This window comes from Pseudomonas spelaei (assembly GCF_009724245.1).
In the GTDB taxonomy this organism is placed as follows: domain Bacteria; phylum Pseudomonadota; class Gammaproteobacteria; order Pseudomonadales; family Pseudomonadaceae; genus Aquipseudomonas; species Aquipseudomonas spelaei.
Genome location: NZ_WNNK01000006.1, coordinates 173014 through 230684 on the forward strand (window position 1 = coordinate 173014; position 57671 = coordinate 230684).

The window sequence follows — 57671 nt, forward strand, 5'->3', positions numbered from 1 at the left end:
GTGGCAGCACCGACCAATGGCGGCATCACCATCGAGCCGACACCGGGCGCAGCGCCAACCGCTGGTGTACCCGCAACCCCTGCCGCCCCACAAGTGCCCGCAGTGGCCGAGCGGGTGGTGGATGGCCGCACCACGTATATCCTCAACAGCATTTTGGAAGACGTGATCAAGAAAGGCACCGGCCGTCGTGCCCTGGCCCTGGGCCGTACGGACCTGGCAGGCAAGACCGGTACCACCAACGAATCCAAGGACGCCTGGTTCTCCGGCTACAACGCCGACTACGTGACCACCGTCTGGACGGGCTACGACCAACCGGAAAGCCTCGGCCGTCGCGAATTCGGCGGCACAGTCGCGTTGCCGATCTGGATGAGCTACATGGGCGCGGCCCTCAAGGACAAGCCACCTCATAGCCAGGCTGAGCCGGAAGGCATCCTCAGCCTGCGGGTCGACCCCGTCAGCGGCCGCGCCGCCGTACCGGGTACGCCGAATGCGTACTTCGAACTGTTCAAGAGCGAAGACACGCCGCCGTCGGTCAATGAGCTGGGTAACGGTGCCGTACCGGGCAGCCCGCTGCCAGCGGATGAAGCCGCACCGATCGATTTGTTCTAAGTACCCACTCTCAGACAGATACGATCTGTGTGGGAGCTGGCTTGCCTGCGATGCAGGCAGCGCGGTGCTTCAGGCATATCGAGGTGATGCTATCGCGGGCAAGCCCGGCTCCCACAGGACTTGCCCAAACTTTGAAACAGCATTTCAGCCACACAGCAAAAAGCCCCGACTCGTGAGAGCCGGGGCTTTTTGTTGGTGCGCTACAACGACTTAGCCGTTGAACACATCATCCACGCTTTTCAGCGGGTAGTTCTTCGGATACGGCAGGGTGGCAACGCCGGTCTCGATGGCGGCTTTAGCCACGGCATCGGAGATCACGGTGATCAGGCGGGCATCCATTGGTTTCGGAATGATGTACTCACGACCGAATTCCAGTTTGATACCGCCATAGGCATCGCACACTTCCTGAGGTACCGGCAGCTTGGCCAGTTCGCGCAGGGCGTTGGCGGCGGCGACTTTCATCTCTTCGTTGATGCGCTTGGCACGAACGTCCAGGGCACCACGGAAGATGAACGGGAAGCCCAGTACGTTGTTGACCTGGTTCGGGAAGTCAGAACGGCCGGTGGCCATGATCACGTCATCACGGGTAGCGTGCGCCAGGGCCGGAGCAATTTCCGGATCCGGGTTGGAGCAAGCGAACACGATCGGGTTGGCCGCCATCCGCTTCAGGCCTTCGGCGCTCAGCAGGTTCGGACCGGACAGGCCAACGAATACGTCAGCACCGTTCAGGGCGTCGTCCAGGGTACGTTTCTCGGACGGATGGGCAAACATCGCCTTGTACTGGTTCAGGTCGGTACGCTCGGACTGGATCACGCCCTTGCTGTCGACCATGAAGATGTTTTCCAGCTTGGCGCCCATGCTCACGATCAGCTTCATGCAGGAGATGGCTGCAGCGCCAGCGCCCAGGCAGACGATCTTGGCTTCGCCGAGGGTTTTGCCAGCGATCTCCAAGGCATTGATCATGCCGGCAGCGGTAACGATCGCGGTGCCGTGCTGGTCATCGTGGAATACCGGGATATCGCACTGTTCGATCAGGGCCTTTTCGATCTCGAAGCACTCAGGTGCCTTGATGTCTTCCAGGTTGATGCCACCAAACGTGATGGAGATGCGTTTTACGGTGTCGATGAAAGCCTGTGGGCTTTCGGAATCGACTTCGATGTCGAATACGTCGATGCCGGCAAAGCGCTTGAACAGCACGCCCTTGCCCTCCATGACTGGCTTGGAAGCCAATGGGCCAAGGTTACCCAGGCCGAGAATCGCGGTGCCATCAGAAATCACTGCAACCAGATTGCCCTTGCCGGTGTACTTGTAGGCCAGTTCAGGGTCACGGGCGATTTCACGCACGGGCTCGGCTACACCGGGGCTGTAGGCCAGCGACAGGTCGCGAGCGGTAGCAGTGGGTTTGGTGAGCTCGACACTCAGCTTTCCTGGACGAGGATTGGCGTGATATTCGAGAGCGGCAGTTTTCAAATCAGACATATCGGCATTCCGCTTTTACTGTTGGACGACGGACCGCCGAGGATACGCGTGTCGCAAAGTCCCTACAAGACTGGGCGGTCACAGGTGTCAAGGGCCCTACCCTACGACTTTTGGCCAAGAGCCGCGAGATACAAGGGCTCATCTGTTCACAATCATACGAATAAATGTCTACAATTTTTTCTTATCGCGCCAGCTGCAACATGCCAGGATCAGTCAGTGGCAGAAGCCAGCGGGCCTGAGCTTTTTCCAGGCCTCCACGTCGGGAACGATCCACCACCCAGCCGCGCACCTCGATTTCCTGGCCCTGCAAACGATTCAGCAGGGCACTGTCGAAACGGTCGAGCAGATTCGGAGCAATACGTAATACCAGGGAGTTCTGCAATTCGATCCAGATACCCCCGCGGTTGCGCTCGATTTTGCTCACCTGACCGCTGACGACGGCAAAGCCGGACCGTTTGATCTGCGCAGCACTGCGGACCGGTGATTGGCGCCACAGCCCAAGCCGGGCTTGCCGGGCACTACGCTCGGCGTTCTGCTGACAGGCGACCAGGTCGACATTCGGCGCAACGGCCACCTGGAAACCCAGGCCGTCGGCGAGCAATTGCGCCTCCAGGTTTGCCCCATTGGCACCATAGAGATGGGCGAGGGTGCGTCCGTAGTGATCTTTGCTCTCGCGACCGAGCACCACACCCACCCGACCGCCGCCGGCATCCACCAGGCCTTGCAAGCGCTCCCGCGCGGCCACGGCAAAGGGCTCGTCGGAACGACCCTTCTTGCCGGTTTCCGGGGTGTTGACGCCAATCATGCGCACGCTGCGACCATCTTTCAGACGAACCGTATCGCCATCCACCACTCGCTGCACCTCAAAGGTGTCGACGGCGCCGGGAGCCGGACAAAACACCTGCGCCTGGGCGGGCGCCAGCCAAATCGCAGACACAAAAAAGGCGCCCGCAAGGGACGCCTTTTTTAACAGCTGGGAACAGCCCATCGGGCTCTTCAGCCTTACTCTGCAGCAGGAGTCTTGGCTTTGCCAAAAGCACCGAAACGGTCTGCGAAGCGCTGTACACGACCGCCAGTATCCAGAGTCTTCTGCTTACCGGTGTAGAACGGGTGGCACTCGTTGCATACGTCAGTACCCAGTGGCTTGCACAGGTTCGAACGGGTTTCGAACTTGTTGCCGCAGCTGCAAGTTACTTCGATAGTTTCGTACGCTGGATGGATATCGGCTTTCATGGTGTATTCCTCAGGCTAGCGTGCCGCCACTCGACACTATTGTCGAATACCGCACGTAATTAGGCCGCGGATTCTACCAGACCTTTTTAAACGCGCAAGCGGCGCCACAGCCCCTTTCATCAGAAATTGTGGGAGGGGGACACTTCCACCACTCGTCTGCTAGGCTCGCGCCCTTCTTCACCGCCCGCCATATGAGAACTTCCCGCGTGCCCGACGCCATTTTGCGCCTCGCCCTGCCCTCGCCCCTGCGCCGCCTGTTCGACTACCGGGCACCCGCTGGTGTGCTGCGGTCACAGTTGCAGCCGGGGATGCGCGTGCGGGTGCCGTTCGGGCGGCGCGAGATGATCGGCATTCTGGTGGAAGTCACCGACCACAGCGAAGTGCCCGCCGAAAAGCTCAAGCCGGCCCTGGCCCTGTTGGACGCCACGCCGCCCTTGCCGCCTTCGCTGTTCAAGTTGTGCCTGTGGACTTCCCAGTACTACCAGCACAGCCTGGGCGACACCCTGAGCTGGGCGCTGCCGGTGCTGTTGCGTCAGGGCGAACTGGCCGAAGCCCGCCAGGAACGCTTCTGGTCGATGGCCCCCGGCGCCCGCCTGGACGACCCGCGTATCGCCCGTGCCCCGCGCCAGCGGGATGCCCTGGCCACCCTGGCCCAGCATCCCCATGGCGTAGCCCATCAGCTATTAAGCAAGCTGATGTTGAGCAAGGACAGCCTGGACCTGCTACTCGCCAAGGAACTGGTACAGGTAGAGATCCGCAAGCACGCGCCAAGGGAGCGTCACGAACACTGGCTGGCCCAGCCGGAACTGCCACTGAACCCGGAACAACGCGCTGCCTTTGAAGCCATTCGTGCCGGTTTTGATAGTTTCCACGCGTTCCTGCTGGCCGGCGTCACCGGTAGCGGCAAGACCGAAGTCTATTTGCAACTGATCCGCGAGACCCTCGAAGCGGGCAAGCAGGCGCTGGTACTGATCCCCGAGATCAACCTTGGCCCGCAAACCCTGGCGCGCTTCGAACAACGCTTCAACGCGCGCATTGCCCTGGTGCATTCGGCAGTCAACGACCGCGAACGCCTGGAATCCTGGCTGGCGGCGCGGGACGGCGAGGCCGACATTATTATCGGCACCCGTTCGGCGCTGTTCACCCCGATGAAAAATCCCGGGCTGATCATCATCGATGAAGAGCACGACGGCTCCTATAAACAGCAGGAAGGCCTGCGCTACCACGCCCGCGACCTGGCTCTTGTGCGTGCGCGCCAGGAAAACATCCCGATTGTGCTGGGCTCGGCCACGCCTTCCCTGGAAAGCCTGCACAACGCCTACACCGGGCGCTATGGCCTGTTGCGCCTGAATGAGCGCGCCGGTGGCGCCAAGCAACCGCGTTTCCTGCGCCTGGACGTCAAAAGTCGTCCGCTGGACAGCGGCATTTCCGGGCCGATGCAGCAAGCGATCGGCCAGACCCTGGCGGCCGGCCAGCAAGTACTGGTGTTCCTCAATCGCCGAGGTTTTGCGCCCACATTGTTGTGCCACGATTGCGGTTGGATGTCCGAGTGCGAGCGTTGCGATGCGCGAATGACCGTACACCAGCGCTCCGGCGAGCTGCGCTGCCACCACTGCGGGCATGTGGAGCGGGTGCCGCGCCATTGCCCGCAATGCGGCAAGGTCGACCTGCGTCCTGTGGGCGCCGGCACCGAGCGCGCCGAGGAACGGCTGGGAATTCTGTTTCCGGATTACCCGGTATTGCGCGTCGACCGCGACACTACGTCGCGCAAGGACGCGATGAATCAACTGTTCGCCACTATTCAGAAGGGCCAGCCGTGCATTCTGGTGGGCACGCAGATGCTCGCCAAAGGGCACCACTTCCCGCGGGTGACCCTGGTATCGATCCTGGATGCCGACGGCGGGCTGTTTTCCGGGGATTTTCGCGCCAGCGAACGCATGGCGCAGTTGATTGTCCAGGTTGCAGGCCGCGCCGGACGCGCCGAAGAACCCGGCAGAGTGATCATCCAGACCCACCTGGCCGACCATCCGTTGCTGATCCAGCTGACCGAACAAGGCTATTTCGCCTTCGCCGAGCAGGCGTTGAGTGAGCGTCGCTCCGCCGGTTTGCCGCCGTTTTCCCATCTCGCGCTGCTACGGGCCGAAGCCCACAAGCCCGGCCAGGCCGAAGGTTTCCTGGACGAAGCCTGCAGTGAGGCTGAGCGCTTACTGGGCGAGCTGGGGCTGAGTGGCATCGAGTTGCTGGGCCCGGTGCCAGCCCCCATGGAGCGCCGTGCCGGACGTTATCGAGCGCAACTACTCTTGCAAGCCACTGCCCGGGCACCGCTGCATCGTTTATTAAGCAGTTGGCTGCTGACCCTGGAGCAAATGCCCAGCGGGCGGCAAGTGCGCTGGTCGCTGGATGTAGACCCAGTAGATTTGTATTGATAGAACGTACGCTATCGCAGGCAAGCCAGCTCCCACACTTTGATGTGTGAACACCTTCAAATGTGGGAGCCGGCTTGCCTGCGATGAGGCCCGCAGGTCCGCCAACCATTCTGAACGGTTGGCAAGCCCGCCCTCGCCACGGATAATGCCCAGTTTTTCCACCTGCGCATCGACGCGCCGCCGCTTGCGGTCGAAAGAGAAGACCATGAAAGACACCATTCGCCAGCTGATCCAACAAGCCCTCACCCAACTCGTCAACGAAGGTGTGTTGCCTGAAGGCCTGACGCCGGCGATCCAGGTGGAAAACACCCGCGACAAGACCCACGGTGACTTCGCCAGCAACATCGCCATGATGCTGGCCAAGCCTGCGGGCATGAAACCTCGCGATCTGGCAGAAAAAATCATCGCCGCGCTGCCCGCCGACCCGCAAGTCAGCAAGGCTGAAATCGCCGGTCCGGGCTTTATCAATATTTTCCAGAACACCCAGGCCCTGGCTTCGCGCCTGGACGCTGCCTTGGCTGACGCCGAGATCGGCGTGCGCAAGGCCGGCCCGACCCAGCGTGTGGCGATCGACCTGTCGGCACCCAACCTGGCCAAGGAAATGCACGTTGGCCACTTGCGCTCGACCATCATTGGCGACGGCGTGGCACGGGTCCTGGAGTTTCTCGGTGACACCGTGATCCGCCAGAACCACGTGGGCGACTGGGGCACCCAGTTCGGCATGTTGATGGCGTACCTGCAGGAAAACCCGATCACCAGCAACGAACTGGCCGATCTGGAAAACTTCTACCGCGCCGCCAAGAAACGTTTCGACGAATCCGAAGCGTTCGCCGACCGTGCCCGCGGCCTGGTGGTCAAGCTGCAAGCCGGCGACCCCGAGTGCCTGGCGCTGTGGAGCCGCTTCCGCGATATCTCGCTGTCCCACTGCCAGGAGATCTACGAGCTGCTCAACGTCAAGTTGACCCCGGCCGACGTGATGGGCGAAAGCGCCTACAACGATGACCTGATCAACGTGGTCAACGACCTCAAGGCCAAGGGCCTGCTGGTAGAAAGCAACGGCGCCCAATGCGTGTTCCTCGAAGAGTTCAAGACCGCCGACGGCGAGCCGCTGCCAGTGATCATCGTCAAGGCCGACGGCGGCTACCTCTACGCCACCACCGACCTGGCCGCCGTGCGCTACCGCAGCGGTGTGCTGAAAGCCGACCGTGCCCTGTATTTCGTCGACCAGCGCCAGGCCCTGCACTTCCAGCAAGTGTTCGAAGTGGCGCGCCGCGCCGGTTTCGTCACGCACCCGATGCACATGGAACACATGGGCTTCGGCACCATGAACGGCGCCGATGGCCGCCCGTTCAAGACCCGCGACGGCGGCACCGTGAAGCTGATCGACCTGCTGAACGAAGCCCAGGAGCGTGCCTACACCCTGGTGAAGGAAAAGAACCCGGAACTGGCTGAAGCCGACCTGCGTAACATCGCCCGCGTGGTGGGCATTGGCGCGGTGAAATACGCCGACCTGTCCAAGCACCGCACCAGCGACTACAGCTTCAACTTCGAGCTGATGCTCAACTTCGAAGGCAACACCGCGCCATACCTGCTGTATGCCTACACTCGGGTAGCCGGCGTGTTCCGCAAGCTGGGCAAGGACTTCAGTGAGGTCCAAGGCCAGATCAACCTTGAAGCGCCACAGGAACACGAACTGGCGGCCAAGCTGGCACAATTCGGCGAAGTGCTGAACAGTGTGGGCGAGAAAGGCACACCGCATATCCTCTGCACCTATTTGTATGAAGTCGCCGGGTTGTTCTCCAGCTTCTACGAGAACTGCCCGATCCTGACGGCCGACGACGAAGCGCAAAAGCAAAGCCGCCTGCGCCTCGCCGCACTGGCTGGACGGACCCTCAAGCAAGGCCTGGAACTCTTGGGCCTGGAAACTCTGGAGCGTATGTAAGTTGGCTGCCAAGAAAAAACCTGCACCCAAGCGCGGCGCCAGCCGCTACCAGGCACCGGCGAAGAAACCTATTCCCGGCTGGTTGTGGATGGCCATCGGCCTGACTGTCGGCGCCTTTATCGTGTTTCTGATGAAGCTGGAGCCGGGCAAGGGCGATGACGTCAAGCGGGTCAAACAGGAGCAGCAGAAAGCCACGAAAATGGCCGAAGCGAACAAGACTGTCCCCAGCCCAACCGCCCCTGTGAAGCCGAAATACGACTTCTACACACTGCTGCCGGAATCGGAAGTGATCGTGCCGCCCGACGCCGTGCCGGAGAAAACCCTGCCGACGCCACAAGTGCCCGTGATACCAACGACCCCCGTGACACCTGCGGAAGCGGCAAAAATCGATACCGCCCGGGCCCAGGCAGCACTGGCCGGGATTACCCCTCCGCCACCGCCTCCCGTCGCTACCACCAAGGCGGCACCGGTGACCAAATTCTTCCTGCAGGCGGGTTCGTTCCCCAAGCAGGCGGATGCTGATCGGGTGCGGGCGCAGATCATTTTGCTCGGGCAATCGGTGACGGTGGAGTCCGGGACGGTGAAGGAAGCGACCTGGTATCGAGTGCTTGTAGGACCGTTCAGCAACCGCGAGCAACTGACCGTCGCTCAGAAACAACTGGCCGGCGCAGGGTTTAGCAACCTGTTGTTACAACAGCGCCAGAGCCGCTGATTCCAGGCTAAACGCGAACCAAATGTGGGAGCGGCGGTGCGACGATTCGACTTGCTCGCGAATACGGCTGTAGCCGCTGCCGAGGCACACGGCTGCGATGGGCTGCGCAGCGGCCCAAGGGGCGGTCCTGCGGACATGCATCGCAGCCGCGTGCCTCGGCAGCGGCTACAGCCCTCCCTTCCTACAGTTGAAATCCCCCCCGTCACCCCCATATGAGTTCCATCAGGGCATTTTCGCCCCGCAGCGTGGAGACTCTCCCCTTGACCACCATCGTTTCAGTTCGTCGCCACGGCATTGTCGTCATGGGCGGCGACGGCCAGGTTTCCCTTGGCAATACCGTGATGAAAGGCAACGCAAAAAAAGTGCGTCGCCTGTACCACGGCCAAGTCCTCGCCGGCTTTGCGGGCGCCACCGCTGACGCTTTTACCCTGTTCGAGCGTTTCGAAGGCCAACTTGAGAAACACCAGGGCCACTTGGTCCGCGCCGCCGTCGAGCTCGCCAAAGAATGGCGCACCGACCGTTCCCTCAGCCGCCTTGAAGCCATGCTGGCAGTCGCTAACAAAGACGCCTCGCTGATCATCACCGGTAACGGCGATGTGGTAGAACCCGAGCACGGCCTGATCGCCATGGGCTCCGGTGGTGGCTACGCCCAGGCCGCGGCCAGCGCACTGTTGAAGAAAACCGATCTGTCGGCCCGTGAAATCGTCGAGACGGCCCTTGGTATCGCCGGCGACATCTGTGTCTTCACCAACCACAACTTCACCATTGAGGAGCAGGACCTCGCGGAATAAGCCGTCGGCTTTTTCTTGCTTGAGGACCGCCAATTATTATGTCCATGACTCCCCGCGAAATCGTCCACGAACTCAACCGCCATATCATCGGCCAGGACGATGCCAAGCGCGCCGTTGCCATTGCCCTGCGTAACCGCTGGCGCCGGATGCAACTGCCCGAAGAGTTGCGTGTTGAAGTAACCCCCAAGAACATCCTGATGATCGGCCCTACCGGCGTCGGTAAAACCGAGATCGCGCGCCGCCTGGCCAAACTGGCCAACGCACCGTTCATCAAGGTCGAAGCGACCAAGTTCACCGAAGTCGGCTATGTGGGCCGCGACGTCGAATCGATCATCCGTGATCTGGCCGACGCCGCCCTGAAGTTGCTGCGCGAACAGGAAATGACCAAGGTCAGCCACCGCGCCGAAGACGCCGCCGAAGAACGCATCCTCGACGCCCTGCTGCCACCTGCACGCATGGGTTTCAACGAAGACGCGGCGCCCACCTCGGACTCCAACACCCGCCAGCTGTTCCGCAAGCGTCTGCGTGAAGGCCAACTGGACGACAAGGAAATCGAGATCGAAGTCGCCGAAGTGTCCGGCGTCGACATCTCCGCCCCGCCTGGCATGGAAGAAATGACCAACCAGTTGCAGAACCTGTTCGCCAACATGGGCAAGGGCAAGAAAAAAAGCCGCAAGCTCAAGGTCAAGGACGCACTGAAGCTGGTGCGTGACGAAGAGGCCGGGCGCCTGGTCAACGAAGAAGAACTCAAGGCCAAGGCCCTGGAAGCCGTTGAGCAGCATGGCATCGTGTTTATCGATGAAATCGACAAGGTGGCCAAGCGCGGCAACTCCGGTGGCGTTGACATCTCCCGTGAGGGCGTACAGCGCGATCTGCTACCGCTGATCGAAGGCTGCACCGTCAACACCAAGCTGGGCATGGTCAAGACCGACCACATCCTGTTTATCGCCTCCGGTGCGTTCCACCTGAGCAAGCCAAGCGACCTGGTGCCGGAGCTGCAAGGCCGCCTGCCGATTCGCGTGGAACTCAAGGCGCTGACCCCAGGCGACTTCGAACGCATCCTCAGCGAACCGCACGCCTCGCTGACCGAGCAATACCGCGAACTGCTGAAAACCGAAGGCCTGGCCATCGAGTTCCTGCCGGACGGTATCAAGCGCCTGGCGGAGATCGCCTGGCAGGTCAACGAGAAGACCGAGAACATCGGCGCCCGTCGTCTGCACACCTTGCTTGAGCGCCTGCTGGAGGAAGTGTCCTTCAGCGCCGGTGACTTAGCTGGGGCGCAGAATGGCGAGGCGATCAAGATCGACGCCGACTACGTCAATGGTCACTTGGGCGAATTGGCGCAGAACGAAGATCTGTCTCGTTATATCCTGTAAGTCTTCCGGGAATGGCTGGTGTGGGAGCTGGGCTTGTGTGGGAGCTGGCTTGCCTGCGATGGCATCACTGCGGTGTTTCTGACACCACGCGGCGATCCCATCGCGGGCAAGCCCGGCTCCCACATAAGCCCGACTCCCACATTAAGTCGGTTCCTTCAGGATCATCTCTGAGCGAACCCAAATGACTAAGCTGCCCACCGCCATCAACCTGCACAAAGCCTCCAAGACCCTGTCGCTGACCTACGGCCCCGACGAGGTCTACCACCTGCCCGCCGAGTTCCTGCGGGTGCATTCGCCTTCCGCCGAGGTCCAGGGCCACGGCAAGCCGATCCTGCAATTCGGCAAGCTCAATGTTGGCTTGACCAAGATCGAACCCGCCGGCCAGTACGCACTGAAATTGACCTTCGACGACGGTCATGACAGCGGACTGTTCACCTGGGACTACCTCTATCAGCTCGCCGTGCGTCAGGACGATTTGTGGGCCGATTACCTGGCCGAACTCAAAGCCGCCGGAAAAACCCGCGATCCGAGCGAGTCGGTCGTCAGGCTGATGCTCTAGCTCAAGCCTCTTGCTCATTAGTGGGCATTTTCTAATTTCATCTGCTTGAATGCCCTGTCGCGTGGCCAACGATTGGCCCGCTTGCGAAAAAAATTAAACTCGGGTAACCAATGGAACTGGCAAGTTCCCTGCATTTGACGATGCGGTATCAACGGTCATCCGAGCAGCAGTACCTGGCTTGTGCTGTGTCGCAAGAGCAAGGACACAGCGGTACCCGGTACTCGTCTTTCGGACAATGGAGCGTCGTAGATGAGTAACAAGAATAACGATGACTTGAAACGCCAAGCCTCGGAAAACACCCTGGGGCTGAACCCGATCATCGCGTTACGCAAAAAGGATTTATTGGCTTCTGCGAGGATGGTGCTGACCCAAGCCATCAAGCAACCGTTGCACAGCGTCAAGCATGTCGCCCACTTTGGCGTCGAGCTGAAGAACGTGGTGTTCGGCAAATCAGAGCTGACACCCGAGAGCGATGACCGTCGCTTCAACGACCCGGCGTGGAGCCAGAACCCGCTCTATAAACGCTACCTGCAAACCTATCTGGCGTGGCGCAAGGAGCTGCACGACTGGATTGGCGACAGCAACCTGTCGGAACACGACATCAGTCGCGGGCACTTCGTGATCAACCTGATGACCGAAGCCATGGCCCCGACCAACAGCGCTGCCAACCCGGCGGCGGTCAAACGCTTCTTCGAGACGGGCGGCAAAAGCCTGCTGGATGGCCTGTCGCACCTGGCCAAGGATTTGGTGCACAACGGCGGCATGCCGAGCCAGGTCAACATGGGCGCCTTCGAAGTGGGCAAGAGCCTGGGCACCACCGAAGGCGCCGTGGTGTTTCGCAACGACGTGCTGGAGTTGATTCAGTACAGGCCGATCACCGAACAGGTCCACGAGCGCCCGTTGCTGGTGGTGCCGCCGCAGATCAACAAATTCTATGTCTTTGACCTGAGCCCGGATAAGAGCCTGGCGCGCTTCTGCCTGCGCAATAACCAGCAGACGTTTATCGTCAGCTGGCGTAACCCGACCAAGGCCCAGCGTGAGTGGGGCCTGTCGACCTATATCGAAGCGCTGAAAGAAGCCGTCGACGTGGTCACTGCCATCACCGGCAGCAAAGACGTCAACATGCTCGGTGCCTGCTCCGGCGGCATCACCTGCACCGCGCTGCTGGGCCATTACGCGGCGCTGGGGGAGAAGAAGGTCAACGCCTTGACTCTGCTGGTGAGCGTGCTGGACACCACCCTGGACACCCAGGTGGCGCTGTTCGTCGACGAGCAGACCCTGGAAGCGGCCAAGCGCCATTCCTATCAGGCTGGCGTGCTGGAAGGTCGCGACATGGCCAAGGTGTTCGCCTGGATGCGCCCTAACGATCTGATCTGGAATTACTGGGTCAACAATTACCTGTTGGGTAACGAGCCGCCGGTGTTCGACATCCTGTTCTGGAACAACGACACCACCCGTTTGCCGGCCGCCTTTCATGGTGACTTGATCGAATTGTTCAAAAACAACCCGCTGGTGCGCGCCAATGCACTGGAAGTGTGCGGCACGCCGATTGACCTCAAACAGGTGACGGCGGACATCTACTCCCTGGCGGGCACCAACGACCACATCACGCCCTGGCAGTCCTGCTACAAGTCGGCGCAACTGTTTGGTGGCAAGGTGGAATTCGTGCTGTCCAGCAGCGGTCATATCCAGAGCATCCTTAACCCGCCGGGCAACCCCAAGTCGCGCTACCAGACCAGCGACACCATGCCGGGCAAGGCGCTGGACTGGCAGGAAAACGCCACCAAGCACACCGACTCCTGGTGGCTGCATTGGCAGGCCTGGCAGGCGGAGCGGTCGGGCAAGTTGAAGAAGGCGCCAACAGTGCTGGGTAACAAGGCACATGCAGCAGCTGAAGCGGCGCCGGGTACTTACGTTCACGAACGGTAAACATAATTTGCGGCGGGAATGAGGTCAGTGTGGGAGCTGGCTTGCCTGCGATGACATAGGCACATACAACATGAGTGTGTCTGACATACCGCCATCGCAGGCAAGCCAGCTCCCACATTGACCGAGTTTCGACAGGGAAATAGCGCGCCATTTCACAGGGTAAGCCCATGCCGCAACCGTTCATCTTCCGTACCATCGACCTGGATGGCCAAGCCATCCGCACGGCGGTACGCCCGGGCAAGTCTCACTTGACGCCGTTGCTGATTTTCAACGGCATCGGCGCCAACCTTGAGCTGGTGTTTCCGTTCGTCCAGGCATTGGACCCGGACCTGGAAGTGATTGCCTTTGATGTACCGGGTGTTGGCGGCTCTTCTACACCCAGTCGTCCTTATCGCTTCCCCGGCCTGGCCAAGCTCACCGCCCGCATGCTCGATTACCTGGACTATGGCCAGGTCAACGCGGTGGGGGTTTCCTGGGGCGGTGCACTGGCGCAGCAGTTTGCCTACGACTATCCGGAGCGCTGCAAGAAGCTGATCCTAGCGGCGACGGCAGCCGGGGCCTTTATGGTCCCCGGCAAGCCAAAGGTGCTGTGGCTGATGGCGAGCCCTCGGCGCTATATCCAACCTTCCCATGTGGTGCGCATTGCACCGATGATCTATGGCGGCTCTTTCCGTCGGGATTCAAAACTGGCGGCCGAACATGCGAGTAAAGTGCGTTCGGCCGGCAAGCTGGGTTATTACTGGCAACTGTTCGCAGGCCTGGGCTGGACCAGCATCCACTGGCTGCACAAGATCAAGCAGCCCACCCTGGTGCTGGCGGGCGATGACGATCCGCTGATCCCGTTGATCAACATGCGCATGCTGGCCTGGCGCATCCCCAACGCCCAACTGCACATCATCGACGACGGCCATCTGTTTCTGATTACCCGGGCCGAAGCCGTGGCACCGATCATCATGAAGTTTCTCCAGGAAGAGCGTTTGCGTGCAGTGATTCATCCGCAGCCGGCCCTGTAGCCGCTGCCGAGGAACGAGGCTGCGATGCGGTCCGCAGGACCGCCTTTGGGGGGCCGCTGCGTAGCCCATCGCAGCCTCGTTCCTCGACAGCGGCTACAGACCAACTATGGTTCTGAATTGGCGTGCTTGTTGATGGCTTGACGAAGGAGTGTTGACTCATGCGAGACAAACCCATGAAGGACGCGGTGCCCACCCCCGCCGCGTTCATCAATGCACAAAGTGCAATCACCGGCCTGCGTGGTCGGGACTTGCTGTCGACCCTGCGCAGCGTCGCGGCCCACGGGCTGCGCAACCCGCTGCACAGTGCACGGCATGCCATGGCCCTGAGTGGACAGTTAGGCCGCGTGCTGCTGGGCGAAACCGTACACGAGCCCAATCCACGCGACAGCCGCTTCGCCGACCCCACCTGGAAACTCAACCCCTTCTACCGGCGCAGCCTGCAAGCCTATTTGAGCTGGCAGAAGCAGACTCGCCACTGGATCGACGACAGCACCCTGAGCGCCGACGATCGGGCACGGGCGCATTTCGCCTTCACCCTGCTTAACGATGCAGTATCACCGTCCAACACCCTGCTCAATCCGCTGGCGATCAAGGAGCTGCTCAACTCCGGCGGCAACAGTGTGGTGCGCGGCGTCAGCAATCTGTTTGACGATCTGTTGCACAACAATGGTTTGCCGCGCCAAGTCACCAAGCAGGCCTTTGAAGTGGGCAAGACGGTGGCCACAACGCCCGGTTCAGTGGTGTTTCGCAGCGAGTTGCTGGAGCTGATCCAGTACAAGCCCATGAGCGAAAAACAGTACGCCAAGCCGCTGCTGGTGGTGCCGCCGCAAATCAACAAGTACTACATTTTCGACCTGAGCCCGGCCAACAGCTTCGTCCAGTACGCGCTGAAGAACGGCCTGCAAGTGTTTATGGTCAGTTGGCGCAACCCGGACGTGCGACACCGCGAATGGGGCCTCTCCACTTACGTCGCCGCTCTGGAGGAGGCGTTGAATATATGCCGGGCGATCACTGGTGCCCGTGAGGTCAATCTGATGGGCGCCTGTGCTGGCGGCCTGACCATCGCCGCGTTGCAAGGCCACCTGCAAGCCAAGCGCCAGTTGCGGCGGATCTCCAGTGCCAGTTATCTGGTGAGCCTGCTGGACAGCCAGATCGAAAGCCCGGCCACACTGTTCGCCGACGAACAAACCCTGGAAGCCGCCAAGCGTCGCTCCTACCAGCAAGGGGTGCTGGATGGTCGGGACATGGCCAAGGTGTTTGCCTGGATGCGCCCCAATGACCTGATCTGGAATTACTGGATCAACAATTACCTGCTGGGCAAAGAACCGCCGGCCTTCGACATTCTGTACTGGAACAACGACAACACCCGCCTGCCGGCCGCGCTGCATGGCGACCTGCTGGATTTCTTCAAACACAACCCGCTGAGCCATCCCGGTGGCCTCGAAGTGTGCGGCACGCCTATCGACCTGCAGAAGGTCACAGTGGACAGCTTCAGCGTGGCCGGGATCAACGACCACATCACACCGTGGGATGCGGTCTACCGTTCGACCTTGTTACTGGGCGGCGACAAGCGCTTCGTGCTGTCCAACAGCGGGCATATCCAGAGCATCCTCAACCCGCCGGGCAACCCCAAGGCCAACTTCGTCGAGAACCCCAGACTGAGCAGCGACCCGCGCGCCTGGTATTACGACGCCAGCCACATCGAGGGCAGTTGGTGGCCGCAATGGCTTGCGTGGATTCAGCAGCGTTCCGGCGTGCAACGCGAAACCCTGACGGCCCTGGGCAACCAGAATTACCCACCGATGGAAGCGGCGCCCGGCACTTATGTGCGGGTGCGCTGACGCCTTGGCTCACCGATCACCTAAGAAGACTGGATGAAAACCCGCGACCGTATCCTTGAATGTGCCCTGCAGTTGTTCAACCACAAGGGCGAACCGAATGTATCGACCATGGAGGTGGCCAATGAAATGGGGATCAGCCCCGGCAACCTCTACTACCACTTTCATGGCAAGGAACCGCTGGTGCTTGGGCTGTTCGAGCGCTTTCAGGGTGAACTGGCGCCACTGCTTGATCCGCCGGCAGATGTGCAGTTGGCGGCTGAGGATTACTGGCTGTTCCTGCACCTGATCGTCGAGCGCATGGCGCACTATCGGTTCCTGTTCCAGGACCTGTCGAATCTGGCCGGACGCTTGCCGAAACTGGCCAAGGGCATTCGCAATCTGTTGACGGCACTGAAGCGCACGCTTGCCTCGTTGCTGGCGCGGCTCAAGACCGAGGGGCAGCTTGCCAGTGATACCCAGGCCCTGGGGCAACTGGTGGAGCAGATCACCATGACCTTGCTGTTTTCCCTGGATTACCAGCGGATTCTCGACCGTGAAGGGGAGGTACGGGTGGTGGTGTACCAGATCATGATGCTGGTGGCGCCGCACCTGTTGATGCCGGCGCGACAGGCGACGGAAAGGTTCGCGCTGCGCTATCTGGATGACGCGCAATAACAAAAACGCCCGACCTTCGCAGGCCGGGCGTTTTTGTGTGTCCCTTGAAAATCAGGACTGACTGGAAGGCGTCGGGGTTGCCGGCGTTGCAGTCGGGGTAGCGGTGGCGTGTGTCGGCGCAGAGACCGAATTGGTCGATGGAACCGGGGTTGCAGGCTTGGCTGCAACGGCTGGCTTGGGTGCTGCTGGCTTCTTGGCTACGACGGGTTTCTTTGCCGCGACAGGCTTTGCAGCCGGCTTGGCAGCCACAGGTTTGGCGGCGGGTTTGGCCGCAACCGGTTTTGCCGCAGGTTTCGCAGCGGCAGGCTTGGCTGCCGGCTTGGCTGCAGCAGGTTTGGCAGCTGCGGTTTTCGCCGCAGGTTTGGCGGCAGGTTTAGCTACAGGTTTTGCAACCGGCTTGGCCGCAGGTTTTGCTGCTGCCTTGGCCGCGACTGGCTTGGCTGCTGGTTTGGCGGCGGGTTTAGCAGCTGCAGTTTTCGCTGCCGGTTTGGCGGCAGGCTTGGCAGCAGGTTTAGCGGCAGCTTTTACAGGCGCCTTGGCTGCTGGTTTTTTGGCTGCGGGTTTAGCCGCGGCCTTGACCAGTGGCTTGGCAGCGCTTTTCGCAGCAGGTTTGGCCGCCGCCGTTTTCACAGCAGGTTTGGCAGCCGGTTTTGCCGCTGCGGTTTTCGCCGCCACTGGCGCCACTTTCGCGCCGGTCAGTTTTTCGATTTGCTTGGTCAGCGTATCGACCTTGCTGTGCAGCGCCTTCACTTCATTGCGACTAGGGACACCCAGTCGCGAAATGGCACTGTTCAGACGCTTGTCGAATGCCCCTTCCAGTTCATCCCACTTGCCCAGTGCCTGGTCTTTTACAGCACCGAGCCGGGACTTGGCGGAACCTTTCGCTGCATCGACTTGTTTACCGACAGTGGTCTTGGTCAACTTCTCGGCTTTCTCGCCGTCTTTAACCAAAGTCTCGAAGTATTTACCGCCGTCACTGCTGACCTTCGAGTACACGCCTAAACCAGCAAGCCAGATCTTACGGGAGTATTTTTCAACTTCCCCGATCCACGAGCTGCCTTCTTTCTGAGTTTTCTTTTGAACAGCCATCCCGTTGTCTCCTTAATGTTTACGCGCGACACGTTCGAGCAATGCCGTCAGCTCATCGAGCTTAGCAGAGAGTGTCTCCACGTCATGTTTAGACGGAATGCCGATCCGATTCAAGGTACTTGCAACACGAGTATCAAAAGCCTTCTCGACTTTATCCAGTTGCACTTCGACGCGACCTTTGACGCTGGAGACATTGCTCTTGACTTGATCAATCTGACTGTTGGCGGCATCAAGTTGTTCAATCACAACTTTTTTACCTTTACTTTCAACATGTTGACCGGTCTTTACGAGCTCTTTGAAGTACTCGCCGCCCTCACTTCCAACCTTGGCATATGCCCCAAGACCCGCCAGCCAGATCTTGCGGGCATAGGTTTTAACGTCGTAGAAGGCGTTAGTTGAAGCAGCAATTTTTTTCTTCAAAATAACTTTGGCCATGGTGCACCTCACGCATAAAAGGGTGGAGGAACTGCCCACAGGAGTTGAGGGCTCAGGCACAAAGTAGGCAGAAAAATTAGAAACAGCACCCTAAGAAGGTCGGTATCACGCCAGGGCCTTATCCAACGCCTTCTCGATTTCGGACTTGATGCTGCCACTCATGGCCGACATCAACAGGCCCAGTTCAACGTCGATACGCAGAGAGTCTTCCGCTACTTTCAGGGTGCCTTTTACCCCCGAGCGCTTGAGGTTCAAGGTATCGCCGGACCACGAAGGCTCCAGGCCATATTGATCTTTGAGTTTTTGCGCCAACTTGTCGGCCTTGGCCCGGGCAGCTTCTTTACCAAGAGTGTGGGCACGCTCAACGTGTATACGGGCCATTGGTATGACTCCTCTTTATAGAGACTTGAAAACCTTCCATGCGGCAAAAGGTCTCGGTGATGGCCTATCTTACCTTCACCCTTGCCAAGACAAAGCATGCCTTGGGGATTAGAATGTCCCGCATTCTCTTTTGGTGACAGCGATATGACTGATCAGCGCAAAGGCAGCGATGCCGAACCCACCACTCACTTCGGCTTCAAGAACGTCCCGGAAAGCCAGAAAGCGGAAAAAGTCGCTGAGGTGTTCCACTCGGTGGCCGCCAAGTACGACCTGATGAACGACGTGCTGTCCGGCGGCATGCACCGCCTGTGGAAGCGCTTCACCATCGAGCTGTCAGGCGTACGCACCGGCAACCGCGTGCTGGATATCGCCGGCGGAACGGGCGATCTGGCGGCCAAGTTCTCGAAACTGGTCGGCCCTACGGGGCAAGTGGTACTGGCCGATATCAACGGCTCGATGCTCAAGGTCGGTCGTGACCGCCTGCTGGACAAAGGCGTGGCCGGCAACATTGAGTTCGTCCAGGCCGACGCTGAAAAGCTGCCGTTCCCGGACAACCACTTCGACTGCGTGACCATCGCCTTCGGCCTGCGCAACGTGACCCACAAGGAAGACGCCCTGCGCTCGATGCTGCGGGTGCTCAAGCCCGGCGGTCGCCTGTTGGTACTGGAGTTCTCCAAGCCGACCAACGCGCTGATGTCCAAGGTCTACGACACCTACTCGTTCGCCTTCATGCCGCTGATGGGCAAGCTGATCACCAATGACGCCGAAAGCTACCGCTACCTGGCCGAATCGATCCGCATGCACCCGAACCAGGAAACCCTGAAGTCGATGATGGTAGAGGCCGGTTTCGACCGCGTGACCTACCACAACATGACGTCAGGCATCGTCGCCCTGCACCGCGGCATCAAGCCCTGATGCTGTTCGCAGGCCTGCTCGCCAGCGTTGAGCACGGCCTTAACCGTGTTCTGCGCCTGGACAGTACCGCCCTGGCACGGCTGGCGCACTTGAACGGCAAAGTCATCGCCGTCGACTGCACCAGCCCTGCCTTGCAGCTGTTTATCCTGCCCAGCGATGAAGGCCTGCTGCTGGCAACCCAATGGGCCGCCGATGCCGACTGCACCTTGCGCGCGTCCGCGCCCTACCTGTTACGTCTGGCGTTGAGCCGCGACAAAACGGCGATCCTCCACGGTCCGGACGTCATCCTGGAAGGTGACAGCACGGTGCTGATGGACCTGGCCGCCGTACTGCAAGACCTGGAACTGGACTGGGAATACGAGCTGTCCCGCTGGCTCGGCCCGGTCGCCACGCAACTGATCAGTGGCCACCTGCGCAGCCGCACACGCTGGTACCAGCAGGGCTTCGCCAGCCTGAACCAGAACCTTGCCGAATACCTGAGCGAAGAATCGCGCACCCTGGTCGGACAACGGGAGGCCGAAGCGCGCTTTCGTGAACTCGACCAGGCCAAACTCGACCTGGAACGGCTGGAGGCGCGCTTCGAGCGCCTGAGCCAATCCCTTGATTCAAGCGATAAAGCATGAAGCTGCTTGCCGTCCGCCGTTTGTTTCGTATCCAGCGCGTCGTAATCCGCTACCGCCTTGATGACCTGCTGTTCGCCCTGCCGCTGCCGTGGTTCTTGTTGGCGGTGCGCTATGTGTTGCCGTGGCGCTGGTTCCCGCGCAAGACCCTGGACCTGAGCCGTGGCGCCCGCTTGCGCCTGGCATTGCAGGACCTGGGGCCGATTTTCATCAAGTTCGGGCAGATCCTGTCCACCCGCCGCGACCTGTTGCCCGAAGACATCGCTGACGAACTGATGCTGTTGCAGGACCGCGTTCCGCCGTTCGATTCGCAGCAGTCAGTCAACTTGATCGAAGAGCAGCTGGGCAAGAAGATCAGCGAGGTGTTCAGCCGCTTCGATATCGAACCGCTGGCCTCGGCCTCGGTGGCCCAGGTTCACGCCGCCCAGCTCAAGACGGGCGAAGAAGTGGTGGTCAAGGTGATCCGTCCGGGCCTCAAACCGATTATCGGCCAGGACCTGGCGTGGCTGTTCATCCTCGCCCGCGCCGCCGAACGTTTCTCCGCCGATGCGCGTTTACTGCACCCGGTGGACGTGGTCGCCGACTACGAAAAAACCATCTACGACGAACTCGACCTGCTGCGCGAAGCCGCCAACGCCAGTCAGCTCAAGCGCAACTTCGAAGGCTCACCGCTGCTGTATGTGCCGCAAGTCTACTGGGACTGGTGCCGACCAAAAGTACTGGTGATGGAGCGTATCTACGGGATTCAGGTCACCGACCTGGCGACCCTGGCCGACCAGCGCACCGACATGAAAATGCTCGCCGAGCGTGGCGTGGAGATCTTCTTCACCCAGGTGTTCCGCGACAGCTTCTTCCACGCCGACATGCACCCCGGCAACATCTTCGTCAGCACCGTAAGCCCGTGGAGCCCGCAGTACATTGCGATCGATTGCGGGATCGTCGGTAGCCTGACGCCAGAAGACCAGGACTACCTGGCCCGCAACCTGTTCGCCTTCTTCAAGCGCGACTACCGCCGCGTGGCGCAACTGCACATCGATTCAGGCTGGGTGCCGGCTGAAACCAAGCTCAACGAGTTCGAAGCGGCAATCCGCACCGTGTGCGAGCCGATCTTTGAAAAACCGTTAAAAGATATTTCCTTCGGCCAGGTGCTGATGCGCCTGTTCCAGACCGCCCGGCGCTTCAATATGGAAGTGCAGCCGCAGCTGGTCCTGCTGCAGAAAACCCTGCTCAATATCGAAGGCCTGGGCCGCCAGTTGTACCCGGACCTGGACCTGTGGAACACCGCCCAACCGTTCCTCGAACGCTGGATGCGCGAGCGGGTCAGCCCGAAAACCCTGCTGGGCAACCTGCACAGCCAGGTCGAGCAACTGCCGCACCTGGCCAACATGACCCGCGACCTGCTGGAGCGCATGTCCCAGCCCCACGCGAAGGACCCGGCACCGCCGTGGCACACGCGCCGCGACGACTGGTTCCTGCGCCTGTTGGGCGCTGCCCACCTGACCGGCGGCGTGATCCTGGCCGCAGGCGGACCATTGAACGAACTGGGCCACTGGCCAGCGGGGATCATGGTCGCCGTGGGTATATATCTGATCGTGCGCCGATAGCCCGTCCGGTTATACACTGTCGCAAATTGCCGAGGCTGACAGGGCCCGGTTGTCGGAGTCGAACATGAAAGACTGGCTGGACGAGATCAAGTGGGACAGTGACGGCCTGGTGCCGGCCATTGCCCAGGACTACAAGACTGGGCGCGTGCTGATGATGGCCTGGATGAACCGCGAGGCCCTGAGCCTCACTGCCGCCGAGAACCGTGCCATCTACTGGTCACGTTCGCGTGGCAAACTGTGGCGCAAGGGCGAAGAGTCCGGGCACGTGCAAACCCTGCACGAGATGCGCATCGACTGCGACGCCGATGTGGTGATCCTCAAGGTCGAGCAGATCGGCGGTATCGCCTGTCACACCGGCCGTCACAGCTGCTTCTACCGCGTGTTCGAGAACGGCGAGTGGAAGACCGTCGAGCCCGTGCTCAAAGACCCGCACGCCATCTATTCGGCAGGACACTGAACATGACTGACACCCTGAACCGCCTGGCCCAGGTGCTGGAAGACCGCAAAGGCGCGGCTGCCGACAGTTCCTATGTCGCCAGCCTGTACCACAAGGGTCTGAACAAGATTCTGGAAAAGCTCGGCGAAGAATCCGTCGAGACTATTATTGCCGCCAAGGACGCACAGATCAGCGGCGACTGCAGTGATGTGATCTATGAAACCGCTGACCTGTGGTTCCACAGCCTGGTGATGCTCGCCCAACTGGGGCAGCATCCGCAGGCCGTGCTTGATGAACTGGACCGTCGCTTCGGCTTGTCCGGGCACGCCGAAAAGGCCTCGCGCCCGTCCGCTTGAATAATCTTTAGAGAGGAATTGCAGCATGGGCATTTTTGACTGGAAACACTGGATCGTCATTCTGGTAGTGGTTGTACTGGTGTTCGGCACCAAGAAGTTGAAGAACCTGGGCACCGACGTCGGCGAATCCATCAAGGGCTTTCGCAAGGCCATGAACGACGAAGAAAAGCCAGCCGACCCTGCCTCCAACCCGGTGCCACCGGCCCAGCCTGTACACCCGCAGGCCGCCCAGCCGATCACCGAGCGTCGCACCTTCGACGTGCAGGCCGAGAAAGTCCAAGAGCCGACCCGCAAAGACTCGTGAGCACTGACTAATGTTTGGTATCAGCTTCTCTGAACTGCTGCTCGTCGGCCTTGTTGCCCTGTTGGTACTGGGGCCGGAACGCCTGCCCGGTGCCGCGCGCACGGCCGGCCTGTGGATCGGGCGCCTGAAACGCAGTTTCAACGCCATCAAACAGGAAGTTGAACGGGAAATCGGTGCCGACGAGATTCGCCGGCAACTGCACAACGAGCACATTCTGTCGTTGGAACAGGAGGCACGGAAGATTCTCTCTCCGGTGCAGGAAACGCCCAAGCCGGTTGAACCCGTGGCCGAGCACTCCATTGCCCCACCCGTTGCGCCAACGCCGACACCGGTTGTCGAACCCGTGCACGCCACAGAGCCTGCACCCGCCACCCCGACAGAACCCGCGCCGGCGCCCGCTACAGCGCCCGCTCCCCACGACCCTACATTGCCGCCGCGAGCCCCATGAGCGCTGATAAACCGGAAAACGACCAGCACATGCCGCTGGTCTCGCACCTCACCGAGTTGCGCACCCGCCTGCTGCGCTGTGTCGCGGCAATCTTCGTGATCTTCGCCGGGCTGTTTGCCTTTACCCAGCAGATCTACACTTTCGTCTCCACGCCGCTGCGCAATTACCTGCCGGCCGGCGCGACGATGATCGCCACCGATGTGTCGTCGCCGTTCCTCACGCCGTTGAAGCTGACGATGATGGTGTCGCTGTTCCTGGCGATCCCGGTGATCCTGCATCAGATCTGGGGCTTTATTGCCCCCGGCCTGTACAAACATGAGAAGCGCATTGCAGTGCCGTTGCTGGTCTCCAGCATCCTGCTGTTCTACACCGGCATGGCCTTCGCCTACTTCCTGGTGTTCCCACTGATCTTCAAGTTCTTCGCCGCCGCCACCCCGGCCGGGGTGGAGATGATGACCGACATCACCAGCTACCTCGACTTCGTGATGACGCTGTTCTTCGCCTTTGGCGTGGCCTTCGAGATTCCGGTGGCCGTGGTGCTGCTGGTGTGGATCGGCGTGGTCGACGTCAAATACCTGAAGAAGATCCGCCCGTACGTGATCATCGGCTGCTTCGTGGTCGGCATGATCCTGACTCCACCGGATATCTTCTCCCAGACCTTGCTGGCCGTGCCGATGTGGATGCTGTTCGAGATTGGCATTCTGTTTGCCAGCCTGGTCAGTAAGCGCGGCGACCATCCGGATGACCAGCCCGCCGACGACGACCAGCCGCCAGCGACTCAGCCGTGAACCTGCTGCTGCTTGAGGAGGCCGACTTTATCGCGGCCGACCGGGTGATCCTGCGCGATCGGCGCCTGGTGCATATGCAGGAGGTCCACCGTGCGGCAGTGGGCGACAGCCTGCGGGTCGGACGAATTGGCGGGTTGATGGGCAACGCTGAGCTGCTGCGCCTGGAAGCCCATGAAGCGGAGCTGCGAGTCAGCCTCGATCAGCCGCCACCGACGAAACTGCCACTGACCCTGCTGCTGGCTCTGCCCCGCCCGAAAATGCTCCGTCGCGTCCTGCAAACCGTGGCCTCCATGGGTGTGCCACGGGTGGTGCTGGTCAACAGCTATCGGGTGGAAAAGAGCTTCTGGCAGACACCCTTCCTGGAGCCCGAGGCGGTTCGGGAACAGTTGATTCTTGGCCTGGAACAGGCCCGGGACACGGTACTGCCCGAGATCATTATCGAAAAACGCTTCAAGCCCTTTGTTGAAGACCGTTTGCCCGCCCTGACCCACGGCACCCTCGGGCTGATCGGTCATCCTGGCGACTATCCTCCCTGCCCCCGTGGCCTGGATGAGCCCGTAACCCTGGCCATCGGCCCGGAAGGCGGCTGGATCCCCTACGAGGTGGATCTGCTGGCCAAGGCCGGTTTGCAGCCGGTTCAATTAGGCGCACGCATCCTGCGGGTCGAAACCGCCGTCACAGCCCTGCTCGCCCGCCTGTTCTAACCCTGTAGCCGCTGCCGAGGTATGAGGCCGCGGCTACAGATTTTTCCCGATATGCCGATAGCCCTTGAATAAGTCCAGGCCTTGTTCAAAGGGAGTTCGCAGCATGTATCGTTGGTTAGCCGAGAATCTGGGGAATGTGAGTGTCAATCGCAAGCTGGGCATAGGCTTTGGCCTGGTGTTGATATTGACCGTGTTGATCAGCTTCACCGGCTGGACCGGCCTTGGCGGCGTGATCAGCCGTGGTGACAAGCTGGGTTTTATCTCCAGCCTCAATGAGCTGACCCAGGAGTTGCGCCTGGCGCGCCTGGACTATGAAATGCGCCGTGGCGAACAAGGGCCGCAGGCCGTCAACGACTTGCTGGGCCAATTGGACACCGGCCTGAAAACCGCTCGCAGCCTGATCGAACAACCCGCCGATATCGCCCTGATCGATGAGCAATTGGCCGCCGTTGACCAATACAAACGTGCGTTTACCGCCATGACCCAGGCGGGCGCCAACCGCGAAGACGCCCGCAGTAAGCTTGGTGATACGGCCGACAACGCAGTGCTCAAGGTCGGTGAAGTCGAGCAGTCGCTGCTGCAAGGCGACAGCGTCAGTCAATTCAACAACGTGGTCGACTTGAGCAAGCTGATCCAGCAGGCCCGCTTCCAGGTGCGCGGCTACACCTACAGTGGCAAGGTTGAAGCGCAGCAGCCGGCCCTGGACGCCATCGACAACGCCCTGAAGAAAATCACCAGCCTTAACGGCCAATTGCCAGAGCCCTTCCAGGCCAACCTGCAACACGCCAGCGTATCGCTGCAAGCGTACCGAGCCGCAGTCAGCCAGTATCGGGACGCACAGGTAGCCAGCACGGCGGCGATGAAAATCATGGCCGAGCAGGGCGAAATTCTGCTGGACCACAGTAAAAAACTCACCACCTCTCAAACCGTGGTCCGCGACACCGACACAGCACACGCCAAGAACCTGTTGCTGTTGGCCACCGCCCTGGCGCTGGTCTTCGGCATAGTGGCTGCATGGGCGATCACCCGGCAGATCGTCACTCCACTGAGCCAGACCCTCAAAGTCGCCGAGCGCGTGGCCTCTGGCGACCTGAGCCACAACCTGACCTCCCTGCGCCGCGATGAACTGGGCCAACTGCAACGGGCCATGCAAAGCATGACCGTAGGCCTGCGGGAATTGATTGGCGGTATCAGCGATGGTGTCACCCAGATCGCCAGTGCTGCCGAGCAACTGTCGGCGGTCACCGAACAGACCAGCGCCGGGGTCAACAGCCAGAAAGTCGAGACTGACCAAGTCGCCACCGCCATGAACGAAATGGCCGCCACGGTGCAGGAAGTCGCGCGCAACGCCGAAGAAGCGTCCGAAGCCGCCGTCGCCGCTGACCAGCAGGCTCGCGAAGGCGACAAGGTGGTCGGCGAAGCCATCGCGCAGATCGAGCGGCTGGCCAGCGAGGTGGGTAACTCCACCGAAGCCATGGGCCATCTCAAACGCGAAAGCGACAAGATCGGCAGCGTGCTGGACGTGATCAAGTCGGTGGCCCAGCAAACCAACCTGCTGGCCCTCAACGCGGCCATCGAAGCCGCCCGTGCCGGGGAAGCCGGGCGGGGATTCGCGGTGGTCGCCGACGAAGTGCGCAGCCTGGCCCAGCGCACCCAGAAGTCCACCGAGGAAATCGAAGAGCTGATTGTCGGCCTGCAAGCCGGCACCCTGCAGGTGTCGACCGTCATGGACAACAGTCGTGGCCTCACCGACAGCAGTGTCGAACTGACTCGCCGGGCCGGCAGTGCCTTGAAAAATATCACCCGCACGGTTTCGGCGATCCAGGCGATGAACCAGCAAATCGCGACCGCTGCCGAACAACAGAGCGCAGTGGCCGAAGAAATCAACCGCAGTGTGCTGAATGTGCGCGATGTCTCCGAACAGACCTCCGCCGCCAGCGAAGAAACCGCTGCCTCCAGTGCCGAACTGGCTCGGCTGGGGATCTACCTGCAAACCCTCGTGGGCCGTTTCAGGACCTGACCCCTCGCGGCGGCCATCATGGCTCCCGTCCTGACAGCTTGCGAAGTTTCCTACACGTTTTTCAGGTCGTGGATTACACACCTCACGCCGAATAGAAGTAGCGTTTCAACTCCCCCTGACCCGCGTCAGCCGGACTGTCGAAACGCTCTCTTTGATTCGTTGGAGGCTCACCATGTTTCGTCCACTGACCCGCGTATTAGGCAACACCAGCGTCACCCTCAAACTCACCCTTGGCTTCGCCCTGGTCTTGGCACTGAGCCTGGCTATCGCCCTGACGGGCTGGCAAGCCTTGAGCGCCTCACTCTTTCGCTCGCAATCATTGACCGTCCTTTCTCAACTGGCCGTGACGGGCGAAGAGCTGCGGGCTGAGCGGATTGTCTACCGCACCCTGAATACTCCATCGAGCCTGACCAGGATCGGTCTGCACATGGAGAAAATAGACGGCTACCTGGCCGAACTTTCCGATCGCCTGAAACACCCAGCCAGCCGGCAGCAGGTACAAGACTCGAACCGCCTGACAGCCAGTTTCAAAACCGCCCTGAATGGCCTGCCCAACCTGATTGAACAGCGTGAAAACGCCCGTGAGCAGCTCAAGCGCGGCTCCGTCCAGGCCAGTGACACCCTCGCACAGTTGGCCAGCGACCTGCCCAACCAGGACGACGAAAAGGCGCTGGACGCGATAGAAAACCTGCGCCAGGCCATGGAAAAAGCCGAAGACAGTGCCCAGGCCCCCGCCTGGGCAGCCGCCTCACTGGAAGCCTATGCCCAAGCTGTCGCTGACGCGTTCCAGGCACTCGACAGCGCTCAGGCCGTCGTAGCGACTCTGCCGGTGGACGCAACTTCGCTGAAAAATGCCGTGCTCGATTACCGCACCCAACTGACCCGACTCAAGGAGGCTCAGGTCACCACCGAAACTACCCAGAATCAACTGGAGCAATGGCTCGATCAATTGCTCAAACAAAGCGACCTGCTGAGCCAGTACCAGACCGAACAACGTGACAAAGAAGCCGACCAGGCCCGCACCCTAATGCTCAATGTCACCGCTGCCGCGCTACTGCTGGGCGCCTTGGCCGCGTGGCTGATCTCCGGGCAGATCGTCACCCCGTTACGCCAGGCCCTACTGACCGCCAACCGGATTGCCGAGGGCGACCTGAGCCACGACATCCAGACCTCGCGCCGGGACGAGCTGGGGCAACTGCAACGCAGTATCGGACAAATGACCATCAACCTGCGGGGCTTGATCAGCGGTATCAGCGACAACGCCCGGCAGGTCGCCAGCGCCGCCGAGCAATTGTCTGCCGTCACCCAACAGACCCGAAGCGGAATCGACGACCAGAAACAGGAAACCGAACAGGTCGCCACCGCGATGAACCAAATGCTCGCCACCTCCCAGGAAGTCGCGCGCCATGCCGAGCAAGCCTCGGCGGCGGCCACCGAAGCTGACCGGCAGGCGGGCATGGGTGATCAGGTGGTGGCTGAAGCGATTACTCACATCGAACACCTGGCCCAGGAAATGTCCCGCTCAAGCCAGGCAATGCAAGGCTTGCAACAGGAAAGCCAGAAAATTGGCAGCGTATTGGACGTGATCAAATCCGTCTCGGAACAGACCAATCTGCTCGCGCTCAATGCGGCGATAGAGGCGGCTCGCGCTGGTGAAGCAGGCCGGGGCTTTGCCGTGGTGGCCGATGAAGTGCGCAGCTTGGCACAACGTACGCAGCAATCAGCCGAGGAAATCGAAGAGCTGATTGGCAGCCTGCACAGGGGCACACAGCAGGTCGCAGACATCATGGACAACAGCCGCAACCTCACCGACAACAGTGTCGAACTGACTCGCCGTGCCGGCGATGCCCTGGCCAGCATCACCCGCACCGTGTCGGTGATCCAGGAGATGAACCCGCAGATCGCCGCTGCCGCCGAGGAGCAAACAGCCGTCGCCGAGGAAATCAACCGCAGCGTGCTGAAGGTTAAGGATGTGTCGGAGCAGACCTCGGCCGCCAGTCAGGAGACAGCCGACGCCAGTGTAGAACTGGCGCGACTGGGAGCGGAGTTGCAGGTGTGGGTGGGCAAGTTCAAGGTGTGACCCGTTACAGGACCTGACGCAAAAACGCCTGGGCCCGCGGATCCTTCGGTGCGTCGAAGAACTGCGCCGGGGCGGCGTCTTCCAGCAGTTTGCCATGATCGAAGAACAGCACCCGGTCCGCCACTTCGCGGGCAAAGCCCATTTCGTGGGTCACGCAGACCATGGTCATGCCTTCCAGGGCCAGGGTCTTCATGACGTCCAGCACTTCGCCGACCATTTCCGGGTCCAGCGCCGAGGTGGGCTCGTCGAACAGCATCACCTTCGGCTCCATGGCCAACGCACGGGCAATGGCTACGCGCTGCTGCTGGCCGCCGGAAAGCCGCGACGGAAACTCGTTGGCTTTCTGGGCTATCCCGACCTTTTCCAGCAAGGCCAGGGCCTTGGCTTCACGCTCTTTCTTGCCGCGCTTGCGCACGACCTTTTGCGCCAGGCAGAGGTTTTCCAGCACAGTCATGTGCGGGAACAGGTTGAAATGCTGGAACACCATGCCGACTTCACGGCGGTAGGCGTTCACATCCGTCTTCGGATCAGCCAGTTGCAGGCCGTCGATGCTCACCGAACCCGAATCGAACGCTTCCAGGCCATTGAGGCAGCGCAGGAAGGTCGACTTGCCAGAACCGGACGGACCGATCACCACCAGCACTTCACCCTTGGCCACCTGAGTGGTGACGTTATCCACCGCACGGACCACATGCCCACGGGTGTCGAAGACTTTTACCAGATCGCGGACTTCAATCACTTTGCGCGAGCCTCCGCTCAAGCCGACTGGCGATTTTCGACAGCGGCAGGTTGATCAGCAGGTACAGGCCTGCAACGCAGAACAGGATCTCAAACGGCGAGAACGAGGTGGTGATCACTTCGCGCCCGCTCTTGAGCAGTTCGGTAATAGCGATGACCGACACCAGGGAGGTGTCCTTGACCAGGCTGATAAATTGCCCGGCCAGTGGCGGCAGCACACGCTTGAGCGCTTGCGGCAATACCACATGGCGCATCGACTGGCCGGCACTCAGGCCCAGGGAGCGGGCCGCTTCATTCTGGCCACGGGCAATCGACTGCACCCCGGCACGAATGATTTCCGCCACGTAGGCACCGGTAAACAGCGACAAGGCGGCGATCCCGGCGAATTCCCGGGACAGGTTCAACACCGTGCCAATGAAGAAGTAGAAAATGAAAATCTGCACCAATAGCGGCGTACCGCGTACCAGTTCGACGTAGATCGTCGACAGATCCCGCAAGGTCGGGTTGTTTGAAAGACGACACAGCCCCGTGGCCAGACCGATCAGCAGGCCGAGAATACCGGACACCACCGACAGCCATAAGGTGGTCCACAAACCCCACATCAGCGGGCCCAGCGCCCAATGCCGGTTTACGCCAACCACATCGCCTTCAGCCACATCGTCGCCGCGCGCTACTTGCAGACTGTTGTCGGCAACCGTCAGGTGCTGTTCGACACCCGCGTCGTTGCGCAGGGTGACTTCGGCCACATCGCCTTTGCGTACCAGTTCAACGACGGTGGAAATGTCCGCTGCACGCTGGGACTCTTCAGCCTGATAAGCGAAGTACTGCGGCACGCGATTCCAGCGCCATTCGTAGGACATCAGCGAGGTGGCGTAGTACAGCGCGCCAGCCAGGCCGACCAGCACGACCACCGTCAGCAGGTGCCAGGGCCATTGGGCTTTTTTCTGTTTCATTTCAGGTTCCGGGATTGATGTCGCCTGTCAGGTCGCCTTCGCAGGCAAGCCAGCTCCCACCTGGATTGATGTCCACCCTGACAACTCGGTCAAATGTGGGAGCTGGCTTGCCTGCGATGAAGACGACGCGGCACTAGCTTTATTCCATGTCCTTGAGCCACTCGGAGCTCTTGAACCACTTGTCATGGATGCGATCGTAGGTGCCGTCGTTACGGATCTGGTGCAGGAAGTTGTTGATGAAGTTGATGCTGTCGTAATCGCCTTTCTTCAACCCAAACGCCAAGGGTTCGAAGGTGAAGGGTTCTTCAAGGAACACCAGCTTGCCGTTGCCGACTTTTTTCTCGGCGACCACGTTATACGGCGCGTCATACACGAAGGCATCGGCCTTGCCGTTCACCACGTCGAGCACCGCTTCCTGTTCGTTGTCGTAACCGTGGTACTTGGCCTTGGAAATCAGCTTTTTGGCAACCATCTCACCGGTGGTGCCGAGCTTGGAGGTCAGGCGGTACTTCTCATCGTTCAGGTCTTTGTAGGACTTGATGGTGCCTTCCAGTTCCTTGCGAATCAGCAGGGTCTGGCCAACAACGATGAAGGGTTCGCTGAAGTTCAGGCGCAGGTTGCGTTCCTGGGTCAGGGTCATGCCGCTGCCGATCATGTCGAACTTGTCGGTCAGCAGGGCCGGAATAATGCCGTCGTAGCCGGTGGAGATCGGCTCGAACTTGACGCCCATGGACTTGGCCATGGCCTTGAGGATGTCGACTTCAAAGCCGATGATTTCACCGCGTTTGTTGGTCATCTGGAAGGGCATGTAGGTCGGGTCCATGCCGACTTTCAGTGTCCCACGCTTGACGGCATCATCGATGGCACCGGCGTGTGCCGCATTGACCGCTACCAGCGCCGAGACGCCAAGCAGCAGCATCGAAAGATACTTTTTCATCATCAAGTCCCCTGAACTCATTTTATTGTGAGGTCGGCGCGCAAAGGGCTGCACCATTTCGGGGTGCGATGCTAACCCACTCGCCCAATAGCACAAAGGTCTAGCCCATGTTTGTTGGGGGATATGACAGAAAAAGCGCACAAATACAGTGACGGCAGCGCGGGTAGAGCGTTCGCGGCAAGCGCTCAAGCCTCGCCAGATGTGTAAGCAGTTATGACTTTCAATCAATTTCCGCCAGCCAATCCGTGTCCTTGAACCACTTATCGTGCAGGCGATCGTAGGTGCCATCCTGGGCAATCTGATTGAGAAAATGATTGATCCAGTTGAGGCTGTCGTAATCGCCCTTTCTCAGGCCAAACGCCAGGGGCTCGTAGGTGAACGGTTGTTCCAACGCCAGCAGCTGGCTGTTTTCCGGCCGGGTAAGGGCGATCAGGTTATAGGGCGCGTCATGGATAAAGGCGTCGGCCTTGCCCTCGACCACCTGGCGAACGCCCTCTTCCGGGGTTGGAAAACTGCGCAACTGTGCAGTACCCAGAAACCGTTTGGCCGCCGCCTCCCCTGTGGTGCCTTCGGTTGCAACGATCCGATAACCCGCTTCGTTCAAGTCTTCGATGCTGCCGACCTTGCCTGCCCACCGAGGATGAAGCAGCACCGTCTGCCCGACGATGATGAACGAATCGCTGAAATTGAGCGCAAGGTTGCGCTCCTGGGTCACGGTCATACCGCTGCCGATCATGTCGAACTGGCTGGCAATCAGCCCTGGAACCAGCTCGGTGTAAGGCACCGTTACCAGATCCAGCTTCACCCCCAGGGACTTGCTCATCTCCCGTAACAGGTCGATTTCAAAACCGACGATACGGCCCCGCTTATCGGTCATTTCGAAAGGGACATAGGTGGGATTAGTCCCGACTTTCAGCACCCCACGCCGGACGGCCTCATCAATCGCTCCGGCCTGCGCCAGGCAGCTGTGGGAAAGCGCAACAATGCCAAACAGCAGCACCGACAAATACCTTTTGATCATGAAATGCCCCTGTTCCATTAAGCACTCGCGCACCTGCTCATGCGCACTTCAGCGCAAAACAGGAGAAGACGAGTCAGATTTGGGGGGCGATCCTAACCCACTCCCCGGCCGGGAAGTACGGTCCACGTGATGGACTTTTGTTTCGAAATAACAAGGGGTTAGCGCAATGAAACAGAAAGGAAAAACGCTGTAGGAAGGAACCATCGAACGCCCCCGAGGTGTTAGCTCGGGGGCGTCAGACTCAGGCAGGCAGGGCCTGGGACGCTTGCGGTTTCAGAGGAAGCAATGGCGCATGAGGATCGGCTTTGACCGAGGCACGCCAAGCTGTCAGCCACTCGGCATGACCTTCGCTCCAAACCTGTTCATGCAAGCGAGCCAGGGCGACCGGGTCGCTGAGCAAGGCCAGGCGCTCGCCGTTGTTGAGGCCGGCAGGGCCGACTTTCAATGCATGACGAACACGCTCGATGCGCAGCCACTCAATCGGCTCGGCCTGACCATGACGGGAGGTCGCCAGGGCACAGGCCAGAGCGTTCTGCTGAGGATCGACCACCGCCCGCACAAAGCCGTCATTCAGCGCGTGCCAACGGTTTTCGTGGGTGTACTGGTCGGTCGACAGCAACGCCTGGGGCGGGTTGTACTCCTCAGGGATCAGGAACAGGCTCTCGTCGCGAGACTTGAGGCCCAGCTTGACCCGGCTGGAGATTACCGACACCGGAATCGACAGCATCAGCGAACCGACAATCGGCACCAGCCACCACAAGAAGCTTGGGTTCAACCACACCACCAACAGTGCCCAGAAGAAGCCGAGCAAGGTCTGCGGGCCATGGCGCTTGACCGCTTCACTCCATGGCGTGGAGTCGTCGTCACGCTGTGGCGAGTTCCAGGTCGCAGCCCAGCCGAGGAACGCGGCGAGCACGAAGCGCGTATGGAAAATCATCCGCACCGGCGCCAACAGCATGGAGAACAACATCTCCAGCAGCATCGACAAGGTCACCTTGAACTTGCCGCCGAACTCTTTCGCGCCCTTGGCCCAGATCAGGATGATGCTCAGCAATTTAGGCAGGAACAGCAGCACGATAGTGGTGGAGAACAGCGCCACCGCCTTGTCCGGATGCCATTGCGGCCACAGCGGGTACAACTGCCGTGGTGCCATGAAGTACTGCGGTTCCATCAGTGTGTTCACCGCCAGCAGTGCCGTCGACAGCACCAGGAAGAAGAACCACAACGGTGCCGACAGATACGACATCACCCCGGTCAGGAACACCGCGCGGTGCACCGGGTGCATGCCCTTGACCAGGAACAGGCGGAAGTTCATCAGGTTACCGTGGCACCAGCGACGGTCACGCTTGAGCTCATCCAGCAGGTTCGGCGGCAGCTCTTCGTAGCTGCCCGGCAAGTCGTAGGCAATCCACACGCCCCAGCCGGCACGGCGCATCAGCGCGGCTTCAACGAAGTCGTGGGAGAGGATCGCACCGGCAAACGCGCCTTTACCTGGCAACGGCGCCAGGGCGCAGTGCTCGATAAACGGCTTCATGCGGATGATCGCGTTGTGCCCCCAGTAGTGGGATTCACCCAACTGCCAGAAGTGCAGGCCGGCGGTAAACAGCGGGCCATAGACGCGGGTGGCGAACTGCTGCATGCGCGCATACAGGGTGTCCATGCCCGACGCCCGTGGCGCGGTCTGGATGATCCCGGCGTCCGGTGTGGCTTCCATCAAGCGCACCAGGCTGGTCAGGCATTCGCCGCTCATTACGCTGTCGGCGTCGAGGACCACCATGTACTTGTAGTCACCCCCCCAACGACGGCAGAAGTCGTCGAGGTTGCCGCTCTTGCGTTTGACGCGACGGCGACGGCGGCGATAGAAGATCTTGCCGAACCCGCCGGCTTCACGGCAGACGTCGAGCCAGGCTTGCTGCTCGGCGATACAAATATCGGCGTCGTTACTGTCACTGAGCACGAAGAAATCGAAGCGGTCCAGATCACCGGTCGCGGCGACCGACTCGAAAGTCGCGCGTAAGCCGGCAAATACTCGGGGCACGTCTTCGTTGCAGATCGGCATGACCAAAGCAGTACGTGCTTCTTTCGCGATCGGCTCGTTGCCGGCACTTTTCCCGGAAATACGGTACTTATCGTGTCCGGTGAGCAGTTCCAGGAACCCCATCAGCGCGGTCCAGAAACCGGCCGAGACCCAGCAGAACAGAATCCCGAACAACACCAGGATGCTGGTTTGCAGGGCGTAAGGCAGCACCTGGGTGGCCGTCTGCAGCAGGGTCTGGTTGCGGATCTCGTCAAAGTCGACGAAGGACCAGCCCTGGTAAGGCATGATGCCTTTCATGTACCAGCCTGCGACGATGGTCTGGCCGAGCATCAGCACCAACAGGATATAGCGACGAATCGAACCGACGGTGCGCCAGCGGGCAGCCGGCAACACGCGCTCATCCTTCGGCGGTGCCGGAGGATTGGTGCGACCGGTCAGGCGACGCCAGCCACGCACCAGGATATTGGTGCGCCAGGGCTCAGGCACTACCTTGGTCCGACGGATCGGCGGCGTGGCCTTGAGGCAAACCCGACCGCTGGCGTCGAGCGCCAACATTTCGGCATCTTGCAGCTCTTCGGCACTGTTGAGGGTCAGCCGACGGCCCACCGACGCTTGGGCAGCGTCGACAGGCGCATCGAAGGTAGCCGACGACAGGCGCTCGTGCAGTTCGGAGAAGGACGTGCAGCCCGCCAATTCGGCGCGCTGCTCATCGGTCATCGGGAGATGCGCCAGGTACTCGCTCAGAGTCTCTGGCTGGGCTTGGGAATTACTCATCGGCAGGCAACTGATAGCTCCAGGTCTCGCTCAGGACTTGTTCGGTCTTGGTCGGCTCTGGTGTGGCTGGGGCAGCCGCTTCTGGCTGCTTGGCATCCTTGTCCTTGGCTTCTTTCGCTTCCTTGGCGTCTTTCCTGGCCTGTTTCTCGTGCTGCTTGGCCAAGACCTTGTCAGCCTTGAGCACCTGGCTCGAAGCCTTCTCAGGCTCAGGTTTGACGATGTCCTGCACCAGGGCCGCACGCATCTCGGTAGGCTTGCCTGCATCCTTGATCTTCAAGCGCAGGGTCAGGCGCCAGCCTTGGGTATGCGGGTTGTAGCGCACGCTGTTCTCAACGATCTCGGCGTTGTCGCCGACGCTGACCTGGCTACGCACCGGGGCATCCGCCGGCAATTTCTTGAGGGCAGGCCCTTCGAAGTCCACCAGGTACGCCACGCTGCCGTCCGGCTGACGAATCAGGTTCGACTGCTTGACGTCACCGGTCGAACGCAGGGTCTGCTTGACCCAGGAACTGTCAGGCGAGTGATAGGCCGCGTCGTCCAGGGTCCAGTGCAGACGGTAGCTGACATCCAGCGGCTTGCCTGGCTCGGGCAGTTTTTCCGGGCTCCAGAAGGCAACGATGTTGTCGTTGGTTTCATCGGCGGTCGGGATTTCCACCAGGTCGACGGAACCCTTGCCCCAGTCGCCCTCAGGCTCGATCCAGGCGCTTGGGCGCTTGTCGTAGTTGTCGTCGAGGTCTTCGTAGTGGCTGAAATTGCGGCCACGTTGCAACAGGCCGAAACCACGTGGGTTTTCCACGGTGAAGTTGCTGACCGACAGGTGTTTAGGGTTGTTCAACGGGCGCCAGATCCACTCGCCGTTACCGGCATGGATCGACAGACCGCTGGAATCATGCAGTTCACGACGGTAGTTGAGGACCTTGGACGGCTGGTTGGCGCCGAACAGGTACATGCTGGTCAATGGAGCGATGCCCAGCTTGGTGACCTTGTCACGCAGGAACATCTGGGATTTGACGTCGACCACGGTGTCGGTGCCCGGACGCAGGATCAGGCGATAGGCGCCAGTGGCCCGCGGCGAATCGAGCAAGGCAAAGATCACCAGGTGCTTGTCACCCGGTTTTGGACGCTCGATCCAGAACTCGGTGAAACGCGGGAACTCTTCGCCGGACGGCAAGGCGGTGTCGATGGCCATGCCACGGGCGGACAAGCCATACACCTGACCTTTACCCACCACGCGGAAGTAGCTGGCGCCGAGCATGGTCATGATTTCGTCTTGCTTGTCGTCCTTGTTGATCGGGTACAGGACGCGGAAACCGGCATAACCCAGCTGTTCGGTAGCTTTGGGGTCAAACTTGACGTCGCCGAAATCGAAACGAGCCGGGTCGTACTTGATTTCCTGGACGCTGTCGGCGGTAACTTCGTTGATCTTCACCGGCGTATCAAAGTGCATACCCTGGTGATAGAAGGACAGCTTGAACGGGGTTTTCTGATCGGCCCATTCGGCTTTCTCATTGCGGAAACGAATTTTCTGGTAATCAGCGAACTTCATTTCGCGGAATTCGTTAGGCAAATTGCTGCGCGGGGCTTCGTATTTCTGCCCGGCCAGCTCTTTTGCCTTGGCCGACACATCATCCAGACTGAATGCCCACAGTTGACCGGCGCCGAACAGGCAAAACAGGGCGGAGCCCGTCACCAGTACGTTTCGTAACCGTTTGGCAGACAATTTTGGTGCATTACAGGGACTAACAATCACGAGCAACCCTCGCCGAAAACAGATCAAAAAACCAACGGCCAGCTATCTATATGCCAGGTTGGCGAGCAATGTTCCGACTCCGATGGGGCTAAATGATTCCCCAATGGCTGTCGGACAAAGCTCTACTTAAGTCAAATATGGACCAAACAACGCTGATCCCCGTAGCGCGCGATTATCTAGTAGCCCGCGAGACAACGCATCAGGGGCAGCGAAGTATTTGTAGCGAAAACCTGTGTTTTTAGGCATTAAAAGTCGTTTTTAGTACATTCAGGTCTGTAACAGGAAGGTGACCGGGCCATCATTGACCAAATGCACCTGCATATCCGCGCCAAAACGCCCCGACGCCACCGTGCCATGCAATTGTTGCGCTTGTAACAGCAGGTAGTTGAAAAGCGCTTCTCCCAGTGCCGGTGGAGCCGCCGTGGAGAAACTGGGGCGCAGGCCACTCTTGGTGTCTGCGGCCAAGGTGAACTGCGACACCAGTAGCAAACCGCCACCGATGTCCTTCAAGGACAGGTTCATCTTGCCCTCGCCGTCGCTGAACACCCGATAGTTAAGCAGCTTGTGCAGCAATTTGTCGGCACTCGCCTGGGTATCTGAAGGTTCGACGGCCACCAGCACCAGCAAACCCTGGTCGATCGCCCCCACAACCTCCCCCTCTACCTCGACCCGGGCGCCTCGCACCCGTTGCAAAAGCCCCTTCATGCTTCTTCAGGCGGTAGATCGAGCAGGCGTCGTGCCATTTCACTCGCCGCACGCACCAGTGCATCGGTGATTCCGGGCTCGGAAGCCGCATGGCCGGCCTCGCGAATAATCTGCAGTTCGCTGTTGGGCCAAGCCTGATGCAACTCCCAAGCGTTATCCAACGGGCAGATCATATCGTAGCGGCCATGCACGATTACGCCAGGCAAATGGGCGATCTTGTGCATGTCTCGAATCAATTGGTTCGGTTCAAGGAACGAGTTGTTGGTGAAATAGTGGCATTCGATACGGGCAATCGACAAGGCGCGTTGTGGCTCGGAAAAGCGCTCGATCAACTGTGGGTTCGGGCACAGTCCCAGCATACGGCCTTCCCAGGTGGACCATGCCTTGGCGGCGTGCATCTGGGCAATCTGGTCGTTACCGATGAGGCGTTTGTGGTAGGCGCTGAGCAGGTCGTGGCGCTCTTCCTGAGGAATAGGAGCGAGGTAGTCCTGCCAGTAATCCGGGAACAGGCGGCTGGCACCCGCCTGGTAGAACCACTGAATATCCTGGGGGCGAGCGAGGAAAATGCCGCGCACAATCAGGCCATGCACGCGCTCAGGGTGGGTTTGCGCGTAGGCCAGGGCCAGGGTCGACCCCCAGGACCCGCCGAACAGCACCCATTTTTCGATACCCAGGTGCTCGCGAATCCGCTCAAGGTCGGCCACCAGGTCCCAGGTGGTGTTGTTTTCCAAACTGGCCCGTGGAGTGGAGCGTCCGCAGCCGCGCTGATCAAAAGTGACAATGCGGTACAGGTTGGGATCAAAATAGCAGCGGCTGTTGGCGTCGCACCCGGCACCGGGGCCACCATGGATGAACACAACGGGCAAACCTTCCGGGGAACCGCTTTCGTCAACATACAGCACGTGGGTTTCGTCGACGGCCAGATCGTGCCGGGCGTAGGGTTTGATCTGCGGGTACAAAGTCTGCATTGCGCGCTCCGTAAGGGGTCGAGTTCATCCCTGGGGGGACATCTATTATTTTGCCGTCTGGCATCATAAACCCGAATTGTGCAATGAGCATGTCCTTGACGCTTCAGACTTGCGTCAACAGAACCTCGCGCAGATAGCCCAGCAAGTATTCGTACAACTGATCCACCTCGGGCACCTGCCCCCTCGCTCGCAAACAGCCATGAATCAGCCCTTTCCCCGGATACAGCGTGGCGGCCACGCCAGCCCCTTGCAGGCGTTCGGCGTAGAGCATGCCGTCATCGCGCAGCGGGTCGAATTGCGCCACGGCGATCAACGCCGGTGGCAAGCTACTGAAGTCCTCGGCCAGCAGCGGCATGGCGTAAGGTGATGGCTTCCCCGAGCCGCGCAGATAGAGCGTCAGGTAACACTCGGTGTCGCTGGTGCTGAGCAGCGGCGCATCGAAGCAGTCACGCCGGGAGGGCAAATCGGCAGCGCCGCCCAGCCCCGGATAGACCAGCACCTGGGCCCGAGGCAGCGGCTGCCGGTCATCCCGTAAACCCAGGCACAAGGCCGCTGCAAGGTTGCCACCGGCACTATCGCCGACAACTACCAGCCGCTGGAGGTCGATCTCGTAGGGTGTTTCGCATAACTGAATGGCCTGCCAGACCGCCCGGCAATCGTCGTAGGCTGCTGGAAACGGATGTTCGGGGGCCAGCCGGTAATCAATGGCGATCACCAGCACCTGTAGCGCGCTGGCCAGCTCAAGGCAGATGAAATCATGGGAATCCAGGCCACCGACCACCCAGCCGCCGCCGTGCATATAAAGGATGCAGGGCCAACCGGAGGGAGGCGTGGGCGTCGATGGTTGATAGCTGCGTACGCCCACGCCAGCCAGAGGGAAATCCGATACCTGCAACCCTTCGGGCTGTCGCGGGGTGAAGGCTCGGCACATGCGGTCGTAAGCCTGGCGCAAACCCGCCAGCGACGTGTCGTCATGAGTGAAGGATTCGGTTTTTTCAACGAAGGCGTAAAGCTGCTGGGATATCGAATAACGGGACATAAAAGAGATCGTCCTGAAGATGGAGATTTAACAACCACCACAGATCCAGTGTGGGAGCCGGGCTTGCCCGCGATAGCGGTAGATCAACCAACATCTTCAGCGACTGTCACTGCGCCATCGCGGGCAAGCCCAGCTCCCACATTGATCTTCGTTGAATCAGGGTTTGAGGCTGGCCTGTACGGCCGCTACGCCATCTTTCCCGTCAAGCGTCGTCACACCCGCCAACCAGCGCTGCAAGTCCTCAGGATTGTCGCGCAGCCATTGCCTGGCCACGTCCTGAGGCGTCTTGCGATCCATGATCGGCACCATCAGTTGGCTTTCCTGGGCAGCGGTGAAGGTGAGGTTTTCCAACAGGCGGTTAACGTTCGGGCAACGCTCGGCGTAATCCGGCGCGGTGACGGTGGAGACAGTGGCCGCACCTTCATTGGGTCCGAAGACATCTTCGCTGCCGGTCAGGTAGGCCATCTTCATATTGATATTCATCGGGTGCGGGGTCCAACCGACAAACACTACGAACTCCTTGCGATTCACCGCCCGCTGCACCGCCGCCAACATGCCCGCTTCGCCGGAGGCAATCAGCTTGAAGCCACCGAGGCCGAAGTGATTGCTGTCGATCATTTTCTGGATATCGGTGTTAGCCCCACTGCCCGGCTCGATGCCGTAGATCTTGCCGCCCAGTTGCTGCTTGAAGCGGGCGATGTCAGCGAAGGTTTTCAGGCCCGCGTCAGAAACGTACTGCGGCACCGCCAAGGTAGCCTGGGCGTCGGACAGGCTCGGTGTAGCAAACACCTTCACCTGCCTGGCTGCCAGGAACGGCGCGATGTTGTTGTCCATCGCCGGTTTCCAGTAGCCGAGGAAGATGTCCAGACGCTTGTCGCGGATGCCGGCAAAGATGATTTGCTGCACGGCGCTGGTTTGCTTGCTGTCGTAGCCGAGGCCGGTGAGCAGCACGTCGGCCACGCCGCTGGTGGCCACCACATCGGTCCAACTGACCACGCCCATGCGTACGGTTTTGCAGACGGCCGGGTCAGCGGCCATGGCGTTGGCACTCAGGAGTGCGGTGCCGGTGAGGATCAACAAGCAACGGTTGAACAGTCTTTTCATGAAAGAGGTCTCACTCGGCAGTTCTTATTGTCGGGGATGGCGTCTGACGCGCCGTACCCAACACCTTACCCAGCGAAACCTCGATAAAAGCGACCTGTGGCGACAGGGATTTGCACAGGGGCGACCGATGGTCACCCGTAATGCTTATGCCCCCATGCCAGGAACCCTTCCAGCAGTTCCTTCAACACCACCCGGGTCGGCTCAGCCAAATCCGCCCGATAACGGAACGGCTCAAACTCTTCCATATACGTGCACTGCCCCAGTTCCAGTTGCACCGCATGAATATTCTGCGCCGGGTTGCCGTAGTGCCGGGTGATATGGCCGCCCTTGAAGCGCCCGTTCAGCACATGGCTGTACTGCGGATGACCGGCGCAGATGGCTTCCAGTTGGCTGGCCAGTTGCGGATCGCAGGAAGCACCATTGAAGGTGCCAAGGTTGAAGTCCGGTAACTTGCCCTCGAACAGGTGCGGGATCACCGAGCGGATAGAGTGGGCATCAAACAGCAACGCGTAGCCGAACTCGGCCTTGAGCCGGGCCAGTTCTTCTTGCAGGGTACGGTGGTACGGCGTCCAGACCTGCTCCAGATAAGTCGCGCGCTCGGCCTTCGACGGCTCCAGCCCTTCGCGGAACAACGGTACACCGTCGAACAGCGTCGCCGGGTACAGGCCGGTGGTAGCGCCGACGTACAGCGGTTTGTCGTCAGAGGGCCGGTTGAGGTCAATCACAAACCGCGAGTATTCGGCAGCCAAGGTGCTGGCGCCCAGCTCTTGCGCAAAGTCATAGAGCGTGGGGATATGCCAGTCCGTGTCCGGCAAGCTTTGCGCCTCGGGAATCAAGCCTGCCTCAACGGCCGGCGTCAGGCGCAAGCCCGCGTGGGGCATGCTGATCAGCAGCGGCACACGGCCTTGTTTGAAGTTCAGAACCTTATCCACAACGGTACTCCTCATTCACAAAGGCAGCTTTAAACAGTGACGTCGACGCCGTGGCGCACGACGCGTTTATCCAGTTCGCCACCCAGCCAGTAAGCCAGGTCGGCAGGACGATCAATCTGCCAGGCGACGAAGTCTGCGACCTTGCCCACTTCCAGCGAACCATGGGTCTCGCCCATGCCCAAGGCGGTGGCCGCATGTTGTGTGGCGCCGGCCAGGGCTTCTTCCGGGGTCATGCGGAACAGGGTGCAGGCCATGTTCAACATCAGACGCACGGACAAGGCTGGCGAGGTACCAGGGTTGAGGTCGCTGGCGATGGCGATCTTCACGCCGTGCTTGCGCAAGGCTTCCATCGGCGGCAGCTGGGTTTCCCGCAAGAAGTAGAACGCCCCCGGCAACAACACCGCGACGGTGCCGGAAGCGGCCATGGCGATGGCGTCTTCTTCGGTCATGAATTCCAGGTGATCCGCCGACAGCGCCTGATAACGCGCGGCCAGGCTGGAGCCATGCAGCGACGAGAGTTGCTCGGCGTGCAGCTTCACCGGCAAGCCAAGTTGTTGCGCGACAATAAACACCCGCTCCACCTGCTCGGGGGAGAACGCCAGGTATTCGCAGAAGGCGTCGACGGCATCCACCAGCCCTTCGGCTGCCAGGGCCGGGAGCATCTCCTGGCAGATGTGTTCGATGTAGTCATCGGCGCGATCGGCGTATTCCGGCGGTAAGGCGTGGGCCGCCAGGCACGTGCTGCGCACGCTGACCGGCAGCTCGGTGCCGAGGCGACGGATCACCCGCAAAATCTTGCGTTCGCTGGCCAAATCCAGGCCATAGCCGGACTTGATCTCCACCGTGGTCACACCGTCGCGCAGCAAACTGCGCAGGCGCTTGTGGGCACTGGCAAACAGCTCATCTTCGCTGGCGGCACGGGTAGCACGCACGGTGCTGGCAATACCGCCACCTTTGGCGGCGATCTCGGCGTAGCTCACGCCTTCGAGCCGCTGCTCGAATTCACCGCTACGATTGCCGCCGAACACCGTGTGGGTGTGGCAGTCGATCAGCCCCGGCGTGACCCAAGCCCCTTGCAGGTCATGAACCTGGGCGTAGTCGCCGTTCGGCAGCTCGGCCCGTGGGCCGATCCACTCGATCAGCGTACCGGCCGTCACCATGGCGGCATCCTCGATGATCGAGTACTTGCCCTGGGCCATGGTTGCGACGTGGCAGTGTTGCCAAAGCGTTTTCATCCAACGTCTCCGTCAGTTATCGATGAGTCAAAGCCGGGTCGTAATGAACCTTGGCTGCTTGCCCGGCCGCCGGCTTGACCCACAGCAGGTAGGCGACGATCAGCAGCACGATCCACACGGCGCCGACCACAAGGGCGGCCTGGGTGTCCGGGAAATAACCCAGCACGCCGAAGATAAACAGCATGAACACGATGGCCGCCGCAGGTGCGTAAGGCCAGAACGGCACCGGGAATTTCAGGTCGGCGATTTGCTCCTTGGTCATCGAGCGACGCATCGCCACTTGAGTCACCAGGATCATCAGCCATACCCAAACGGTAGCAAAGGTCGCCAGCGAGGCGATCACCAGGAACACGTTTTCCGGGATCAGGTAGTTGAGCACCACGCCGCCCAACAAGGCGATACCCATCACCACCACGGTCATCCACGGCACGCCCTGTTTCGACAGTTGGGCGAAACCTTTGGGTGCATGACCTTGCTGAGCCAGGCCGTACATCATGCGGCCGGCGCCGAAGATGTCACTGTTGATGGCCGAGACCGCAGCCGAGATCACCACGATGTTGAGGATGGTCGCCGCCGAGCCAATGCCCAGATTGCTGAAGATCTGTACAAACGGGCTGCCCTGGCTGCCGATTTGCGGCCATGGATAGATCGCCATCAGTACAAACAGGGTCAGCACGTAGAACAACAGGATGCGCAGCGGCACCGCGTTGATCGCCTTGGGAATCACGCGTTGCGGGTCTTTGGCTTCGCCGGCAGTGATGCCGATGATTTCAATCCCGCCGAAGGCAAACATCACCACTGCGAAGGAGGCGATCAGGCCGCCGATGCCGTTAGGCATAAATCCGCCGTGGGCCCACAGGTTGCTCAGGCCGGTAGCCGGTGCATCCGCCGATGAATGAATACCGAACAGCATGATGCCGAAACCACCGAGGATCATCGCGACAATGGCCGCCACCTTGAGCAGCGACAGCCAGAACTCCATCTCGCCGAAGACTTTGACGTTGCACAGGTTCAGGCCGCCGATCACCAGGACGATGCCCAACACCCAGACCCAGCGGGCGACTTCGGGAAACCAGAAGCCCATGTAGATGCCAAAGGCGGTGACGTCGGCCAGGCAGACGATGATCATTTCAAAGGCGTAGGTCCAGCCGAGGATAAAGCCCGACATTGGTCCCAGGTAGGTGCTGGCGTAGTGGCCGAACGAGCCGGACACCGGGTCGTGCACGGCCATTTCGCCGAGGGCGCGCATGACCATGAATACGGCGGCGCCACCGATCAGGTAGGCCAGCAACACGGCTGGGCCAGCCATCTGGATAGCCGAGGCGGAACCGTAGAACAGCCCGGTGCCGATCGCCGACCCCAGTGCCATGAAGCGAATATGGCGGGCGGACAGCCCGCGTTTCAAACCCTTTTCTTGCTGGTGCATTTCTCGTCCCTAATTGTTCTTATCTGAGAAGGTGAAGCGCTGAACAATGGTGGGAGCTGTCGAGCTTTAGCGAGGCTGCGATAGCGGCGGGTCAGGCGACATTAATGCCAGCTGTGCCGACGTCATCGCAGCCTCGCTAAAGCTCGACAGCTCCCACACTGGATCACCTTGGCGACCCAGTTTTGAGCAAGGCGCTTACAGGCTCGGCAACAACTTCGCCGGCACCAGCTCATTCAAACAACGGCTGGCCAACAGCTCGCTCGCGGCGTTGATGTCCGGCGCGAAGAAACGGTCCTTCTCATAAAACGGCACTTTACCGCGCAGGATGCCACGGGCTTTTTCCAGCTTCGGCGAGGTTTTCAAACCATCACGAAGGTCCAGGCCCTGACACGCCGCCAGCCATTCCACCGCCAGAATACCGCGCACGTTTTCCGCCATTTCCCACAGACGCTTGCCTGCAGCCGGCGCCATGGATACGTGGTCTTCCTGGTTAGCCGACGTCGGCAGGCTGTCCACGCTATGCGGGTGGGACAATGCCTTGTTCTCACTGGCCAAGGCCGCTGCAGTCACCTGGGCGATCATGAAGCCGGAGTTCACGCCGCCATTGGCTACCAGGAACGGCGGCAGTTGCGACATGTGCTTGTCCATCATCAACGAGATGCGGCGCTCGCTCAGGGAACCGATTTCAGCGATGGCCAGGGCCATGTTGTCTGCGGCCATGGCGACAGGTTCTGCGTGGAAGTTACCGCCGGAAATCACGTCACCTTCGGCAGCGAACACCAACGGGTTGTCGGAAACAGCGTTGGCTTCGATCACCAGCACTTCGGCGGCCTGACGGAACTGGGTCAGGCAGGCACCCATGACTTGCGGCTGGCAACGCAGGGAGTACGGGTCCTGAACCTTGTCGCAGTTCTGGTGGGACTTGGACACTTCGCTGCTCTCGCCCAGCAGGTCACGATAAGCGGCGGCGGAGTCGATCTGGCCGCGTTGGCCGCGGGCAGCGTGAATACGCGCATCAAACGGCGAACGCGAACCCAGTACGGCTTCCACCGTCAGGCCACCACAGGCCAGGGCGGCGGCGAACAGGTCTTCGCCTTCGAACAGGCCGCGCAAGGCAAACGCAGTGGACACCTGGGTGCCGTTGAGCAGCGCCAGACCTTCTTTAGCGGCCAGGGTCAGCGGCGTCAGGCCGGCGACTTTCAGCGCTTCGGTCGCCTCCATCCATTCGCCCTTGTAGCGTGCCTTGCCTTCACCCAGCAGTACCAGCGACATGTGCGCCAACGGCGCCAAGTCACCGGATGCACCCACCGAACCCTTGAGGGGAATGTGCGGATACACCTCGGCGTTGATCAGGGCGATCAGCGCATCGATCACTTGCCGGCGAATCCCGGAGAAACCACGGCTCAGGCTGTTGACCTTGAGCACCATGACCAACCGCACCAGTGCATCGCTGATGGGCTCGCCGACACCGGCGGCGTGGGACAACACCAGGGAACGCTGGAGGTTTTCCAGGTCTTCACTGGCGATACGGGTCGAGGCCAGCAGGCCGAAACCGGTGTTGATGCCGTAAGCGGTGCGGTTCTCGGCGAGAATCTGCTCCACGCAGGCGACACTGGCTTCGATCTGGGCCGAAGCGCTGTCATCCAGGCTGAGGGTTACCGGCTGCTGGTAGATGGCACGCAGTTGGGCAAGGCTCAGTTGGCCTGGAATCAGGTTTAGCGCAGTCACATTCATGCTCCTTTTGAGAGTGTTGTTAACTACCAGTCGCTCCGGATGCTTCCGTTATCCGCCGCTGTCCTCTTTTTGAGTGACTGACGGCTTGGCACGCTGGTTATTGTTGGAAAAATTTTCAGTGCAAATTCGGTAGCGTTCGTTGCAGCAAGGCGGTGTCTTTCAGCAGCGTTGCCGCTGTAGCGATGTCCGGCGCCAGCCAGCGGTCCTGGTCGTAGGCCGGGACCTGTTCACGCAGCACGCGCCAGGCGGTATCAGTACCCGCGCCGAAACGTTGTGCTTTGAGAAATTCGAAAGCCTGGGCCGCCAGCAGGTACTCGATGGCGAGGATCTGGGTGACGTTTTCCAGCACTTGATGCAGCTTCAGTGCGGCATTGGTGCCCATGCTCAGGTGATCTTCCTGCAGGCCCGAGGTGACGAAGTTGTCGAGCACCGCCGGTTGCGCCAGTTGGCGGTTTTGCCCGCACAGCGAGGCGGCGACGTACTGCACGATCATCATCCCGGAGTTGACGCCGGGGTTGCTCACCAGGAAGGCCGGCAAGCCGCTGACGTGAGGGTTGATCAGACGGTCCAGGCGACGCTCGGCGATGGAGCCGATTTCCGCCATGGCGATGGCCAACATGTCGGCCGCCAATGCCACAGACTGCCCGTGCGGGTTGGCCTGAGACACCACGCGGTAATTGTCCGCAGTGCCGAGGAGCAACGGGTTGTCGGTAGCACCGTTAAGTTCGGTTTCGATCTGCCGGGTGGCGTGCTCCAACTGATCACGAGCTGCACCGTGGACCTGGGGAATCGAACGGATGCTCAAAGCGTCCTGAGTGCGAATCCCTTTACTGGTGGCGATCACTTCACTGCCGTCCAGCAGCGCACGCAGGTTAATGCCCACTTGCTGCATACCCGGGTGTGGCTTGAGGGCGATGATCTCTTCATCGAACGCATCGATCTGACCGCGCTGGGCTTCGAAACTCATGGCACCGATCACGTCGGCCCATTGCAGCAGGCGGTGTGCGTCATCCAGGGCCAGGCAGCTGAGGCCAGTCATGCACGGCGTGCCATTGACCAGGCACAGACCGTCCTTGGCGCCGAGCACCACAGGCTGCAAACCTTCGGCCGCCAAGGCTTCGTGCGCCGGGACGATGCGGCCCCGGTAGCTGACCGTGCCGACGCCCAGCAACGTGATGCCGATATGGGCCATATGCGTCAGGTAACCCACCGAACCCTGGGACGGTACCTGCGGGGTGATGCCATGGTTCAACAGCGCCAGCAGCGAATGAATCACCTGCGGGTGCAACCCGGATTTGCCGTGGCTGTAGTTGATGATTGCAGCACAGATGATTGCCCGAGTCTGCTCATCGCTCAATGGTGCACCCACGCCACATGCGTGGCTAAGCAGCGTATTGCGCGACAGCTGGCTCAGTTGCTCGCCTTCGAGCGAGACGTTGCACAAGGCACCCAGGCCGGTGTTGACGCCATAGGCGCGTTCACCGCTGGTGACGATGCGCTGGACGATGGCCTGGGCATTATCGATCCGCGCCCAGGCCTGGCCCGACAGTTCAAGGACCGCGCCGTGACGGGCCACGGCGACCACGTCCTGCCAACGCATCGGAGCGTCGGCGATGATGATTTTTTCAGCCTGGGACATTGTTGACCTCTTCATATTTTCTACAGCTTTGCCGGCCTCATCGCGGGCAAGCCCGGCTCCCACAGGGGAATGCAGTTCAAATGTGGGAGCTGGCTTGCCTGCGATAGCGCCAGCCGACTCACCACAACTAGCGGATCAGACCACCGCCGCCCGCCGCTGTACAAAGCGGTCCACATACTCATCCGCCGGCGAATGCAGGATCTCGCGCGGGGTGCCGACCTGGATCAGCTTGCCGTCCTTGAGAATCGCAATGCGGTTGCCGATGCGCACGGCCTCGTCGAGGTCGTGGGTGATGAACACGATGGTCTTGTGCAGGGTCTTTTGCAGCTCCAGCAACTGGTCCTGCATTTCGGCACGGATCAGCGGGTCGAGCGCACTGAAGGCTTCGTCCATCAGGATAATGTCGGTGTCGGCCGCCAGCGCACGGGCCAGGCCCACCCGTTGGCGCATGCCGCCGGAAAGCTGGTGCGGGTATTTGTTTTCGTAGCCCTTGAGGCCCACGGTCTCGATCCAGTGCAGCGCCCGTTCGGTACACACTTGCTTGGTTTCGCCGCGCACTTTCAGGCCGTAGGCGACGTTGTCCAGCACGCTCTTGTGGGGCAGCAGGCCGAAGCTCTGGAACACCATGCTGATCTTGTGCCGACGGAATTGGCGCAGGGCGTCCATGTCCAGTTGCAGGATGTCTTCGCCGTCCACCAGGATCGCGCCGCTGGTCGGGTCGATCAGGCGGTTGAAGTGGCGCACCAACGTGGATTTACCGGATCCTGACAGGCCCATGATCACGAAGATTTCGCCAGTGCCGATGCTCAGGGACAGGTCGTTCACACCCACCACACAACCGGTCTCGGCCAGCACCTGATCCTTGGTCTTGCCCTGGCCGATAAGCGCCAGTGCGTCCTTGGAACGAGCACCGAAAATCTTGAATACGTTTTTGACTTCAATCTTGCTGACAGTAGTCATTTGCTCGCCTCATGCCGTGGACGACCATAGGCCTGGGTAATGCGGTCGATGACCACTGCAAGAATCACAATCGCCAGGCCGGCTTCAAGGCCACGCCCAACGTTGAGGGTCTGGATGCCTACCAACACGTCTTCACCCAAGCCACGCGCGCCGATCATCGAGGCAATCACCACCATCGACAGCGCCATCATGGTGGTCTGGTTGATCCCGGCCATGATGCTCGGCAGGGCCAGGGGCAATTGCACGCCGAACAGTTGCTGCCAACGGTTGGCGCCAAAGGCGTTGATGGCTTCCATGACTTCGCCGTCCACCTGGCGAATGCCCAGGTCGGTCAGGCGGATCAGTGGCGGCGCAGCGTAGATCACCGTGGCGAAAATCGCCGGGACCTTGCCCAGGCCGAACAGCATCAGCACCGGAATCAGGTACACGAAGCTGGGCATGGTTTGCATGATGTCCAGCAACGGCATCAGCACCGAACGCAGGCGATTGCTGCGGGCCGAAAGAATGCCCAGGGGGATCCCGATCAGCACCGAGATCACCGTGGCCACCATCATCAGCGCCAGGGTCTGCATCAGCTTGTCCCACAGCCCGACCGCGCCCACCAGGAACAGCAGGCCGACAATCACAGCCGTGGTGACCACCTTGCGGGTGGCGTGCCAGGCAATACCGCCGACGATCGCCAGCATCAACCACCAGGGCGCTGCACGCAGCACGCCTTCCAGGTTGACGATGGCCCATAGCAGGGTGTCGGAGATGTGCCGGAACACATCGCCGTAGTTGGTCACCAGCGAATCAACCCAACTGTTGACCCAGTCGGCGATGGAAAACGTAAAACTCTCAGGAAACATATCGTGCTCTCGATCCAGTGGGTTGTGGCCAGGCGCCCGGCGGCCTGTGGAGACAACCGGGAACGCTCAACCTACAAGGCCGCGTCGATTTTCTTGGCTGCGTCGTCGCTCACCCATGCGTGCCAGACTTCAGGATGTTCCTTGAGGAAAATTTTCGCCAGTTTTGGTGATTCAATTCGCTCTTTGGTCATGCGTGCCAGGTTCTGGTTCAACAGGTCGATCGGCAGGTTGACCTTCTCCAGCACCGCCACCAGTTCCGGGGCTTGCTCGTGGAAGGTCTTGGACAGGCCGACCTTGATGGTCACGCTTTTATCCACGCCTGGTTTTTCTTCCAGCTTCACTAGGTCGACCTGGCCCATCAGCGGCGTTGGCGACCAGTAGTAAAACAGGATCGGCTCGCCACGCTTGTAGCTCGACAGCACCGCGGCATCCAGCGCCGGGCCGGTGCCTGGGCGGAAGTTGGTGTAGGTGCTTTCCAGGCCGTAGCTCTTGAGCATTTCGCTGTTGTCCAGCTCACAGGTCCAGCCCGCCGGGCAGTTGTAGAAACGGCCCTTGGACGGCTCTTCCTGGTCCTTGAACACGGCGGAATATTTGGCCAGGTCGGCGATGGTTTTCAGGTCCGGCGCCTTGGCTTCCAACTTGCGCTTGGCGTCACCTTCGATCACATAACGGGGTACGTACCAGCCTTCGATAGCGCCCACCACCGGAGCGCCGACACCGACGACTTTCCCGGCCTTCTCGGCCTTGTTCCAGACCTCGCTGCGGCCTACCCACTCTTCGGCGAAGATCTGGATGTCATTGCTGCCAAGGGCGTTTTCCATGGTGATGGAGTTGCCTGGCAAGCTGTCGGTTTTGCAGTCGTAGCCTTTTTCCAACACCAGTTGCAGGACGTCCGTCAGCAACATGCCGCTTTCCCAATTCAGGCCGGCGAACTTCACCGGTTTGCCCGACTCGCACCAGCCTGCCGCCTGAGAGGCGCCAGCGCTGGCCAGCAAGCCTGCGGCGAACAACGTGGTCAGCAGGGTCTTATTCATTTTCATTGTGTGACGCTCCCAATCATGAAATGGATTACGGCAGTCGAAAGGCGTCCTGCCTTGTCCACGTCCCATCAGGCCTGTGCAACCAGCCCGCTTGTCGTTGGTGTAGCGCCCTGCTCTGTCGGCAGGATCAGGTGTTCAGGAACTGCGCCATGCCATTTTTTGGCACACACGTAATACAGGGCTGCGGGCAGTACCAGACCGATGATCCAGGAAATATCCACATCACCCAGGGCCGCCACCAGCGGACCGGTGTAGAACTTGGTGGAGATGAAGGGCAATTGCACCAGCACACCGAATACATAGACGCTGATACCGAGCGGGTTCCAACGGCCGTAGCGACCGTTCGGATCGGCCAGCGCCGGCACGTCATAGCGATCACGGGTGATGCAGTAGTAGTCCACCAGGTTGATCGCACTCCATGGCGTAAAGAAGGCCAGCAGGAACAGGATGAAGGACTTGAACGCACCGAGGAACGAGTGCTGACCGAGCAGCGCGATCAGGGTCGCAGTACCGACGATGACCAGCACGAAAACCAGGCGCTGCAAGCGCGTGACCTCCAGGCGACCACGGAAGCCGCTGACGATGGTCGCAATGCACATGAAGCTGCCATAGGAGTTCAACGTGGAGATGGTGACCTTGCCAAACGCGATGCTGAAGTACAGCAGCGCAGCAGTGGCACCCGTGCCGCCCAAACCAACGATGTAGGCCACTTCGTGACCGGCAAATTGCCCATTGGACATGGCAGCGGCAAACACGCCGAGGATCATCGCCACCTGCGCGCCAATGACCGAACCTGCGCCAGCGGCCAGAAAGGTTTTCACCGAGGATGTCTTGCTCGGCAGATAGCGTGAATAGTCCGCCACGTAAGGGCCGAAAGCGATTTGCCAGGATGCCGCGAGCGATACCGCGAGCAGGAAGCTACTCCAACTGAAGTGGCGGATTTGCAGGAGTGCGCCAATGTCGGTCTGGCTCATCAGGCGACTGAACAGGTAGACAAAGGCAATCACACCAATGACGCTGGCGACACGACCGATGAAATGGATCACCCGGTAACCGAGCACCGTGACCAGCACGATGACACTGGCGAAGATCAGGATACCGACGCTGTCGCTGACACCAAACAACTGGCCCAGTGCCTGACCGGAAAGCACGGTCCCCGTTGCGGTGAAACCGAGGTACATCAAACAGACCAGCACGATCGGAATGGCCGCGCCATAAACACCGAACTGTACCCGGCTGGAGATCATCTGCGGCAGACCAAGCCTGGGCCCTTGTGCCGCATGCAACGCCATGACGCCGCCGCCCAGCAGTTGCCCGATCAACAGACCGATCAATGACCAGAACACGTCACCGCCCAGCACCACGGCCAGGGCCCCGGTGACAATGGCGGTGATTTGCAGGTTGGCACCCATCCACAGGGTGAACTGGCTAAATAGACGACCGTGTCTTTCCGCTTCCGGGATGTAGTCGATCGAACGCCTTTCGATCAACGGGGGGGTGCTTGCACGAGCGTCTTTTGCAGCCATGTGTGTTCAACCTCTGATGGATTGTTCATAAGCCTGTGTGAAACCTGCTTTCCTGTGGGAGCTGGCTTGCCTGCGATGGCATCACCTCGGTTTACAGATAAACCGAGTCGCCTGCATCGCAGGCAAGCCAGCTCCCACAGGAACCGAGCCGGTCCTTATTTGATCATCGGCAGGTTCAGGCCCTGCTCCTTGGCGCAATCAATGGCGATCTGGTAACCGGCATCGGCGTGACGCATCACACCCGTGGCCGGGTCGTTGTGCAGCACGCGTGCAATACGCTCGGCCGCTTCGTCGGTACCGTCGCAGACAATCACCATGCCCGAGTGCTGAGAGAAGCCCATGCCGACGCCGCCGCCGTGGTGCAACGAGACCCAGGTCGCGCCGCTGGCGGTATTGAGCAGGGCATTGAGCAGTGGCCAGTCGGACACAGCATCGGAACCGTCCTGCATGGATTCTGTTTCGCGGTTCGGGCTGGCTACGGAGCCGGAGTCCAGGTGGTCACGACCGATCACTACCGGTGCCGACAACTCACCGCTGCGCACCATTTCGTTGAACGCCAGGCCCAACTTGGCGCGCTGGCCCAGGCCAACCCAGCAGATTCGCGCCGGCAGACCCTGGAAGCTGATGCGCTCGCGGGCCATGTCCAGCCAGTTGTGCAGGTGGGCGTCGTCCGGGATCAGTTCTTTTACTTTGGCGTCGGTCTTGTAGATGTCTTGCGGATCGCCCGACAGCGCAGCCCAACGGAATGGACCGATGCCACGGCAGAACAGCGGACGGATATAAGCCGGTACGAAACCCGGGAAGTCGAATGCGTTTTCCACGCCTTCTTCTTGCGCCATCTGACGGATGTTATTGCCGTAGTCAAACGTCGGTACGCCCATTTTCTGGAAGTCCAACATCGCTTTAACGTGAACGGCCATCGATTGCTTGGCAGCTTTGATCACGGCAGCAGGCTCGGTCTTGGCGCGAGCGCGGTATTGGTCCCAGGTCCAGCCGGCCGGCAGGTAACCATTGAGCGGATCGTGGGCGCTGGTCTGGTCGGTGACCATGTCCGGGCGCACACCGCGCTTGACCAGTTCCGGAAGGATTTCAGCAGCGTTGCCGAGCAAAGCGATGGAGATCGCCTTGCCTTCCTGGGTGTATTTGGCGATGCGGGCCAGCGCGTCGTCGAGGTCGGTGGCCTGCTCATCGACATAGCGGCTGCTCAAGCGGAAATCGATACTGACCTGCTGGCATTCAATGTTCAGCGAGCACGCACCGGCCAGGGTCGCAGCCAGAGGCTGGGCGCCGCCCATGCCACCCAGGCCTGCGGTCAGGACCCAACGACCTTTCAGATCGCTGTTGTAGTGCTGGCGACCGGCTTCAACGAAGGTTTCGTAGGTGCCCTGGACGATGCCCTGGCTGCCGATGTAGATCCAGCTGCCGGCGGTCATCTGGCCATACATGGCCAGGCCCTTGGCATCCAGCTCGTTGAAATGTTCCCAACTGGCCCAGTGCGGTACCAGGTTGGAGTTGGCGATCAGCACGCGCGGAGCATTGCTGTGGGTCTTGAACACACCCACTGGTTTGCCGGATTGCACCAACAGGGTTTCGTCGTCATTGAGGTTGGTCAGGCTTTCGACGATCTGGTCGTAGCATTCCCAGTTGCGCGCCGCACGGCCGATACCGCCGTACACCACCAATTCTTTCGGGTTCTCGGCCACTTGTGGGTCGAGGTTGTTCATCAGCATGCGCAGCGGCGCTTCGGTCAGCCAGCTTTTGGCGGTGAGCTTGTTACCGCGGGCAGCGCGAATTTCGACGTCACGGTATTTTGTAGGCTTGGTAGTCACGAAAAAAACTCCTCAACGCTATGCGCGAACATGATTGGTGCGAAGAGGGTGTTCATGGACTCTTACGCACACATCTTTACTTGTACATACAAGCATATGCAATCAAGCGGCCAACTTGGCGGGCAAGGGTTGAAGATTTTTAATGAGAGGTGTGAAAGCCTTGGAGAATAGGGCTTCGCAGCTTGATGAAATTTCTTACAGATGGTTTTTGATGCGAGGGAGGCTTGTTACCAAGGCAAGGCTTTGCGCCATGCTGGGGCGTTCGGTAACAAGTTGGTGCGGGTAAGGGAACAGGCTTCAGGGTCTATGGAGATCAAATATGGGAGCTGGCTTGCCTGCTCCCACATTTTAATCGCGTGCAGTCAGTTCGATCACGCAGCATCGGCCGGTGACGGATACGTCCAACAGCTCAGTGTTGCCATCCAATTGCAGGCAATCGTGGCGGCTCAACAGCTCACCGAGTGCGGTCACTTCATCCGCCACGCTGAACACCAACAGCGTGTGCGCCGCACTGAAGAAACGCTGCGCGCCATCCATCCACTGCAACCGCGCCTGATAGCGTTGCGGCGAATAGATCAGGTTGAAATCACGGAGCGGCCCGCCCACCAACCGACAGGACACCTGGCTCTCCCCCTTGAATGGGAACGGGTCCAGCGGTAACAGCCCTCGCGTATCTTCGCCGTCCACCGTCAAGACCATGCCCGCACCTTGCAGCACGGTGATGATCCGCTGGTACCCGGCAAAGCTCGAGAACCCGCCCGACTCGGCAATATCGGCAATCGACAGGCGCCAGCCAAAACCGTCCAAACCCTCACCTGCATCGCGGGTGATTTCTTCGGTGCTGCCGCCGCCGTTTTTCCACGGCATGCGCACGTAATCGGCTGCGCGCCAGACTTTCACTTCACTCATTTACTGAAACGTCCTTCCAGGCTGTGACGGGAACCGGGGTGGATCAAACGGGCGGCGGTCACTGGCTGGCGGCCGGACCACGTACGGCGGCGGATCAGCAGGCACGGCTCGCCGGTTTCAATTTGCAGCAGCTTACATTCTTCAGCATCAGCCAAGATGGCTTCAACCACGTGCTCGCCTTCCGTCAACGGCGCGACCTGGTTCAAATAGGCATACGGCGTTTGCTGGGTGAAGTCCTGCTGCAAGTATTCCGGCGCGACCAGCGCGTTGACGAAACGGTCTTCGATTTGCACCGGGATATCGTTTTCGTAGTGCACGATCAGCGAGTGAAACACCCGCCCGCCCTCGCGCATTTCCAGAGCCACGGCGCGCTCGGAACCTGCCGCTTCTTCACCGAGGGTGATGACCTTGCACGTATGCCGATGGCCGCGGGACGCGATCTCATCAGCAATGTTGTGCACTTCAAACAACGCCGACTGACTCTTGGGCTCGGCCACGAACGTGCCGACGCCTTGCATGCGCACTAACAGGCCTTCGGCGGTCAATTCACGCAGGGCACGGTTGATGGTCATGCGACTGAAACCCAACTGGCTGACCAGCTCGCTTTCCGAAGGCACACGGTAATGCGGCGGCCAGTTTCCGCTCAGAATCTGCTGGCTGATCATCTGTTTGACGCGGGCATACAAGGGCGCCGGACTTTCGTCCATGTGGGCAGCCAGCGAGGAGTTGGCAGGCGGAGTCGGCACAGGAAATCCTTGCAGGTGAAAAAAGAAGCCTAGCTTGCCGGAGTTTACCGAGCAGGCAAACGTCTGTATATGTATATACAAATAACACACGATGGGGTGCACGAACCATGTCCGCTTTCTTTGCCGAACGCGCGCTGCTGCCTAATGGATGGGCCAATGATGTACGTCTTGAAGTCAGCGCCGACGGCGTGCTGACCAACGTTACGGCCAATGCCCATGCTGACGGTGCCGAACGGCTCAGGGGCCCGCTGCTGCCAGGCATGCCCAACCTGCATTCCCACGCATTTCAGCGCGCCATGGCGGGCCTGGCGGAAGTGGTTGGCAACCCCAATGACAGCTTCTGGACCTGGCGCGACCTGATGTATCGCATGGTGGGCAAGATCAGCCCCGAGCAACTTCAGGTCATCGCCCGCCAGCTGTATATCGAGATGCTCAAGGCCGGCTACACCTCGGTCGCTGAATTTCATTACGTCCACCACGACATCAATGGCCAGCCTTACGCCGACCCGACAGAGTTATCACGGCAGATCAGCCAGGCCGCCGCCAGCAGCGGTATCGGCCTGACGTTGCTGCCGGTGCTGTACAGCCATTCCGGTTTCGGCGGCCAGGCACCCAACGAAGGCCAGCGACGCTTTATCAACAGCACCGAGAATTACCTGAACCTGCAATCGCGCCTGCAACCGATCCTGGCAGCGCAACCGGCACAGCAATTGGGCCTGTGCTTCCACTCGCTGCGCGCCGTCACGCCGCAACAGATCAGCGAAGTGTTGGCCGCCAGCGACAAGACGTGCCCGGTCCATATCCACATCGCCGAACAGCAAAAGGAAGTCGATGACTGCCTGAGCTGGAGCGGCCGTCGCCCATTGCAATGGTTGTATGAAAACACCGAAGTCGATCAACGCTGGTGCCTGGTACACGCCACCCACGCCAATCCGGAAGAAGTCACCCTAATGGCCAAGAGCCGGGCGATTGCCGGCCTGTGCCTGACCACCGAGGCCAACCTGGGCGATGGGATTTTCCCGGCCGTGGACTTCCTGGCTCAGGGCGGGCGCATGGGGATTGGTTCCGACAGCCATGTCTCACTGAGCGTGGTGGAAGAATTGCGTTGGCTGGAATACGGCCAGCGCCTGCGGGATCAGCGGCGTAACCGGCTGTACCGCAGCGATCAACCGATGGTCGGCCGTACGCTGTTTGATGCCGCGCTCGACGGCGGCGCCCAGGCGTTGGGGCAGCCGATTGGTCGACTGGAAGTCGGCAAGCGTGCCGATTGGCTGGTGCTGGACGGCAACGATCCGTACCTGGCAACCGCCAGTAAAGACGGGATTCTGAATCGCTGGCTGTTTGCCGGTGGGGATCGGCAAGTGCGCGATGTACTGGTCAACGGCCAGTGGGTGATTCGCGACGGGCATCATGCTGGCGAAGAAGACAGCAGCCGGGCGTTTACTCAGGTCTTGCGGGATTTGTTGACTTAAGAACGACACATAACAAATGTGGGAGCTGGCTTGCCTGCGATGCAGACACCTCGGTGTGTCAGTCACACCACGGTGATGCTATCGCAGGCAAGCCAGCTCCCACATTGAATCGGCGTTAAGCGCGGATCACTGCGAAGTCTTCGCCATCTGCTTGTCCGACGTGCGCCAGATCAAGCGAGTAGTGTCGTAACCCTGTTGCCGCGCCCTGCTCAGCAGGTCTTCGCGTGTGTCGGCGCTGACCGTCGGCGTGCGGGACAACAGCCACATATAACGCCGGCTCGGGCTACCGACGATGGCGGTCTTGTAGTCATCACTGACATACAACACCCAGTAATCGCCCTTGGCGACGCCCGGCAGCAACGCGGTAAACCAATTATTGAATTCCACCCAGAGCTTGTCGGTCTTGCCGGCAACCTGCGGCGTGGCCGTGCCCTTGGCTTCTTCCCACTTCCAGTCAGCCGTCAGGCAGCGGTTGAACACTGACATGTCGCCATCGGGCAGTAAGGAATAGCGGGCTTCGGACTGCTCGCAATTGCGCTGGAAGTACATCGGCAAACGGGCCAACTCGTACCACGTGCCCTGGTAACGATGGAGATTGACGCTG

General features: G+C 60.4%; 52 protein-coding genes and 1 pseudogene (2 of these 53 only partly in view). 24 read left to right on the forward strand and 29 right to left on the reverse strand.

The features are described 5' to 3' along the window. Positions 1 to 609, forward strand: the 3' end of a protein-coding gene (locus GNF76_RS09370; protein ID WP_379652615.1) for a penicillin-binding protein 1A. It extends 1857 nt beyond the left edge of the window; only the last 609 of its 2466 coding nucleotides appear in the window; its start codon lies beyond the left edge, outside the window; its stop codon occupies positions 607 to 609. A gap of 210 nt (positions 610 to 819) precedes the next feature. Here GNF76_RS09370 and GNF76_RS09375 read toward each other — a convergent pair whose 3' ends face one another. The 3 genes from GNF76_RS09375 to rpmE all read right to left on the reverse strand — a co-directional run bounded on the left by GNF76_RS09375 (position 820) and on the right by rpmE (position 3321). Next, positions 820 to 2088, reverse strand: a complete 1269-nt coding sequence (locus tag GNF76_RS09375) for a malic enzyme-like NAD(P)-binding protein (protein WP_155582891.1) — start codon at positions 2086 to 2088, stop codon at positions 820 to 822. A gap of 181 nt (positions 2089 to 2269) precedes the next feature. Further along, a complete protein-coding gene (locus GNF76_RS09380) occupies positions 2270 to 3076 on the reverse strand; it encodes a thermonuclease family protein (RefSeq protein WP_155582892.1) in 807 nt (268 codons plus the stop codon). Positions 3077 to 3090: 14 nt separating this feature from the next. Then, positions 3091 to 3321 carry a 50S ribosomal protein L31 gene (gene rpmE, locus GNF76_RS09385; protein WP_155582893.1) on the reverse strand — a complete coding sequence of 77 codons (231 nt, stop codon included), beginning with the start codon at positions 3319 to 3321 and terminating at the stop codon, positions 3091 to 3093. A 206-nt stretch (positions 3322 to 3527) separates the two neighbouring features. Between rpmE and GNF76_RS09390 the strand changes: the two genes are divergently transcribed. The 10 genes from GNF76_RS09390 (at position 3528) to GNF76_RS09435 (ending at position 16564) form a co-directional block, all read left to right on the forward strand. Next, complete coding sequence (locus GNF76_RS09390; protein WP_178123249.1) at positions 3528 to 5747, forward strand: primosomal protein N'; 2220 nt, start codon at positions 3528 to 3530, stop codon at positions 5745 to 5747. A 205-nt stretch (positions 5748 to 5952) separates the two neighbouring features. Continuing rightward, complete coding sequence (gene argS, locus GNF76_RS09395) at positions 5953 to 7689, forward strand: arginine--tRNA ligase (RefSeq protein ID WP_155582895.1); 1737 nt, start codon at positions 5953 to 5955, stop codon at positions 7687 to 7689. Position 7690: 1 nt separating this feature from the next. Further along, on the forward strand, positions 7691 to 8401 hold the full coding sequence (locus GNF76_RS09400; protein ID WP_155582896.1) for an SPOR domain-containing protein: 711 nt from the start codon (positions 7691 to 7693) through the stop codon (positions 8399 to 8401). A 260-nt stretch (positions 8402 to 8661) separates the two neighbouring features. Then, positions 8662 to 9192 carry an ATP-dependent protease subunit HslV gene (gene hslV, locus GNF76_RS09405; RefSeq protein ID WP_155582897.1) on the forward strand — a complete coding sequence of 177 codons (531 nt, stop codon included), beginning with the start codon at positions 8662 to 8664 and terminating at the stop codon, positions 9190 to 9192. Between the two features lie 38 nt (positions 9193 to 9230). After that, the gene (hslU, locus tag GNF76_RS09410) at positions 9231 to 10568 is read left to right on the forward strand and encodes an ATP-dependent protease ATPase subunit HslU (protein ID WP_155582898.1); all 1338 of its coding nucleotides are present in this window, start codon (positions 9231 to 9233) and stop codon (positions 10566 to 10568) included. Positions 10569 to 10749: 181 nt separating this feature from the next. Further along, positions 10750 to 11127 carry a gamma-butyrobetaine hydroxylase family protein gene (locus tag GNF76_RS09415; protein ID WP_155582899.1) on the forward strand — a complete coding sequence of 126 codons (378 nt, stop codon included), beginning with the start codon at positions 10750 to 10752 and terminating at the stop codon, positions 11125 to 11127. 249 nt (positions 11128 to 11376) lie between these two features. Continuing rightward, entirely contained in the window at positions 11377 to 13056 is a 1680-nt protein-coding gene (phaC, locus tag GNF76_RS09420) for a class II poly(R)-hydroxyalkanoic acid synthase (protein ID WP_155582900.1), read from the forward strand. A 167-nt stretch (positions 13057 to 13223) separates the two neighbouring features. Continuing rightward, positions 13224 to 14069, forward strand: coding sequence for a poly(3-hydroxyalkanoate) depolymerase (gene phaZ / locus GNF76_RS09425; RefSeq protein ID WP_155582901.1), 846 nt, complete (start codon positions 13224 to 13226; stop codon positions 14067 to 14069). Positions 14070 to 14227: 158 nt separating this feature from the next. Continuing rightward, entirely contained in the window at positions 14228 to 15910 is a 1683-nt protein-coding gene (phaC, locus tag GNF76_RS09430) for a class II poly(R)-hydroxyalkanoic acid synthase (RefSeq protein ID WP_155582902.1), read from the forward strand. A gap of 33 nt (positions 15911 to 15943) precedes the next feature. Beyond that, a complete protein-coding gene (locus tag GNF76_RS09435) occupies positions 15944 to 16564 on the forward strand; it encodes a TetR/AcrR family transcriptional regulator (RefSeq protein WP_155582903.1) in 621 nt (206 codons plus the stop codon). Between the two features lie 51 nt (positions 16565 to 16615). Here the strand turns inward: GNF76_RS09435 and GNF76_RS09440 are convergent, their stop codons facing one another. The 3 genes from GNF76_RS09440 to GNF76_RS09450 form a co-directional block, all read right to left on the reverse strand. Beyond that, positions 16616 to 17653: a phasin family protein gene (locus GNF76_RS09440; RefSeq protein WP_155582904.1), complete on the reverse strand. Its 1038-nt coding sequence runs from the start codon at positions 17651 to 17653 to the stop codon at positions 16616 to 16618. A gap of 12 nt (positions 17654 to 17665) precedes the next feature. Further along, positions 17666 to 18088 (reverse strand): phasin family protein, encoded by a 423-nt coding sequence (locus GNF76_RS09445; protein WP_155582905.1) that lies wholly within the window; start codon positions 18086 to 18088, stop codon positions 17666 to 17668. 105 nt (positions 18089 to 18193) lie between these two features. Then, positions 18194 to 18469: a polyhydroxyalkanoic acid system family protein gene (locus GNF76_RS09450; RefSeq protein ID WP_155582906.1), complete on the reverse strand. Its 276-nt coding sequence runs from the start codon at positions 18467 to 18469 to the stop codon at positions 18194 to 18196. A gap of 144 nt (positions 18470 to 18613) precedes the next feature. Between GNF76_RS09450 and ubiE the strand changes: the two genes are divergently transcribed. The 12 genes and pseudogenes from ubiE (at position 18614) to GNF76_RS09505 (ending at position 28744) form a co-directional block, all read left to right on the forward strand. Next, positions 18614 to 19384, forward strand: coding sequence for a bifunctional demethylmenaquinone methyltransferase/2-methoxy-6-polyprenyl-1,4-benzoquinol methylase UbiE (ubiE, locus tag GNF76_RS09455; RefSeq protein ID WP_003209306.1), 771 nt, complete (start codon positions 18614 to 18616; stop codon positions 19382 to 19384). Beyond that, positions 19384 to 20007 carry a ubiquinone biosynthesis accessory factor UbiJ gene (locus GNF76_RS09460; RefSeq protein ID WP_155582907.1) on the forward strand — a complete coding sequence of 208 codons (624 nt, stop codon included), beginning with the start codon at positions 19384 to 19386 and terminating at the stop codon, positions 20005 to 20007. Before ubiE ends, GNF76_RS09460 begins: the two co-directional genes overlap by 1 nt. Continuing rightward, positions 20004 to 21608 (forward strand): ubiquinone biosynthesis regulatory protein kinase UbiB, encoded by a 1605-nt coding sequence (gene ubiB / locus GNF76_RS09465; protein WP_155582908.1) that lies wholly within the window; start codon positions 20004 to 20006, stop codon positions 21606 to 21608. Before GNF76_RS09460 ends, ubiB begins: the two co-directional genes overlap by 4 nt. 64 nt (positions 21609 to 21672) lie before the next feature. Continuing rightward, on the forward strand, positions 21673 to 22065 hold the full coding sequence (hisI, locus tag GNF76_RS09470; protein ID WP_155582909.1) for a phosphoribosyl-AMP cyclohydrolase: 393 nt from the start codon (positions 21673 to 21675) through the stop codon (positions 22063 to 22065). A gap of 2 nt (positions 22066 to 22067) precedes the next feature. After that, positions 22068 to 22400 (forward strand): phosphoribosyl-ATP diphosphatase, encoded by a 333-nt coding sequence (locus GNF76_RS09475; protein ID WP_017478214.1) that lies wholly within the window; start codon positions 22068 to 22070, stop codon positions 22398 to 22400. Between the two features lie 25 nt (positions 22401 to 22425). Further along, complete coding sequence (locus GNF76_RS09480; protein ID WP_155582910.1) at positions 22426 to 22704, forward strand: twin-arginine translocase TatA/TatE family subunit; 279 nt, start codon at positions 22426 to 22428, stop codon at positions 22702 to 22704. Between the two features lie 10 nt (positions 22705 to 22714). Continuing rightward, positions 22715 to 23152 carry a Sec-independent protein translocase protein TatB gene (gene tatB, locus GNF76_RS09485; RefSeq protein ID WP_155582911.1) on the forward strand — a complete coding sequence of 146 codons (438 nt, stop codon included), beginning with the start codon at positions 22715 to 22717 and terminating at the stop codon, positions 23150 to 23152. Then, positions 23149 to 23940, forward strand: coding sequence for a twin-arginine translocase subunit TatC (tatC, locus tag GNF76_RS09490; RefSeq protein WP_155582912.1), 792 nt, complete (start codon positions 23149 to 23151; stop codon positions 23938 to 23940). The genes tatB and tatC overlap by 4 nt, the downstream gene beginning before the upstream one ends. Beyond that, positions 23937 to 24644: a 16S rRNA (uracil(1498)-N(3))-methyltransferase gene (locus GNF76_RS09495; protein ID WP_178123250.1), complete on the forward strand. Its 708-nt coding sequence runs from the start codon at positions 23937 to 23939 to the stop codon at positions 24642 to 24644. Before tatC ends, GNF76_RS09495 begins: the two co-directional genes overlap by 4 nt. Positions 24645 to 24747: 103 nt before the next feature. Beyond that, positions 24748 to 25806: pseudogene (locus GNF76_RS29905) on the forward strand (methyl-accepting chemotaxis protein); the annotation flags it as partial. Between the two features lie 144 nt (positions 25807 to 25950). Continuing rightward, complete coding sequence (locus GNF76_RS29910) at positions 25951 to 26664, forward strand: methyl-accepting chemotaxis protein (protein ID WP_425502818.1); 714 nt, start codon at positions 25951 to 25953, stop codon at positions 26662 to 26664. Positions 26665 to 26836: 172 nt separating this feature from the next. Then, positions 26837 to 28744, forward strand: coding sequence for a methyl-accepting chemotaxis protein (locus GNF76_RS09505; protein WP_155582914.1), 1908 nt, complete (start codon positions 26837 to 26839; stop codon positions 28742 to 28744). 4 nt (positions 28745 to 28748) lie between these two features. Here GNF76_RS09505 and GNF76_RS09510 read toward each other — a convergent pair whose 3' ends face one another. The 22 genes from GNF76_RS09510 to hutC form a co-directional block, all read right to left on the reverse strand. Beyond that, positions 28749 to 29483 carry an amino acid ABC transporter ATP-binding protein gene (locus tag GNF76_RS09510; protein WP_010169160.1) on the reverse strand — a complete coding sequence of 245 codons (735 nt, stop codon included), beginning with the start codon at positions 29481 to 29483 and terminating at the stop codon, positions 28749 to 28751. Next, complete coding sequence (locus tag GNF76_RS09515) at positions 29476 to 30435, reverse strand: amino acid ABC transporter permease (protein ID WP_155582916.1); 960 nt, start codon at positions 30433 to 30435, stop codon at positions 29476 to 29478. Before GNF76_RS09515 ends, GNF76_RS09510 begins: the two co-directional genes overlap by 8 nt. Before the next feature lie 139 nt (positions 30436 to 30574). Continuing rightward, complete coding sequence (locus tag GNF76_RS09520; protein WP_155582917.1) at positions 30575 to 31372, reverse strand: transporter substrate-binding domain-containing protein; 798 nt, start codon at positions 31370 to 31372, stop codon at positions 30575 to 30577. A 220-nt stretch (positions 31373 to 31592) separates the two neighbouring features. Then, positions 31593 to 32393 carry a transporter substrate-binding domain-containing protein gene (locus GNF76_RS09525; protein ID WP_155582918.1) on the reverse strand — a complete coding sequence of 267 codons (801 nt, stop codon included), beginning with the start codon at positions 32391 to 32393 and terminating at the stop codon, positions 31593 to 31595. 241 nt (positions 32394 to 32634) lie between these two features. Then, a complete protein-coding gene (mdoH, locus tag GNF76_RS09530) occupies positions 32635 to 35205 on the reverse strand; it encodes a glucans biosynthesis glucosyltransferase MdoH (protein WP_155582919.1) in 2571 nt (856 codons plus the stop codon). Further along, positions 35198 to 36898 (reverse strand): glucan biosynthesis protein, encoded by a 1701-nt coding sequence (locus GNF76_RS09535; protein WP_218585287.1) that lies wholly within the window; start codon positions 36896 to 36898, stop codon positions 35198 to 35200. The genes mdoH and GNF76_RS09535 overlap by 8 nt, the downstream gene beginning before the upstream one ends. Positions 36899 to 37222: 324 nt before the next feature. After that, positions 37223 to 37660 (reverse strand): D-aminoacyl-tRNA deacylase, encoded by a 438-nt coding sequence (dtd, locus tag GNF76_RS09540; protein ID WP_155582921.1) that lies wholly within the window; start codon positions 37658 to 37660, stop codon positions 37223 to 37225. Beyond that, a complete protein-coding gene (pip, locus tag GNF76_RS09545; RefSeq protein ID WP_155582922.1) occupies positions 37657 to 38628 on the reverse strand; it encodes a prolyl aminopeptidase in 972 nt (323 codons plus the stop codon). Before pip ends, dtd begins: the two co-directional genes overlap by 4 nt. A gap of 103 nt (positions 38629 to 38731) precedes the next feature. Further along, on the reverse strand, positions 38732 to 39667 hold the full coding sequence (locus tag GNF76_RS09550; protein WP_155582923.1) for an alpha/beta hydrolase: 936 nt from the start codon (positions 39665 to 39667) through the stop codon (positions 38732 to 38734). A gap of 156 nt (positions 39668 to 39823) precedes the next feature. Next, a complete protein-coding gene (locus tag GNF76_RS09555) occupies positions 39824 to 40771 on the reverse strand; it encodes a choline ABC transporter substrate-binding protein (RefSeq protein WP_155582924.1) in 948 nt (315 codons plus the stop codon). 131 nt (positions 40772 to 40902) lie between these two features. Next, positions 40903 to 41703 (reverse strand): N-formylglutamate deformylase, encoded by an 801-nt coding sequence (gene hutG, locus GNF76_RS09560; RefSeq protein WP_178123252.1) that lies wholly within the window; start codon positions 41701 to 41703, stop codon positions 40903 to 40905. A 29-nt stretch (positions 41704 to 41732) separates the two neighbouring features. Further along, positions 41733 to 42938, reverse strand: a complete 1206-nt coding sequence (gene hutI / locus GNF76_RS09565; RefSeq protein WP_155582926.1) for an imidazolonepropionase — start codon at positions 42936 to 42938, stop codon at positions 41733 to 41735. Between the two features lie 16 nt (positions 42939 to 42954). Further along, entirely contained in the window at positions 42955 to 44364 is a 1410-nt protein-coding gene (locus GNF76_RS09570; RefSeq protein WP_155582927.1) for an amino acid permease, read from the reverse strand. Between the two features lie 195 nt (positions 44365 to 44559). Then, positions 44560 to 46098 carry a histidine ammonia-lyase gene (hutH, locus tag GNF76_RS09575; RefSeq protein ID WP_155582928.1) on the reverse strand — a complete coding sequence of 513 codons (1539 nt, stop codon included), beginning with the start codon at positions 46096 to 46098 and terminating at the stop codon, positions 44560 to 44562. 115 nt (positions 46099 to 46213) lie between these two features. Next, a complete protein-coding gene (gene hutH, locus GNF76_RS09580) occupies positions 46214 to 47737 on the reverse strand; it encodes a histidine ammonia-lyase (protein ID WP_155582929.1) in 1524 nt (507 codons plus the stop codon). 135 nt (positions 47738 to 47872) lie between these two features. Beyond that, on the reverse strand, positions 47873 to 48697 hold the full coding sequence (locus tag GNF76_RS09585; RefSeq protein ID WP_155582930.1) for a quaternary amine ABC transporter ATP-binding protein: 825 nt from the start codon (positions 48695 to 48697) through the stop codon (positions 47873 to 47875). Beyond that, a complete protein-coding gene (locus tag GNF76_RS09590) occupies positions 48694 to 49545 on the reverse strand; it encodes an ABC transporter permease (RefSeq protein WP_017478193.1) in 852 nt (283 codons plus the stop codon). Before GNF76_RS09590 ends, GNF76_RS09585 begins: the two co-directional genes overlap by 4 nt. Positions 49546 to 49616: 71 nt before the next feature. Beyond that, positions 49617 to 50585, reverse strand: coding sequence for an ABC transporter substrate-binding protein (locus GNF76_RS09595; RefSeq protein WP_155582931.1), 969 nt, complete (start codon positions 50583 to 50585; stop codon positions 49617 to 49619). A gap of 68 nt (positions 50586 to 50653) precedes the next feature. Next, positions 50654 to 52111: a purine-cytosine permease family protein gene (locus tag GNF76_RS09600; protein ID WP_155582932.1), complete on the reverse strand. Its 1458-nt coding sequence runs from the start codon at positions 52109 to 52111 to the stop codon at positions 50654 to 50656. Between the two features lie 155 nt (positions 52112 to 52266). Continuing rightward, positions 52267 to 53940 carry a urocanate hydratase gene (gene hutU, locus GNF76_RS09605; protein ID WP_178123253.1) on the reverse strand — a complete coding sequence of 558 codons (1674 nt, stop codon included), beginning with the start codon at positions 53938 to 53940 and terminating at the stop codon, positions 52267 to 52269. Positions 53941 to 54288: 348 nt separating this feature from the next. Then, positions 54289 to 54849, reverse strand: a complete 561-nt coding sequence (locus GNF76_RS09610) for a HutD/Ves family protein (protein WP_155582933.1) — start codon at positions 54847 to 54849, stop codon at positions 54289 to 54291. Then, the gene (hutC, locus tag GNF76_RS09615; RefSeq protein WP_155582985.1) at positions 54846 to 55556 is read right to left on the reverse strand and encodes a histidine utilization transcriptional repressor HutC; all 711 of its coding nucleotides are present in this window, start codon (positions 55554 to 55556) and stop codon (positions 54846 to 54848) included. Before hutC ends, GNF76_RS09610 begins: the two co-directional genes overlap by 4 nt. Positions 55557 to 55702: 146 nt before the next feature. Between hutC and GNF76_RS09620 the strand changes: the two genes are divergently transcribed. Further along, complete coding sequence (locus GNF76_RS09620) at positions 55703 to 57067, forward strand: formimidoylglutamate deiminase (RefSeq protein ID WP_155582934.1); 1365 nt, start codon at positions 55703 to 55705, stop codon at positions 57065 to 57067. 126 nt (positions 57068 to 57193) lie between these two features. Here GNF76_RS09620 and GNF76_RS09625 read toward each other — a convergent pair whose 3' ends face one another. Further along, positions 57194 to 57671, reverse strand: partial view of a lipocalin family protein gene (locus tag GNF76_RS09625; protein WP_155582935.1) — the 3' portion only. 92 nt of this gene lie beyond the right edge of the window; the window shows 478 of its 570 coding nt (coding positions 93-570); the start codon falls outside the window, past its right edge; the stop codon is at positions 57194 to 57196.

Excerpts from the sequence above, each read along its gene's own strand:
- GNF76_RS09375 (WP_155582891.1), bottom strand. The coding sequence starts at position 2,088 with ATGTCTGATTTGAAAACTGCCGCTCTCGAATATCACGCCAATCCTCGT.
- GNF76_RS09380 (WP_155582892.1), bottom strand. The coding sequence starts at position 3,076 with ATGGGCTGTTCCCAGCTGTTAAAAAAGGCGTCCCTTGCGGGCGCCTTT.
- rpmE (WP_155582893.1), bottom strand. The coding sequence starts at position 3,321 with ATGAAAGCCGATATCCATCCAGCGTACGAAACTATCGAAGTAACTTGC.
- argS (WP_155582895.1), top strand. The coding sequence starts at position 5,953 with ATGAAAGACACCATTCGCCAGCTGATCCAACAAGCCCTCACCCAACTC.
- hslU (WP_155582898.1), top strand. The coding sequence starts at position 9,231 with ATGTCCATGACTCCCCGCGAAATCGTCCACGAACTCAACCGCCATATC.
- GNF76_RS09415 (WP_155582899.1), top strand. The coding sequence starts at position 10,750 with ATGACTAAGCTGCCCACCGCCATCAACCTGCACAAAGCCTCCAAGACC.
- phaC (WP_155582900.1), top strand. The coding sequence starts at position 11,377 with ATGAGTAACAAGAATAACGATGACTTGAAACGCCAAGCCTCGGAAAAC.
- phaZ (WP_155582901.1), top strand. The coding sequence starts at position 13,224 with ATGCCGCAACCGTTCATCTTCCGTACCATCGACCTGGATGGCCAAGCC.
- phaC (WP_155582902.1), top strand. The coding sequence starts at position 14,228 with ATGCGAGACAAACCCATGAAGGACGCGGTGCCCACCCCCGCCGCGTTC.
- GNF76_RS09435 (WP_155582903.1), top strand. The coding sequence starts at position 15,944 with ATGAAAACCCGCGACCGTATCCTTGAATGTGCCCTGCAGTTGTTCAAC.
- GNF76_RS09440 (WP_155582904.1), bottom strand. The coding sequence starts at position 17,653 with ATGGCTGTTCAAAAGAAAACTCAGAAAGAAGGCAGCTCGTGGATCGGG.
- GNF76_RS09445 (WP_155582905.1), bottom strand. The coding sequence starts at position 18,088 with ATGGCCAAAGTTATTTTGAAGAAAAAAATTGCTGCTTCAACTAACGCC.
- GNF76_RS09450 (WP_155582906.1), bottom strand. The coding sequence starts at position 18,469 with ATGGCCCGTATACACGTTGAGCGTGCCCACACTCTTGGTAAAGAAGCT.
- ubiE (WP_003209306.1), top strand. The coding sequence starts at position 18,614 with ATGACTGATCAGCGCAAAGGCAGCGATGCCGAACCCACCACTCACTTC.
- GNF76_RS09460 (WP_155582907.1), top strand. The coding sequence starts at position 19,384 with ATGCTGTTCGCAGGCCTGCTCGCCAGCGTTGAGCACGGCCTTAACCGT.
- ubiB (WP_155582908.1), top strand. The coding sequence starts at position 20,004 with ATGAAGCTGCTTGCCGTCCGCCGTTTGTTTCGTATCCAGCGCGTCGTA.
- hisI (WP_155582909.1), top strand. The coding sequence starts at position 21,673 with ATGAAAGACTGGCTGGACGAGATCAAGTGGGACAGTGACGGCCTGGTG.
- GNF76_RS09475 (WP_017478214.1), top strand. The coding sequence starts at position 22,068 with ATGACTGACACCCTGAACCGCCTGGCCCAGGTGCTGGAAGACCGCAAA.
- GNF76_RS09480 (WP_155582910.1), top strand. The coding sequence starts at position 22,426 with ATGGGCATTTTTGACTGGAAACACTGGATCGTCATTCTGGTAGTGGTT.
- tatB (WP_155582911.1), top strand. The coding sequence starts at position 22,715 with ATGTTTGGTATCAGCTTCTCTGAACTGCTGCTCGTCGGCCTTGTTGCC.
- tatC (WP_155582912.1), top strand. The coding sequence starts at position 23,149 with ATGAGCGCTGATAAACCGGAAAACGACCAGCACATGCCGCTGGTCTCG.
- GNF76_RS29910 (WP_425502818.1), top strand. The coding sequence starts at position 25,951 with ATGAACGAAATGGCCGCCACGGTGCAGGAAGTCGCGCGCAACGCCGAA.
- GNF76_RS09505 (WP_155582914.1), top strand. The coding sequence starts at position 26,837 with ATGTTTCGTCCACTGACCCGCGTATTAGGCAACACCAGCGTCACCCTC.
- GNF76_RS09515 (WP_155582916.1), bottom strand. The coding sequence starts at position 30,435 with ATGAAACAGAAAAAAGCCCAATGGCCCTGGCACCTGCTGACGGTGGTC.
- GNF76_RS09520 (WP_155582917.1), bottom strand. The coding sequence starts at position 31,372 with ATGAAAAAGTATCTTTCGATGCTGCTGCTTGGCGTCTCGGCGCTGGTA.
- GNF76_RS09525 (WP_155582918.1), bottom strand. The coding sequence starts at position 32,393 with ATGATCAAAAGGTATTTGTCGGTGCTGCTGTTTGGCATTGTTGCGCTT.
- mdoH (WP_155582919.1), bottom strand. The coding sequence starts at position 35,205 with ATGAGTAATTCCCAAGCCCAGCCAGAGACTCTGAGCGAGTACCTGGCG.
- dtd (WP_155582921.1), bottom strand. The coding sequence starts at position 37,660 with ATGAAGGGGCTTTTGCAACGGGTGCGAGGCGCCCGGGTCGAGGTAGAG.
- pip (WP_155582922.1), bottom strand. The coding sequence starts at position 38,628 with ATGCAGACTTTGTACCCGCAGATCAAACCCTACGCCCGGCACGATCTG.
- GNF76_RS09550 (WP_155582923.1), bottom strand. The coding sequence starts at position 39,667 with ATGTCCCGTTATTCGATATCCCAGCAGCTTTACGCCTTCGTTGAAAAA.
- GNF76_RS09555 (WP_155582924.1), bottom strand. The coding sequence starts at position 40,771 with ATGAAAAGACTGTTCAACCGTTGCTTGTTGATCCTCACCGGCACCGCA.
- hutI (WP_155582926.1), bottom strand. The coding sequence starts at position 42,938 with ATGAAAACGCTTTGGCAACACTGCCACGTCGCAACCATGGCCCAGGGC.
- GNF76_RS09570 (WP_155582927.1), bottom strand. The coding sequence starts at position 44,364 with ATGCACCAGCAAGAAAAGGGTTTGAAACGCGGGCTGTCCGCCCGCCAT.
- hutH (WP_155582928.1), bottom strand. The coding sequence starts at position 46,098 with ATGAATGTGACTGCGCTAAACCTGATTCCAGGCCAACTGAGCCTTGCC.
- hutH (WP_155582929.1), bottom strand. The coding sequence starts at position 47,737 with ATGTCCCAGGCTGAAAAAATCATCATCGCCGACGCTCCGATGCGTTGG.
- GNF76_RS09585 (WP_155582930.1), bottom strand. The coding sequence starts at position 48,697 with ATGACTACTGTCAGCAAGATTGAAGTCAAAAACGTATTCAAGATTTTC.
- GNF76_RS09590 (WP_017478193.1), bottom strand. The coding sequence starts at position 49,545 with ATGTTTCCTGAGAGTTTTACGTTTTCCATCGCCGACTGGGTCAACAGT.
- GNF76_RS09595 (WP_155582931.1), bottom strand. The coding sequence starts at position 50,585 with ATGAAAATGAATAAGACCCTGCTGACCACGTTGTTCGCCGCAGGCTTG.
- GNF76_RS09600 (WP_155582932.1), bottom strand. The coding sequence starts at position 52,111 with ATGGCTGCAAAAGACGCTCGTGCAAGCACCCCCCCGTTGATCGAAAGG.
- GNF76_RS09610 (WP_155582933.1), bottom strand. The coding sequence starts at position 54,849 with ATGAGTGAAGTGAAAGTCTGGCGCGCAGCCGATTACGTGCGCATGCCG.
- hutC (WP_155582985.1), bottom strand. The coding sequence starts at position 55,556 with ATGGACGAAAGTCCGGCGCCCTTGTATGCCCGCGTCAAACAGATGATC.
- GNF76_RS09620 (WP_155582934.1), top strand. The coding sequence starts at position 55,703 with ATGTCCGCTTTCTTTGCCGAACGCGCGCTGCTGCCTAATGGATGGGCC.